The organism is Collinsella sp. AF23-4AC (genome assembly GCF_003462685.1).
Classification (GTDB): Bacteria; Actinomycetota; Coriobacteriia; order Coriobacteriales; family Coriobacteriaceae; genus Collinsella.
The window spans coordinates 12,247-69,917 of sequence record NZ_QRVE01000002.1 but is presented as its reverse complement, the minus strand read 5'-3'; the positions used below and the strand labels follow the sequence as shown (position 1 = coordinate 69,917).

Genomic DNA, 57,671 nt, shown 5'->3' with positions numbered 1-57,671 from the left:
TTATAGCGGATGCTCTCTAAGTTGCGGTGAAATAGTGTCAGATGGGGATGCGGACGATTTCTTGGACCGCGCCTAGGCGTATCCAATTGGAATCCTCCGATTCGCCTTTGCACGCTTGCATGACCTCGATACCATGCGAGCGTGCGAACTCGATGAGCTCTGCGTTGCGGGCGTTTATGGTGCCGAAGGCGGCGGGGCACACGATAAGGCGCGCGCAGTGGACGAGGAGCTCTTTGGCGCGGGCTATGGTTTTATCCCCGATCGGCTCGAAGGCGCGCTCGGCCACGCATTCCGTCGCCAGGTCGCGCGCGAGCTCGCAGTCGATGTCCCCTTCGTGCAGAACGCCCGCGTAGAACGCCTTGCCCTGCCGGATGAGCTGGCGAAACACAGCCGACCCCGTACCTGCGCCGGCGATGACGAACGTGTGCGCATCGCCGTGTGGGCGCCCAATTTCCACGCTGCCGAAGCGCTCGTTGAAGGTGCCATGTTGAAGGCCGTAGAGCTCGCCAATCGTCTCGCGCGTGAATATGTCCTCGGGTGCGCCGGCGCGGAAGACCCGGCCGTCCTTCACGCAAATCACTTTGTCGGCGCTTTTCTGCGCGAGCTCGAGTTCGTGGATGGACATGATGACAGCCACATTCCGCGATTTCGCAAGGTGGCGAAGTATTCGCAGCAGGTCGATCTGGTAGCGGATATCGAGATACGATGTGGGCTCGTCGAGCACGAGCACACGCGGATCCTGCGCGATGGCGCGTGCGAGCATGACGCGCTGGCGTTGCCCGTCGCTTATCTGCATGAAGTCGCGCTCGGCGAGCTCTTCCACATGTGCGGTTTTCATGGCCTCGTCGACCCGACTATGGTCGTCGGGCGAGAGTGTGCCCATTCGCCCGGTGTAGGGATGCCTTCCCGCCTCTACGATATCGCGGCAGGTGAGGAGCTCGGTCCGGGGGCGATCTGTCAGCATAACGGCAAGGTTCCTTGCGAACTCCGCCGTCTTCCATCGGGAAATCTCCCGCCCGTCGAGCTCGACCGCGCCGGCAAGCGGTGCCAGATGGCGTGTGATGGTTTTCAAGATGGTCGACTTGCCCGAGCCGTTCGGCCCGATGAGTGCCACGACGTCGCCCGCGCGAACCTCCAGATCGACGCCTTCGACTACGACCTTCTTGTCGTAGCCCGCCGACAGGTCGCTTATGCGGAAAAGCGGCGCTCCGTCAGCCTGCGTTGCGACCGGGGTTTCGAGGTTCGACTCCGCTCGGAGGAGGCGTCCCGTGCGCAGTTCCGCACGAGCCGAAAGTGCATTCTGGCGCTTTCGTGCGAGCTCAGGATTGTCTAAGCATGGAATGTCCCCTCCGAGCGTTTTGGGCTGCGGCACGAATTTCCCCATCTACCTCACCCGCTTCTTCAACATGAGTGCGATAACCACCGGCGCGCCGAAGATGGCGGTGACGGCGCTGATGGAAAGCTCGACGGGGGAAAACAGCGTGCGCGCGATCAAATCGCAGCCCGCGCAGAAGATGGCGCCTCCCAAGAAGCACGCAGGAATCACTCGGATGGGCTTCGACGACTTCAGCGCCGACTTAACGAGATGCGGAACCGCGATGCCTACGAACGACACCGGACCAGCGAACGCGGTCACGCAGGCGGAGAGCATGCTCGCTAGAAGGACGAGCACCACGCGGAAGCGTGCGACGTTCACGCCGACGCTTTTCGCGTAGGCTTCTCCCAGCTGGAAGGCGGAAAGGGGCTTCGATATCGCGAATACGCATGCGCTCACGGTGATCACCACGACCGCGATGACCGCGACGTCGTCCCAGCTCGAACCCGAGAAGCTACCCAAAGACCAGTTGTGCAGGTTCACGATGGACTGGTCGTCGGCGAAGGCGATGAGGAAGTTCGTCGCCGCCGAGCAGATGTATCCCACCATGACGCCCGCCACGATGAGCATGGCCATGGAACTTATGCGCCGTGCGATGAGGAGCACGAAGCCGATGGTGATAAGCGAGCCCAGAAACGCTGCGACCACCATGGCCGGCGAGGACATGGCCTGGTTCGCGCCCAGAAGTACGATCATCGTAAGCGCGACGACGAACTTTGCGCCCGAGGAGACGCCCAAGATGAACGGGTCGGCGATGGGGTTGTTGAAAAACGTCTGCAGCAGGAACCCGGAGAGGGAAAGCGCCCCGCCGAGAAGCACGGCTGAAAGCACACGCGGCAGGCGAATCTCCCAGATGACTTGGCTTTCCATGGAATTGGCCGCGCCGCCCGAAAGGATGCCGGGGATGTGGTCTGCGGGCACGAGCACGCTCCCGATGCACAGGTTGGCCCCGACGAGCACGATGAGGGCAACGGCGAGCAGCGCCGTCACGACGCGACACCGCGCGGCGCGCCCCGATTCGTCGTATGTCATGGAAAGTCGGCTTCTCATGGTGCTAGCCGAGCTTCCTCAGATAATGGAAGTCGCTCGCGTCATCGCCGGTGAACGCCCCGTGCAGCTCGTCGATAATGTCGGCGGTAGAAGTCATCTGCTGGTACATGTCGGCGCTTGTGACCCAGACGTTGCCGTTCTTCACGGCTTTGAACTGCGACAATAGCGCGTTTTTGCCTACGAAGTCGTTCAAGGTGGCAACCGATTCGTCGATGGTGCCGTTGTAGACGATGATGTCGGCATCCTTCGCCGTCGCGTAGAAGCGCTCCATTTCGAGCGTTACTGACGAACCTGACGTCGACGCCGTCTGCGCGTCATCGAGCGCGTAGTTGCCGCCTGCAAGCTCGATCATCTGCGCCACGTAGTCGCCCGCCCGCCGCGTGACGGCGGCCCCGTTCGAGTTAATGTAGAAATACGCCACGGTTTTACCTGACGACGCAAGCCTCGACGTTTGCTCGACGCGGGCCTTCTGCTCGTTGAACAGGTGCGCGGCCTCGTCTTCCTTGTCGAATAGGACGCCGAAAAGCTTAATCCACTCGACGCGCCCGAGTGCTTCGGGCTCGCTCGACGACTGTTCGGTGAGCACGACGAGTCCGAGCTTCTGCAGCTTTTCCTTCACATCGGGCGTGTGGTTGATCATAGTGTTCTCGATGGCGAGCGTGCAGCCCGAGGCCGATATTCGCTCGTAGTCGGGCGCGCTGTACTTGCCGCCGTAGGCGATCGCCCCACTTTCGAGCGCGCTTTTGAAGCCCGCGACCGAGCAATCGTCGGCCTTCGTGCCCGACATAATGATATTGTCGTTCGCATCGAGCGCGTCGACCAGGCACATCGTCGCCGACGACACGAGGTACACCTTGTCGGCGGGGCGCCTTATGACCGCGATGTCGGAGCTCAACCCATCAGGTACCTTTGCATTTTGCGGCACCACGAGGAAGCGCTCCCCGTTCGAAATGCAGATAAGCCGCAGGCCGCCTTCGTACTCGTCGACAGTGAAGTGCTCGGCGTATTCAAGCTGAAGCGTCCCCGTCGGCTTCCAGCCGCAGCCCAAATCGGCGTTGTGGAAGTCGGCCGCGGCGTTTGAAGCCGTTCCCGCAGGGGAGCCGCCGCTTGCTTCGTCGCCCGATTTCTCCTTCATGGTGGATGAATCGAAGTGGAGCGTGTAGTCGATGGTGTGCGGCGTTGACATGGCGACGGTCTCGGCCGACACGGCGATGTCCTCGTCGAGCGTGACGGGTATCTCGAACGTGGAGTTGCCGCCGTCGTTTACGGGCGCGTAGTCTACGCCGTCGACGGTCATCTTGTCGTAGTTCGAACTCGACCAGGTGATGGTCGCGGTGTAGGCGTCGCCATCCTTCACAATTGTGGTGGGTGAGGCGATGCTTGCGCGCCCTGACCCGCCGGCAAGCGAGACGCTCACAGTGTATTCCTGAGAGCCTGCCGTGCCACCGGTCGCGTTCGGGCTCGCACTGCACCCCGCGAAGGGAAGCGCGAGCAGGGCGACGAGAACGCAGGCGATCGCGCGCACCGCGATGCTGCGACGCTTCCTGCTTTCCCCCTTGGGAAGAATCGACCGCATGGCGTTACTTCTGTGCGTCGGCGCGCAGATCGACGCCGGCGGATTCGAACACGAGCGTGCGGTCGTACCACTGCTCTTTTCTAATACTCCACGCGGCGCAGGCGGTGTCCTCGTCGAGCGCTTCAACGGGCACGTCGTAGGTGTACTTGCCTTCCGCGTTTTCCACATAGGGGATGAAGTCGGCCTCGCTCGCGGCGGCAGCCTCGTCGCCCGTGCCCATGAAGAGCTTGCCGTAGCCCGTGCCGGAAAGCGTCATCACGCAGTGCATGGAGCCGTTTTCCACGATGAGCTGGGCGTCCACAATCCTGAACATGTTCGAGCTGGAATCTACGGTGATCGGATAGGTGCCGTCGGCCACCTTGTCGGCGGTGATGGGGGCAGCGCTTGCGCCCTCGGGCGCATCGGCCGCCTGTTCGGTCTTTTCCTGGGAATCGGCATCGCTTGCCTTTGCGCTGTCGATTGAATTTCCGCCGCAGCCGGCGAGCGAGAACGCGAAAAGCGCCGCTGACAGGGCGAAGGCGAGGGTTTTCTTCAACATGGAGGGGGTTCCTTTCAATCGCTTCGACCGCCCGCGCCGTGCGGTGGGCTGACGGGATGCGAATGCAACGGGCATGCGCCGTCAGTCGGGGAAGGCGCATGCCCGTTGCACGGGGACGCGACCGGCGCCCCCGTGCGCGGCGAGTTTACAGCTTGGCGATGGCGTCGTCCACGTGCGAGACGTAGATTTCGTCGACCGCGACGTTCTGTCCCAGACCCTGGAGCAGGCACGTCACTTCGAAGCCGGCGGCCACGAACTTCGCAGCCCAGCTGTCGGGGTCGGTCTCGTCTGCCATGTCGTTGTTCGCGTGGTCGCCCGCGACCACCATGAACGGCGCGAGCACGGCCTTCTTGTAGCCTGCGGCGCTCGCGGCGGCGATAACATCCTCGCAGGTCGGTTCAGCCTCGACGGTGCCGACGAAGAACTGCGTCAAGCCCTCGTTCTTAAACACTTCCTGCATCTTGGCATAGTCGGCGTTGGAATCGGCTTCGGTGCCGTGACCCATGAGGCACAGCGCCGTCTTGCCGTCGTCGAAGGACGCCATGTTCTCCTTAATGGCTGCGGCCACCTTCTTGTAGTCGTCGTCGGAGGTGAGCAGCGGGTCGCCGAGCGAGATCTTGTCGAACTTGTCGGCGTACTTGTCGAGCTCGTCTTTCACGTCGGTGTATTCCAGGCCACCCATGAGATGCGTCGGCTGCACGACGATTTCCTTCACGCCGTCTTCCACGCAGCGGTCGAGCGCCTCGGTCATGTTGTCGATCGTGATGCCGTCGCGCTTCTTCAGCTTGTCGATGATGATCTGCGCGGTGAAGGCGCGGCGGATGTCGTAGTCCTGCCAGTACTTCTCGCGGATAGCGTCTTCGATGGCGCCGATGGTAATGTGGCGCGAGTCGTTGTAGCTCGTGCCGAAGCTCGTGACGAGGATGACCGGCTTCACGGCCTTCTCCTTTTCACTCGATTTCTCGGAACTCGCGGAGGTGTTGGAGCAGCCCGCGAGCGCGACTCCGGCGAGCGCGACGGCTCCGGTTGCTGCGGCGCCCATGAAGCCGCGGCGTGACATCTGGTCGGACATGGTATTTCCTTTCCTCGGTTTGCCGGTCCCCCGGCGACAGTTGCTTGTCGGCACAAGCGAAAGAAAAGCGCACCCCTCGGGGTTCACAAGGAGCTAACGCCACGGCGATGCCGTGAGGAAAAGGCGAAGCAGTCTGGCTTGGGGCGCGAGGCGGTTCGCCCGCGCGTCCTATACAGTAATGTCCCTTGCCCAGGATTCCCACCTGGTTCCCTCCGCAAGCCAGCGCGGGCTGTGCGGGCGCCGCGCCGGTCATTTCCTTTTATCCGATTGTCATATGCTCGTTGCCGAAACTTTTACTATGATAGTGGGCACTTGTGAACGTGTCAAAGCCAGGGCGGGCGGCATTGCGCCTCCTGCCTGCGTATTTGCGCCGATTGCCGCTGCGGGCGCCGTGTTTTGCCTGCTGCGCGAATGGCGGCGTAAACGGTTGCGATGAGAAACGGGAAGGGAAGGCTCGGATGATTCATATCGTTGGCGCAGGCTCGGGCGCCGCCGACCTTATCACGCTGCGCGGGGCGCGCCTTCTGCGCGCAGCCGACGTGGTCGTTTGGGCGGGAAGCCTTGTGAACCCCGAGCTGCTCGCTGAGTGCAAGGAATCCTGCATCGTCTACGACAGCGCGCACATGACCTTGGAGGAAGTGCTCGACGTGATGTGCGCGGCAGATGCGCGGGGCGAGGAAGTGGTGCGCCTGCACACGGGCGACCCGTGCCTGTACGGCGCCATCCAGGAGCAGATGGACGCGCTCGACGCGCGCGGCGTGGACTACGAGGTGGTGCCCGGCGTGTCGAGCTTTTGCGGTGCCGCGGCGGCGCTTCGCCAGGAATACACGCTGCCGGGAATCAGCCAGTCGGTCGTGATCACGCGGCTTTCCGGACGTACCCCCATGCCCGCGGGCGAGGGCATGCGCACCATGGCGGAAAGCGGCTCGACTATGGTCATCTTCCTGAGCTCGGGTATGCTCGCCGAGCTTTCCGCCGAGCTTTTGGCCGCGGGCCGCAGCTCCGACGAGCCGGCGGCGCTCGTGTACAAGGCGACCTGGCCTGAGGAACGCGTGGTGCGCTGCACAGTGGGCACGCTCGCCGATGCGGGCGCGCGAGAGGGCATCGACCGCACGGCACTTGTGGTGGTGGGCCGCGTGCTCGGAGCTCGCGGCGGGCTTGCGCACGACGGCGCGCAAGCGGAGTCGTACGAGCGCAGCAAGCTTTACGACCCTTCGTTTGCCACGGGGTATCGGAAGGCGAGCAGCTAGCGTGGCCTTCGAGCACTACATATATACCGGGACGACCCGCCTGCGCTGCGGCTACACCACGGGGAGCTGCGCCGCGCTCGCGGCGAAGGCGGCCTGCGAGATGCTCTTGTCACGAAAGCCCGTCGGCCTCGTGTCGATCGTCACCCCCGGCGGGCTGCCCGTCGAGGCGAACGTGGTCGACGCATGCATCGGCGAGGGGTGTGCCCAGTGCGCCGTGCGAAAGGACGCAGGCGACGATGCCGATGTGACCGACGGCGTGCTCGTGTACGCGCGCGTGGAACATGCGGGGTCCGGCACGGGCGCTGCGGGCAGCAAGGGCGTGCCCACGCGCGAATCGGAAGTTTCCGTCGATGGCGGCGTGGGCGTGGGGCGCGTGACGCTGCCCGGGCTCGAGCAGCCGGTGGGGGCGGCCGCCATCAACGCGACGCCGCGCGCGATGATCACTTCGGCGGTGCGCGAGGTGTGCGCCGCGCACGGCTTTTCTGGAAATATTGCTGTGACGATTTCGGTACCCGAGGGCGTTTCCCTTGCCGAAAAGACCTTCAACCCGCACCTGGGGATAGAGGGCGGCATCTCCATCCTGGGCACGACGGGCATCGTCGAGCCGCGCAGCCTCGCTGCCTTGCGCGACAGCATCGTGCTCGAGATCCGGCAGCATGCGGCTATGGGGCGGCGCGGAGTCGTGCTCACGCCCGGCAACTACGGCGGGCAGTTCATCTCGGGGCATTTCCACCTAAACGGTGCGCCGGTGGTCTTCATCTCCAACTTTGTGGGCGATGCGATTGATTGCTGCGTTCGCGAGGGATTCACCAATGTCCTTCTTGTGGGACACATCGGCAAGCTGGTTAAGGTCGCCGGCGGCATCATGGACACCCATTCGCGTACCGCCGACTGCCGCGCGGAGATTCTGGCCGCCCACGCGGCCTTGGCCGGCGCGGGCGCGAAGACCGTGCGCGAGATCATGTCGTCGGTCACGACCACGGCGGCGCTCGAGGTAATCGAGGCCGCCGGCGTGGGGGACGCTGCGCGCGCATCGCTCGCTGCGGCAATCGAGGACAGGTTGCGCCGCCGCGCGGCGGGCGCATGCGACATCGCCGCGGTCGTGTTCGACGCCGAGCGCCGCGAGCTTTTCCGCACGTCGGGCGCCGATGCAGTTATCGGGGAATTGGGGGCGACGTATGAATAAAGGCGTGCTGTACGGGGTGGGCACGGGGCCTGGCGACCCCGAGCTGCTCACGATCAAGGCCGTCCGCACAATCGAATCGTGTCCGGTCATCGCCGCACCGCAGACGGCGGACGGGGCCATGGTCGCGCTCGACATCGTACGCGGCGCCGTCGACCTTACAGGCAAGACGGTGATCCCCGTGCGATTCTCGATGACGCGCGACGTCGAGCGCCGCGCGGCCGAGCATGCCTCGCTTGTTCGCGAGCTTGTCGCGCACCTGGATGCGGTCCGCGACGTCGCGCTGCTGAACCTGGGGGACCCGAGCATCTACGCCACCTTCCAGCGCATAGCGCCCGACGTGCGCGCCCGCGGGTTCGAGGCGCGCGCCATTCCCGGCGTGCCGAGCTTCTGTGCGGTCGCCGCGGCGCTCGAGCGCGACCTCACGCCCGAGATGTCGTCGCCTCTGCACATCGTGCCCGGCGGCTACGACGACGTGCGCCGCGCAATCGGCTGGCCGGGGACGAAGGTGGTCATGAAGGCGCGCCGCTCGCTTGCGGACACGAAGCACATCCTTCGCGAGGAGGGCGCCTTCGACGGTGCCGAGCTCGTAGAGGACTGTGGGCTTCCGGGCGAGCGCGTGTACCGCTCGGTCGACGATGTGCCCGATCGGGGCAGCTACTTCTCGACGATGGTGGTGCGCTAGATGAGGGTTTCCTGCATAGCGTTCACTGAGAGGGGGTATGCTTTGGCGGAGCGCACCGCTCGTGCGCTTTCCGATTGCGCGCAGACAGGTGAAGATGACCCTGGCTGGGACGTTTCCGTTTCGCGCGGGTTCGGCGAGGGGAAGGCCGACCTGCGCGCATGGACGGCGCTCGCGTGGGAAGCGTCGGACGCGCTTCTGTTCGTGGGCGCGGCGGGCATCGCCGTGCGGGCGATCGCGCCGCATGTCGCCTCGAAGGCAAACGATTCCGCGGTTGTGGTGATCGACGAGGCAGGGCGCTTTGCCGTCTCGCTTTTGTCGGGGCATTTGGGCGGTGCGAACGAGCTTGCGCAAACTGTGGCACGCGCGGCAGGGGCCATCCCCGTCATCACCACGGCGACCGACGTCCGCGGCGTGTGGGCGGTGGATACGTGGGCGCGCTGTGCGGGGCTCGCCGTTTCGAATCCCGAGGCTATCAAGCGAGTGTCGGCGCGGCTGCTTTCGGGCGGGCGCGTGGCGCTCTATTCCGCCATGCCGATTTCGGGACAGCCGCCTGAGGGGGTTGACATTGTGTCCGACCGCGCTCGGGCCGATATCGTCGTGTCGCCGTTCGCTGGCGCGAATGCAGGTGCGTCCGTTCGCACGGCGGAGACAACGGACGAGGTCGTGCCCGCCGGTGAGACGGGGAAGCCGGCGGGCGTGCGGGCGCAGGCGCCTGCGCCCGAGCCGCTTCACCTTGTCGTGCCCTGCATCGTTGCGGGCATAGGGTGCCGTCGCGGTGCGTGCGCCGAAGCGATCGGGGAGGCGTTTCTTCTCGCGTGCGGGCAGGCGGGCATCTCGCCTTCGGCCGTTCGCGAGGCGGCGACGATCGACGTGAAGGCGCGCGAGGAGGGCCTGCTCGCCTTCTGCCGCGCGCGCAATATCCCGCTCGCGACGTATTCCGCAGAGGAGTTGTCGCAGGTCGAAGGCAGCGTTTCGCCATCTGATTTCGTGTGCGCGACGGTGGGGGTCGACAATGTGTGCGAGCGCGCGGCGCTCGCGGACGGGGGTAAACTTATCTTCCCGAAGCTCGCTCACGGCGGCGTGACCGTCGCGTTTTCCAAGGTAACTTTCGAACTTTCGTTTAAGGAGCGGTGATGGGAAAGCTCTTCGTGGTGGGGATCGGCCCGGGCGGCCCCGACGGCATGACGATTGCGGCTCGGCGCGCGCTCGAGGCGGCCGACATCGTTGTGGGGTACACGAAATACGTGGAGCTCGCGCTCGCCGCCGTGCCTGACGCGGCGCATCTCGCGACGCCGATGATGCACGAGGTCGAACGGTGCCGCCTGGCGCTTTCACGCGCGCAGAGCGGAGAAGCCGTGGCGCTCGTGTGCAGCGGTGACGCGGGCGTGTATGGCATGGCGAGCCCCGTGCTGGAGCTTGCGGAGGACTACCCCGATGTTGACGTGGAAGTTATCGCCGGGGCCACCGCGGCTCAGAGCGGGTCGGCGGTGCTCGGCGCCCCGCTTGCCCACGACTTCGCGGTCGTGTCGCTCTCCGACCTGCTCACGCCGTGGGATGTCATCGAGCGCAGGCTCGCCGCCGTGGCGAGCGCCGACTTCTGCATCTGTTTGTACAACCCGCGCAGCAGAAAGCGCGCCGACAGGCTCTCGCGCGCGGCGAAGATTATGCTCGAATGGAAGGCCCCCGACACGCTCTGCGGCTGGGTACGCAACATCGGGCGCGAGGGGCAGCAGTCGGGCATGTGCAGGCTCTCCGAGCTGGAGGAGTTCGACGCCGACATGTTCACCACCGTGTTCGTCGGCAACGCGGACACGAAGCGCGTAGGCGGCCGTATGGTCACGCCGCGCGGGTATCGGGAGATTCCATGCGAAAGGTAACGATCATCGGGGCGGGGCCCGGAAACCCCGACTTGCTCTCGCGTGCGGCGCTCGACGCGATCGACATCGCCGACGTGGTCATCGGCGCTCATCGCGCGCTTGTCGGCATCGACGTGCCGCCCGACGTGGTGAAATGCGAGCTCGTGAAGACGGCGGACATCGTCGCCGCGCTCATTGATGCGGCGTCGTGGCAGCGCGCCGTGGTCGTGATGACGGGCGATGTGGGGCTGTTCAGCGGCGCGCGCCGCCTGATGGAGGCTCTCTCCGGCGACGCGCAGGTGGACGTGCACGTCATTCCCGGCATAAGCTCAGCGTCGTATCTCGCCGCGCGCCTCGCGCGTCCATGGCAGGATTGGCGCTTCGCGAGCGCTCACGGCGTGGCGTGCGACATCGTGGCCGAGGCCGAGCGCGCAGGTGAGCTCTTCCTCGCCACGTCGGGCGGGGAAGACCCCTCGCGGCTTTCGGGCGAGCTTGTGCAGGCGGGCTTCGCGGACGCGCGCGTGACGGTGGCCGAGCGCCTGTCGTACCCCGACGAGCGCATCACCTGCGCGACCGCAAGTGAAATCGCAGGTCAGACGTTCGACGACTTGAACGTGATGCTTATCGAGTTCGCAGGCTGCGCCGGGTCGCCTGCGGGCTCTAGCGCAGCCTCCGAGGCGCCGGCCGGCGCGTCTGCGCCCGCGGCGGCTTCTTTCGCGGCGGACTCTGCGGGCGCATTCCGCGCCGCGAGCTCCCGCTGGCCGTACGCTTCCTCGGGCATTCCCGACGAGCTCTTCATCCGCGGCGAAGTTCCCATGACCAAGCAGGAGGTGCGCGCCGTCGCGCTCGCGAAGCTGCGCCTTACCGCGACCGACACCGTGTGGGATGTCGGCGCCGGCACGGGGAGCGTGTCGATCGAGGCGGCGCTCGTCGCGCGAGCGGGGTCGGTATGGGCGGTCGAGCGCAACGCGGCCGGCGTGCGGCTCATCCGAGAGAACGCGGATGCATTCGGGTGCGGCAACGTGCATGCGGTCCCCGGTGTCGCCCCCGAAGCGCTCGCGAAACTGCCTGTCCCCGACGCCGTGTTCGTCGGCGGGAGCGCGGGCGAGCTTCCCTCCATCGTGGAGGCGGCGCTCGAGAAGAACTCGCAGGTTCGCCTGTGCGTGCCATGCGTCACCGTTGAGACGCTCACCGAGGCGTGCGCGCTCCTCTCGGGTTCGCGCTTTAAGGGGTTCGAGGCGTGCCAGGTGTCGGCCGCCCGTGCCGAGGCTGTAGGCTCGCACCATCTTATGAAGGCGCAAAACCCCGTGTTCCTCGTCAGCGCGCGTGGTGCGGGCGCGGATGCCGAGGAGCTTGCCGAAGTCGGCGCGCTTGCTGAGTCGCCTGTCGGGGAGGACCTCTCTGTCGAGGGGAACCCATCCGTTGAGGTGGTCTCGCTTGCTAACTGCAGCGCCGCAGGTGGGGAAGGCGGCGCCCGGTGAGCACGTCCATCCCGCGCTTCATGGTCGCTGCGCCCTCGAGCGGGAGCGGCAAGACGGTCGTAACGTGCGCGCTCCTGCGCGCGCTCGCGCACCGCGGCATTGCATGCGCGGCCTTCAAATGCGGCCCCGACTACATTGACCCGCTCTTTCATCGCCGCGTCGTGGGCGCGCGCTCGGGCAACTTAGACGGCTTCTTCACCGACGCCCCGACGCTTCGCGCCCTGCTCGCCCGCGGCGCCGCGGGCGCGGATATCGCGGTGCTCGAGGGGGTCATGGGCTTCTACGACGGCATGGCGCCCGGCGTGGCCGATGCGAGCAGCTACCAGGTTGCGCGCGACACGGAAACGCCGGTCGTTTTAGTGGTGAACGGGCGCGGGGCGTCTTTATCGCTCGCCGCCGTAATCCGCGGCATCGCCGAGTTCCTGCCTTGTGCGAACGTGCGCGGCGTCGTGCTGAACAAGACGAGCGCCGCTGCCTGCGCCTACGCGAAGCCTGCGATCGAGAAGCACGCGGGCGTCGCGGTTTTGGGTAATATCCCCGCCGACGAGGCGTTCTCGCTCGAAAGCCGGCATCTGGGGCTTGTGACCGCCGAAGAAGTCAAGCAGCTCTCCGCGCGCATCGACAAGATGGCCGAGCTGGTGGAAAAGAGCGTCGACGTCGACCGCTTGCTCGAAATAGCGGCGACGGCACCCGATATCCGCGAGGATCCTTACCGGTTGGAGCCGATCGCGGGAGCGTGGCCCATCATCGCCGTCGCGCGTGACGAGGCGTTCTCGTTCTACTACGAGGAGAACCTGCGCGCGCTCGAGGACCTGGGTTGCGAGCTGGCCTTTTTCAGCCCCCTGTGTGATAGCGAGTTGCCCCGGGGGACAAGCGCCCTCTATCTGGGGGGCGGCTACCCGGAGCTCCATGCGCGGCAGCTTTCCGAGAACGCGCTGATGCGCGAGGCGGTGCGGCGCGCGGTGGAATCCGGTATGCCGACGGTCGCCGAATGCGGTGGATTTCTGTACCTGCAGCGCGAAATCGCCGATAGCGAGGGGCGGCGCTGGCCTGTTGCGGGCGCCCTTGAGGGCGCAAGCGAGAACGGGGGAAGGCTGTCCCATTTCGGGTACGTGGAGCTCACTTCTCAACGCGACGGGCTCTACGGGCCGCGCGGCACACGCATCCGCGCGCACGAGTTCCACTACTGGCAGTCCACCTGCCCGGGCGGCGACTTCTGGGCGCAGAAGCCCCGGCGCGACAAGGGCTGGCCGTGCATGACGACCACCCCGTCCCTGGTTGCGGGCTTCCCGCATGTGTACTATCCTGCGAACCCCGACGTTGCGCGCGCGTTCGCGTCTGCCGCAGCGTCGTTCGCAGAGAGGAGACGGCATGGCTGAAGCAACTGAAACCGCGCTTGCCTGCATCCGCGAGGAAGTCGAGCGCGCGTTCTCGTCGGCGCCGGGCGCCGTGCTCGAAGCCGCGCTCTCCCGGATTGCGCCCGCAGACGAGTGCGCCCGCGCCGCCGCGTACGCCGCGTGGGACTCCATCGCGCACCCCTTGGGGGGATTGGGCGACTTTGAAGACGCCGTCGCGCGTATCGCCGCAGCTCAGGGGAGCGCCGAGGTGGCCGAGTTTCCCCGTGCGCTCGCGGTATTCTTCTCCGACAACGGGGTTGTTGCCGAAGGCGTGTCGCAAAGCGGGCAAGACGTGACGCGAGCCGTCGCGCGCAACATGTGCGAGGGGGCCACGAGCGCCTGTCGCATGGCGGCGTTCGCGGGTGCCGAGGTCGTGCCCGTCGACGTGGGTATGGCCCGGGGCATAGAAGACGCGCGCATGGTGCGCGCGAACGTGCGGCGGGGGAGCGGCAACATCGCGCACGGGTCCGCTATGTCTCGCGATGGGGCCGTGCGCGCGATCGAGGTCGGAATCGCCGTCGCGTGCGGGCTAGCCCGCGCCGGCGTACGCCTTCTCGCCGCGGGCGAGATGGGCATCGGCAACACGACCACCTCGGCGGCGGTGGCCGCAGTGCTCATCCGGACGGACGCGCGGAGCCTCGTCGGGCGCGGCGCGGGGCTCTCGGACGCCTCGCTCGCGCTCAAGCGCGACGTGGTCGAGCGCGCTATCGACGCGAACTCGCCCGATCCCGCCGACCCGATCGACGTGCTCTCGAAGGTGGGCGGCTTCGACATCGCGGCGATGTGCGGCTTCTACCTGGGGGCCGCTGCCTCGAAGGCGCCGGCGCTCCTCGACGGGGTCATATCCTGCACGGCGGCCCTGTGTGCGGCGCGCCTGTGCCCCAACGCCTTGGGCTACCTCGTGGGCACCCACGCATCAAGCGAACCCGCAAGCCAGGAGCTCCTTCGCGAGCTCGGCATAAAGGCACCCCTCGACGCAGGCATGCACTTGGGCGAGGGTGCGGGCGCCATGGCGTATCTGCCCCTTCTGGATTCGGCGCTGCGCGTGTACCGGGATGGGAAGACGTTCACGGCGACTGGCATGGCTGCTTACGAGCATTTCGAGGCCGGGAAATGACGGTGACGCTCGTCATCGGCGCCGCCGCGAGCGGCAAGAGCGCCTACGCCGAGTCCCTGTGCCTCGGGCGCGACGGCCCTCGCGTGTACCTGGCAACGATGGAGCCCTTCGGGGAAGAGGGCGCCCGCCGCATCGCGCGCCATCGGGCGCTGCGCGAGGGCAAGGGGTTTTCCACCCTCGAGCGCACGCGTGACGTGGGCACTGCAGTGTCCGGGCTTCCGCGCGGCTGCACGCTTCTTTTGGAGGACGTGGGCAACCTGGTTGCAAACGAGCTTTTCGCGGAAGGCGGCTTGTCCCCACGTGACCCCGACGCTGCGGCGCGCGAGGTGCTCGGAGGCATCGAACGGCTCGCTCAGGCCGCTGCGTATACGGTGGTGGTCACCGTCGACGTGTTCGCCGATGGGATGCGCTACGATGAGGGGACCGAGGCATGGAGGCGCGCGCTCGCGCGCGTGAACGCGGGCGTGGCGGCGCTGGCCGACCGCGCAGTCGAAGTGGTATGCGGGATTCCCGTGTGGATGAAAGGCGAAGGACCTACAAGGTGAAGATAGCTGAGGCAATCGGCGCGGCGTTCGGAACGTTCTCGCGCATCCCCGTCCCGAAATCGGCCTGGACCGATTTCGGATCAACCCATGCGCTTGCCGCGTTTCCCCTGGTGGGCCTTGCGGAAGGCTTCCTCATGACGGCGTGGGGGCACGTGGCGAACCTGCTCGGCGTGCCCGCGACCATCGTCGCGGCCGTGCTCGTGGCGCTGCCTGTGGCGGTGACGGGAGGCATCCACCTAGACGGGCTCTGCGACACCTCCGATGCGCTTGCAAGTTGGGCCCCGCGCGAGCGAAAGCTCGAGATCATGCACGACCCGCGGGCGGGCGCCTTCGGGGTCATCGGTGTTGTCGTGTACCTTATTCTGCAGTTTTCCCTGTTCACCGCGCTGCCGCTTACGGCGGGGGCGTTCCTCGCGCTTCTGTGCTCGCTCGTGTTCTCCCGCGCGCTTTCGGGGCTCGCCGTTGAATGCTGGCCTGCCGCGCGGGCGGACGGCATGGCCGCGGGGCTCTCGCCTTCGAAGAAGCGCTCGGCGATCGCCGTGCCGCTTTGCGCTTTCGCTGCGGCTTCGGCTGCAGGGATGGTCGCGTGCGCTCAGGCCGTCGGCGCCCTTATGGCGGTGGCGGGGCTTTTGGCGCTCGCGTGGTACCGCCATGTTGCCCTGTCCCGCTTCGGCGGGGTGACGGGGGATTTGGCCGGATGGTTTCTGCAATGGGCCGAGCTCGCGATGCTTGCCATGCTGGTGGCGGGGGGCATGCTCCTATGATGCTCGTGGTAGGTGGCGCGCATTCGGGGAAGAGGACCTTCGTGCGCGAAAAGCTCGGGTTCGCGGCGGACGATTTCGTCGACGCGGCGCAGCTAGCGGAGGGCGGCGTGCCCGCGGCTTTTGCCGGCCGCGTCGCGTACCGTGCTGAGGAACTCGTACGCGCGCTCGACGCTGACCGGGCGCTCGAGTGGCTGATCGGCTTCGACGCAGTGATTCTGACCTTGGTCGGCTCGGGGGTCGTCCCTATGCGTGCGGAAGACGCCCAATGGCGCGAGCGCGCGGGGCGCTTGGGATGCGCGCTCGCTGCGCGCGCCGACGTCGTCGTGCGCATGACGTGCGGGATTCCCCAGGTCATCAAAGGAAACCTTGCCGATGCGCCTCGAGGGACGCAGGGCGTGGGCGCGCCTTTGGAAGTCGTCTTCGTGCGCCATGGTGCCACGGCGGGCACGGAAGACCATCGCTACAGCGGGGCGGGCACCGACGAGCCCCTGTCGAGCGCGGGCGAGCGCGCTTTGCGCGACCTCGCGTGCGCTCGTGACGTGTTCCGTGTTATCACGAGCGGCATGGCCCGCACCGACCAGACGGCGCGCATCCTCTTCCCGAACGCGGAGCTTATGGCGTGCCCCGGTCTGCGCGAGATGGATTTCGGTGACTTCGAGGGGCGAAGCGCTGCCGAGCTTAAAGAGAATGTGCGCTACCGCGCCTGGGTAGACTCCTGGTGCGAGACGCGCTGCCCGCATGGCGAGGGCAAGAGCGATTTCACCCGCCGCGTCGTCGCGGCGTTTCGGGAGGCGTGCGAATCGGAGCGCGCCCAGGGGAGTGGGCGCGCCGTCTTCGTCGTTCACGCGGGTACCGTGAAAGCGCTGCTCTCCGAGCTAGCTGTCCCGAAAATGGGATACTTCGACGTGCATACCGAGCCGGGCGGCGCATGGGCCGCCACCTGGGATGGGCGCTGCCTTCGCGACGTTCGCCCCGCTTCGGGGGGCGATGTCCGGTGATGACCATTCTTGCCGTCGCCACCGGGTTCGCGGCCGACCTTGCCTTCGGCGACCCGCGCTGGCTTCCCCATCCCGTCGTCGCCATGGGGCGCGCGATCACGTGGGCCGAAGGCCGCCTGCGGGGCGCATTCCCGCAAACGTCCGCGGGCACGCGTGCCGCAGGGCTTGTGCTCGCCGTGGCGCTTCCGCTTGCGTGTGGGCTTTTGACCTGGGGTATCCTACATCTTTGCGGCATGGTTCACTCCGGCTTGCGCTTCGTGGCCGAGGCATGGGTGAGCTATCAGATTCTCGCGACATGCGAGCTGCGCCGCCAGAGCCTGGCCGTGGCCCGCGCGTTCTCGAAGGGCGGCCTTGTCGCGGCGCGCGAAGCCGTCGGGCTCATCGTGGGACGCGACACGTCTGTTCTCGACGAGCAGGGCGTCGTGCGCGCCGCCGTGGAAACTGTGGCGGAGAACGCGAGCGACGGCGTCATCGCGCCGCTTTTCTACCTTATGATCGGGGGTGCGCCCTTGGGCATGGCGTACAAGGCGGTGAACACGCTCGACAGCATGGTGGGCTACAAAAACGAGCGCTACATCGACTTCGGCTGCGCCTCGGCGCGCCTCGACGATGCGGTGAACTGGATTCCCTCGCGCTTATCGGCCTTGTTCATGATCGCCGTGTGCCCGATCGTCGGGCTCGACGCGCGTGGGGCGGCGCGCATCTGGCGCCGCGACAGGCGTCGCCATGCGAGCCCGAACGCGGCGCAGACCGAGTCAGCGTGCGCGGGCGCGCTTGGGCTGCGCCTGGCAGGACCCGCGGTGTATTTCGGCAAGCTCGTTGAGAAACCGACGATAGGCGACGCGTCCCGCGAAATCGAGTGGGGCGACATCGCCCGGGCGACTAGGCTCATGCTCGCCGCGTCCGTATGCGCGCTTGTCGTCTTCGGCGCCGCGCGCGCGGCGGTCGTGCTCGTCGTGGGGGCGATGGTATGAGGGAAGACCACGCGGCGTCCCGGGCTGCCGGGGGAATCCTGCGCGCCCGTGCGCATGGGGGCAGCTGGCAATCGCTCGGCATCGCTTGCGAAGGGGGCGCCTCCGACCTCATCGACTTCTCGGTGAACGTGAATCCGGCAGGCCCATCCCCGCGGGCCGTCGCCGCAGCTTGCAAGGCACTTTCTCGAATCGACGCATACCCCGATAGGGAAAGCCGCGCCCTCGTTCGCGCCCTAGCGCGCGCCCAGGGCATTCCCGAAGATACTATCGTCTGCGGCGCGGGCGCGTCCGACATCATCTGGCGGCTCGCCGCAGCGGTGCGCCCGAAACGCATCGTCGTGTGCGCGCCGACGTTCTCTGAATATGCGGAGGCGGCATCGTACTACGGCGCTTGCGTGCAGGAGTTCCCGCTCTCCGAAGCGGACGACTTCGACGTGCCCGCCTCCTTCGCCCGCGCGATCGAGGGGCCGAGAGACGTGGCGTACCTCTGCAATCCGAACAACCCGACGGGGCGCCTCGTCGACCCCCGCGTGATCGATGCCGCGGCTTGCCGCTGCGAGCAGGTGGGCGCGCTGCTCGTCGTGGACGAGTGCTTCCTCGGATTTGCGCCCGACGCCCGCGAAAGGAGCGTGGCCACACGCGCCGCGTGTTCGCGCCATGTGGCCGTGCTCTCCGCATTCACCAAGCTCTACGGAATGGCGGGGTTGCGGTTGGGATATCTGATCAGCGGAAACGCCCAACTCATCGAGGGGATTCGCCGGGCGGGGCAGGCGTGGCCCGTCTCCTCGGTCGCCGAGGCCGCTGGCATAGCCGCCCTGGAAGACGTCGAATACGTCTCGCGCACGCGCGATGTATTGGCGGGCGAGCGAGCGTGGCTTTCCCACGAGCTCTCCTCGCTCGGGCTTTCCGTCGTGCCGTCGGATGCGAACTTCCTTTTAGTCCGCACGCCGGCGAAAGACATCCCCGAGCGCCTGTATAAACAAGGGGTTTTGGTCCGCACGTGCGACTCGTTTTCGGTACTGTCCCGTTTCTGGTGCCGCGTCGCGGTGCGCACGCGCAAGGAGAACGCCCGGCTTGCGATGGCGTTCAGCCGCGCGCTTCGGGCGGAAGGCACATCGGGCGAAGGCGAACCCGACGAACGGGGCGGCGCTTCTTGCAGCGGCGCTATGGCGGTCGCGGATGGCCGAGGCTCGGCGAAGGAGGTCGATACCCGTGGGTAGGGCGAAGCCCATCATGATCCAGGGCACCATGTCGAACGCGGGGAAGAGCCTGCTTGCGGCGGGGCTGTGCCATGTGCTTTCGCAGGACGGCCTGCGCGTGGCTCCCTTCAAGAGCCAGAACATGGCGCTCAACAGCGGTGTCACGGCCGATGGGCTCGAGATGGGGCGCGCCCAGATCATGCAGGCCGAGGCGTGCGGCATCGCGCCCGACGTGCGCATGAACCCCATCCTGCTCAAGCCCGAAAGCGACCACCGAAGCCAGCTCATCGTGGCCGGCAAGGCGCAGGGAGCCTTCGCTGCGAGGGACTACTTCGCGCGAAAGAAGGCGCTCATGCCGCAGATTTTGGAGGCGTTCGATTCGCTCGCGGAGGAAAACGACGTCATCGTCATCGAGGGCGCCGGCAGCCCCGTCGAAATCAACCTTGCCAAAAACGACATCGTCAACATGGGGCTCGCGCGCGCCGTGTCCTCCCCCGTGCTGCTCGCGGGCGACATCGACCCAGGCGGGGTGTTTGCCCAGCTCTACGGCACGGTCGCGCTCTTTGCGCCCGAGGATCGCGCTCTTTTGCGGGGGCTTGTGGTGAACAAGTTCCGCGGCGATGTGGAAATCCTGCGCCCGGGTTTGGACCCGCTCGAGAAGATGTGCGGGGTTCCCGTCGTGGGGGTCGTGCCGTATCTTACGCTCGACCTGGACGACGAGGACTCGCTCGCACCGCGCCTATCTGCCCGCGAGGCGCGCGGTGTCATCGACGTTGCCGTCGTGCGCCTTCCGCATCTGTCGAACTTCACCGACTTCGACCCGCTTTCGCGCGTGCTCGGCGTGGGCGTGCGCTACGTTTCCTCGACGACCGATCTGGGCCGGCCCGACCTGGTGGTGCTCCCCGGCTCGAAGACCACGCTCGACGACGCGCGCTGGCTTGCGGCTAGCGGCATCGGAGCCTGTGTACGCGCGCTTTCGGGCGCGGGCACGCCGGTGCTCGGCATATGCGGAGGCTACCAGCTTTTGGGAGACGAGCTTTCCGACCCGCACGGCAGGGAAGGCGCTGGCACCGCGCGCGGGCTCGGGCTCATTCCTGCAAGTACGGTGTTCAAGGAGGAAAAGCGCCTCGCCCAATCGGAGCTGCGCATCACGGGCGCCCAAGGCGCGTTCTCGGTGTGGAACGGCATGATGGCGCGCGGGTACGAGATTCACGACGGCGAAACGACCGTCTCCTGCGCCCCTGCGGGCACGATTGGCGGCAAACCAGAAGGCGCGGCCTGCGGAAACGTGTTCGGAACCTATCTCCACGGCCTGTTCGACGAACCGGGGGTGGCACTCGCCCTCGCGCGCTCGCTCGCGCGCATGCGCGGCCTGCCCGAGAGCGTCGTGGGTGCTGAGGGCGCGGTGTCCGCGGCCGATCATCGTGCGCGCGAGTTCGACCGCCTGGCCGACTCCGTGCGCGGGGCGCTCGACATGGAGTATGTCTACCGCATTATCGAGGAGGGCGTATGATCCACGTGTATCATGGCGACGGCAAAGGCAAGACCACGGCGGCGATGGGCCTCGCCCTTCGCATGCTCGCCGCAGGCCGCCGCGTCGTCGTCGTGCAGTTCCTGAAAGACGGCGAAAGCGGGGAGGTGCGCCTGCTCGCCGAGCATTTCGGCGTGCCCGTGTTCGCGGGGAAGGCGTCGGACAAGTTTACCTGGTCCATGACGTCGGAAGAACTTGCCGCGACGCGCGAGCTGCACGATGGGAACCTCGCTTCCGCGCTCGCCGAGCTCGAGGGCGCGCAGGAGGGGCTGCTCGTGCTCGACGAGGCGCTCGACGCGCTTTCGAAGGGGCTTGTTGACGAGGCGCTCGTGGACCGCGCGCTCGATATGTCCGCGCGCGGCGTCGAAGTAGCGCTCACCGGGCGCGCGCCTTCCCGCAAGATCGTGGAGAAGGCCGACTACATAACCGAGATGCGGTGCGAGAAACACCCCTACGAGCAGGGGATATGTGCAAGGGAAGGAGTGGAGTACTAGATGGATTCCAAGGAGATGGCGCCCGGCGACATCGAGCGGCGCAGCTTTGAGATCATCACCGAAGAGCTCGGCGGCCGCACGTTCCCGCCGCTCGAAGAGCCCGTCGTGAAGCGCGTCATCCACACCACTGCTGACTTCTCGTACGCCGATTCCCTCGTGTTCACCCATGACGCCGCGCACTGTGCGCTCGACGCGCTGCGCGCAGGGGCCACGGTGCTCACCGACACGAACATGGCGCTCGCAGGCATAAGCAAGCCCGCGCTCGCGAAGATCGGCTGCCAGGCCGTGTGCTACATGGCCGACCCGGATGTCGCCGCAACGGCGCGCGCCGCGGGCACGACTCGCGCCGTTGCGAGCATGGACAAAGCTTGCGGCATCGAGGGTCCGCTCATCGTGGCCGTCGGTAACGCTCCCACAGCACTTCTGCGCCTCGCCGAGCTCATGGACGCGGGGAAGATCGCGCCCGCGCTCGTCGTTGGGGTGCCGGTCGGGTTTGTGAATGTGGTCGAGGCGAAAGAGGAGCTACTCGCGCGACGCGTGCCGGCCATCGTCGCGAGGGGTCGCAAGGGCGGCTCGACCGTGGCGGCCGCCATTATGAACGCGCTGCTCTACGAGATCACGCGCCCAGGCGGCCTGAAGTGACGGCGCCCGCATCCGCGCCGGCGCTGCGTATCTTCGCCGGCACCACCGAGGGCCGCCTTCTGTGCGAATGGGCGAGCGGGGTGGGCATCCCCGCCCGTGCCTACGCGGCAACCGAGTACGGAGGCGAGCTTTTGGGCGAGCTCCCGGGCATCGAGGTGCATGCGGGCAGGCTCGAAGAGGCCGACATGGAGCGCGAACTTTCCGGCGCGCGCATCGTCGTCGACGCCACGCATCCCTTCGCTACGCTCGCAAGCGGCAACATCCGGGCCGCTTCGCTCGCCGTGGGTGCACGATGCTTGCGCCTTGCGCGCCCGGTCGAGGCGCTGCCCAAAGGCGTCGTCTCGGTCACGTCGATCGCCTGCGCGGCGCGCTTTCTCTCCGAGAACCCGGGTCGCGCGCTTCTCACGACGGGGAGCAAGGAGCTTGCTCCCTACACGAGCGTCGTCGATTACGCGGAGCGCTTCTTCGTGCGTGTGCTCCCGCTGCCCGGTGCTATAACGAAGTGCATCGACGCGGGGTTTTCGCCATCGCACATCATCGGCATGCAGGGGCCCTTCACCCGCGAGCTCAACGAGGCGATGCTTCGGCAGGTGGGCGCCCAGTGGCTTGTGACCAAGGACTCGGGAACCGTAGGCGGCACGGCCGAGAAGATCGCCTCTGCGCGCGACGTGGGAGCGCGCTGTATCGTGGTCGCCCGTCCCGCCGAGGGAGGCGGGGCCCTTTCGCTTAGGGAAGTGGAGGACGCGCTCTTACGGGAGTTCGCGCGCTAGGCGCTCGCCGCGCCTGTGCGCCCTCCCGCCAGCGAGGAGAAGCGCCTCGAGCAAGCTCGAACCGTACAAGACCGTCATCCGCCAATAGCTCGAGGACGAAGCCCGGAACTGGCGCAAGCAGCCCTTCAATAAGTTGCGGTGAAATAGTGTTTGTTTTTGCTGCTAGATAGCACATTCAGTCCCTAATTCACCGCAACTTGTTGGTGGTGGCTTACTGGTAGCGTAGACACTCCACCGGGTCGAGCTTTGCTGCGCGGCGAGCGGGGTAGAAGCCAAAGATTACGCCGATTCCGACGGAGACGGCGAAGGCCAGCAGCACGGTGGCGATTGAAAAACTCGGTGTGATTTGCCCGCTGGCACCGAGTTCGCCAAGAATCCCGGATCCGGAGGCAAACATCGCGAGGCCCCATGCCAGCAGATAGCCAATCAGGACACCTAGCAGTCCGCCGGTGACGCACAGCGCCGAGGATTCGGCCAAAAACTGCGCGGTGATATCGCGACGACTTGCGCCCAGAGCGCGGCGGATGCCGATCTCGCGGATGCGCTCCGTTACGTTGGTAAGCATCATATTCATAATGCCGATACCGCCGACAAGTAGCGAGATGCTGGCGACAGCGCCCATGATGAGCGAGAACGCGCCCATAAAGGAGTTGAGCGCATCGATGGCGCTTTTCATGGAGGTCGCCGATACACTGTCGTACTCATCCTCCTCCTCGATGCCCTTCATCGCGCGCACCTTGGACTCGATGGTCTTACAAAGCTCATCCATGTCCGTACCCTCGGCGGCAAGTGCTGTCACGCTGGGGAATGAAGGATTCTCGTCGCCAAACAGTCCGGAGATAGTTTCGCGTGGCATATACAGCGTGAGCGAGCCCATGGAGTCGCTGCCCCCATCAATCACGCCTACAATCTGCACCTCGCCGTTGGACACCTTGATGGTTTTCCCCAGCGCATCCTGTTCGTTGCCGTAAAGCTGATCGGCGCCGTTGCGGCTGATGAGCGCCACGCGCGAGCCTGATTGGGACTCGGCCTGGGAATAGGTGCGCCCCGCAACGAGCTTGCTGGCCCCCACGGCGTCGAGCATGTCGCTATCGACACCCTGTGCCATGACGGTATAGCTTTTATCGCCGGTCTTATACTCGGTATACGCGCTGTCGACAATGCCGATCTGCTCTATCTGCGGCACCAGTTTTTGAAGCTTCTCGATGTCCGACTCGGTGAGTTCTTGCGACGAATAGATTTGCACCATGCGTGCCGCATTGAGGCCCAGGCTGTTGACCAGGCTGTTTTGGATGCCGCCGATGAGCGAAGTCATGGCGATAACCGAGGCGATGCCGATGACAATGCCCAGGATGGTGAGCAGGCTGCGCCCCTTGTTGGCCTCGAGCGAGTGAAGGGCTTCCTGGATGAGATCGCGGGCGCTCATGCCATCTCTCCTTTCGGCGGGTTGGCGGAGGCGGAAATCATGGGCAGGCTATCTACGGCGCTGCGCAGGGTCCGCGGTGCATGTGGAATATACGCGCCGTCGTGAATGCGACCGTCGCGGATGGTCACGGCACGGTCGGCCTCGGCGGCGATGCCGGGGTCGTGTGTGATAAGCACGATGGTTTTGCCGCGCTTCTGGAGCTTATGGAAGGTCTCCATCACAAGCGCTCCGGTAGCGGAGTCCAGGTTTCCCGTCGGCTCGTCGGCCAGAATGATGGGCGGGTCATTGACGAGGGCGCGTGCGATGGCGACGCGCTGCATCTGGCCGCCCGAGAGCTCGGATATGCGGTGGTCCCAGTGGTCGACGGGCAGCGTGACAGCCTGCAGCGCGTGCACGGCGCGCATTTCGCGCTGGCTACGGGGCACATTGGTGTAGGCCAGCGGCAGCATGACGTTTTCGATAACCGACAGGCGCGGCAGCAGGTTGAAGCTCTGAAAGACAAAGCCAATGCTCAGGGCGCGAACTTCGGTGAGCTCGTCATCGTCAAGCTCGGCCACGTTGAGCCCTTGCAGGTAGTAGTCGCCCGCCGTCGGCTTATCCAGGCAGCCTAGGATGTTCATGAGCGTTGATTTTCCCGAGCCCGAGGGGCCAGTGACAGCGACGAATTCGCCGGAATTTACCGCCAGGCTCACGTTGTGCAGGATGTGGGCGCAACCCGCCTCGCTCTCAAAAATGCGGTGCACGTTGCGGATGTCGATGACGGGACGCATTACATGCCCTCGTCGGCAGACATGCTGCCCGAATTCGCGCCGTAGCCGCCGTCAGCCATTGCGTCCGCTCCGGTGTCCATGACGAGGGTGTCGCCATCGCGCAGCTTGGTAACCGGCACGTTAGGGTTGATCTCGTTGCCCTGGTCGTCTCGCTTGACCTGTGTCTTGCCGACTACGGCTTCGTTGTCGTTTTGCGTCACGACGGTCACCTTAACGCGACGGGTCTGCTTGCCCTCGTCATCAGTCGCCACGTTGACGTAATAGTGTTCGCCGTCTTCGGTGATGAGCGCCATCGTCGGCACCATTACCACGTCGTCGAGCTGCTCGGTCACCACCGATACCTCGGCCGTCATGCCCGGCTTCAGGCGCGCGTCGGGCGCCTCGATGAGAATGTCGACGTTAAAGGTTACGCTGCCGCCGCCACCGTTGGCGGCGTCGGAGTTTGCCACCGACGCGATAGCCGTGACGGTGCCCATGCTCACGATATCGGGAAACGCGGGATACGTGACGTTGGCGCTCTGCCCAACGGCGATCTTTGCGATGTCCTTTTCGCCCACCTGCACGGTCACCTTCATCTTGGATAGGTCGGCGATCTGCATGCACTGCTTGCCGCCGCTCGTATCGCTTTCGCCCATGATCATGCCGCCCGTTACCGTGGCGCCCACCTTGGCGTTGAGCTCCACGATACTGCCCGAGCTCGGGGCCGTGACCGTACGGCTGACTACCTTGGCGTTCGCCTGATCGAGGTTTGCCTGGGCCGATGCGAGGCTGCGCTGCGCGGCCGATACGGCGTTCGTGTCCGCCGATGCGGCGGAGATGCCAGCCGCTGCGGAAGCTCCCTCGACGTCCGTCATTGGGGTGGCCTGTGCGGCGGCTACGGCTTTCTGCGCGTTGGCGAGGTCTTCCTGGGCGGCTGCAACTGCACGCTGCGCCTCGGCAACGTTGCGATCGAGCTCGTCGTTTTTAATGGTCATAAGCACGTCGCCCTCGTTGACGGATTGGCCTGCCTGCACGTTGATCGAATCGACCGTGCCGTCGACAGAAGGGGAGACCACTGAGGACGAAATGGGTTTGAGCTGGCCTTTCGCCTCGACCGTTGTGGTAAACGTACCCTCGGTCACCATGTCGGTCACAGGCCCACTAGTGCCCTGTGGCTGCGCATTGATAACCAGGGTTGCGATAATGGCAATGAGCGCGATGACTCCCACGACGCCGGCGGCAATACCGCGTCGAATCAGCTTTTTACGTCGACGTTCGGCACGTTTTGCCTTGAGCTTGGCATATGCCTCTTCATCGGAAATCTCGGCCGTATCGTTTGTGCGTTCGCCTTGTTTGTCGGCAGGTATGTCTGTAATCAGAGGAATCGTTTCGGTGGCACCTTCGGGCGAGTGCTCGGTATCATCCGGGCCCGGGGTGAGCGTGGGGACATTCGGCATAGCGTCTCCTTTATAGAAAGAACCTCGATAATTATATGCGCCCACCGGTTGGGGCGGGCGCATATGGCGGATTCTTTCGGAACTGTTAGATTGGAGCGTCAGTTCCCCGTTGTGTGAAGGCGTGTTTTCCTACGAGTGCACGACCACGCACAGGCCGACTTTGATGCAGTCGTGAAGTGCCCTGGCGTCGGCCAGGCGCAGGTTGATGCAACCGTGGCTGCCGCACCACTTGTACGACTCGGCGTTATCGAAGCTCTTGTCGTTTTGCCAGGTGGCATCGTGGAAGCCGATCATATTGCCCTCGAACGGCATCCAGTAGCTCACCGGGCTTTCGTATTTGGGCTTACCGGTCTCGGGGTCCTTGGCTCCGATCAGGGTGCTGCCGCCGTCGTTGCTGTTGATCTGCCACACGCCCTCGGGGGTGGCGTCTTCGCCCGGTTTGCCGGAAATAAAGTTGGCCTCCCAAACGATATTACCGTTCTCGTCATAGTAGCGCGCGTGCTGCTCGGACAGGTCGACGTCGATATACGCCTTCCAGTCGGGCTCTCCCTTTGCGGTAAAGGTGTCGGCCTTCTGGGAGTACTTGATCTCGATTTCGCCGGTCTGCTTGTTGTTGATGGCGTCCTCGACCTGCTTGGCGAGCGAGCTGCTGTCGATGGACCAACCAAAGTCACCGCCTTCGACGGCGCACTGCTTGCCATCGGCGCGCGTCCACCAGCGAGTGGAGCCCACGGTATTAAAGCCGTTGGCGAGCTCGGCTGCCCAGCTGCTGATCTGCGACGTATCGAGCGTGGGGTTGGCCGGATCGGCAAAGCTGATCCACTGCAATACGGAGCTGCCATCAACTTTGCCGGCATCCTCGCCGTTGAGCTTAAGGGTCACGTTGACGCCCAGGAAGTTGTTGGCGGCATCGCATGCGGCCTGAATCTGATCATCTGTCAGCGTTCCATTGAGTGGCTCATAGGCATCGTTGCCGAGCTTGGAAAGATCTACGGTCTCGGCCAGCGAGGAAAGCTCGAGCTCGGCATACTTAATGACATGCTCGCGGTTGATTTTTTCGTTGGAGCGCGCCTTCTCGACGGTAAACTTGCCGGCCTGCTCGTCATAGGAGCTATTGGCCTCGAACGTGCCCGAACGGCCCTCGTTAAACTCGTCGATAGCGGCGCCCAGGTCCTCCTCAAACTTCTTTTGGTCAAAGGTGTCGGAGAGCATGGACAGGTCGACGTCTTGATCAAGATCGACTTCGTTGGAGGTAGCAGTTGTTTTGGTCTTGCCGCTTAAGGATTCCACAAGGCGGACCGGCCAAATAAAGGCTTCGTTGTGGTTGATGATTTCTTTTGCGGCAGCTTCACCGTCGACGATGGGTTCATCGGACTCGGGCTGATAGGTCCAGCTAAAGTCATCGCCTGTCACGGTGAGCTTATAGTGCTTCCATGCCGAGTTGACCTTGGTGGCGGCAGACGAAGCGTTGGAGAACGAGACGTCGACGCCGGCGATGGTGGTGTTGGGGTAGGCTACCTGCGAAAATGCTACGACGCCTACGATATAGACAATGACGATTAGACCCAGGACGACAAAGAGCGTCGTCTTTTTGCCCGACTTTTTGTTCTCGGCGGGTTTGCGCGCGGGGCCACGATCGCCCCGAGCGTGCGTGGGGGGCTGCTTGGGCGCATTGCCGTTTGCCTGGCGCTGCTGACGTTGTTGACGCTGCTGTCGCTGTTGGTTCGGGCGTTGGGAAGCGTTTGCTGCACTACGCTGCTGACCGTGGCTCGGCGCGATAGGACGCGGCGACTGAACGCCGCCGGTGTGCCTGCTCGGCTGCTGCGGATCGGGAATCAGTTGAGTTCGATCGTTTTGCGACATCGTATGCATATCCTTCGATTTTCGCCTTGCGGTTCATCGTGTTTTTACTGGGCTTGCATTATAGCGATTGCCCTGCTGTTTGTGGTACGGAAACGGTGGCATTCAAAAGAGGTGGGACATTTGTCCCACCTTTGAGTCGTTCTTTGCCGCTATCCGCACACACCGCATTTTGCACAGGCCGAAAGTGCGGCCGGAGCCTGCGCGATGCCGCCCTTTGCCGTCTCGCGCAGCGTGGCCGGCAACGCGTGGCCCACCGAGAGCATGACATGTGCCATCTGGTCAAACGGCACCAAGCTCTTAATGCCTGCGAGAGCGAGTTGTGCCGAGCTAAAGGCCGCTGCCACGCCAATGGCGTTGCGGTTTTGGCAGGGCACCTCCACGAGGCCACCGACGGGGTCACAAACGAGGCCCAGCAGGTTACTCAGCGCGATGGAACTGGCGTCGAGCGCCTGCTCGGGCGTGCCGCCGAGCATCTGCACCAGCGCGGCGGCTGCCATGGCGGCGGCGCTTCCCACCTCGGCTTGACAGCCACCCTCGGCGCCGGCGACGCAGGCGCTCGTGGTGAGGTTGAGGCCGATGGCGGCTGCGCAGTAGAGCGCGTCCATGACTTGCTCGTCGTCGAGCTGCAGGCGATCGGCGAGCGCAAGCACGCAGCCGGGTACAACACCCGCGGACCCTGCCGTGGGGGCGGCGACGATCACTCCCATCGTGGCGGAGCGCTCGAGCACGGCCATCGCGCGGGCCACGGCTTCGGTCTGGACGGGGCCCATCAGGCTTTCACTCAAATCGTTGCGGCCGGTGGCTTCGACAAGCTTGGCCTCGCCGCCGATTAGCCCGCCGAGCGAACGCTGCGGATTGGCGAGGGGGGCCGTGGTCTCCTCGCGCATAACCTCGAGCACGCGGCGCATGGCGGCGACGGCGTGGGCCTCGCCGGTCAGACGCGCCTCGCGAACGGCCATGACGGCGCCGATGCTGAGCCCCAGTTCCTCGCACGCATCGAGCAGCTGCTCACCGTCGTCGAAGATTTCCTTGGCCGAGACGCCGGGGGAGAGCGACGAGGCAGAACCGGGGAGCTCGATAAACGTTGCGTAATCGACATTGTCGAGCTTGCGCAGCATGGGGACGACGGTGTCGTCGGGCGCGCCGTCGGTCTCAAAGACGGAGTAGGCCTGGCCGCCCACTTCGGTGCGGTAGGTGCGGCAGAAGGCGATGTTCACGTGTGCGTAGGCGAGCAGGTTGGTGAGCGCGGCGAGTACACCGGGGACGTCCTTGTGCGCCACGAAGAGTGTGGAGTACATACCTGAGATGTCGACGCCGACGCCGTTAATGCGGCTGATGCGCATCTTGCCACCGCCCAGGCTCTCGCCGCGGACCTGTGCCGTGGCGCCCGTGTCGTCGACCATGTCGATGTCGACGGTATTGGGGTGGATGGAGGCGTCGTCGCCCTTGATGTCAAAGTGATATTCTAGGCCCTGCTCGCGCGCGAGGTCGAAGGCCTGCTTGATGTTCTCGTCATCGGTGTCGAGGCCCAGGATGCCCGCGACGAGCGCACGGTCGGTGCCGTGGCCGCGGTAGGTGTGGGCGAAGGAGTTCCACAGGCCAAAGGTGACCTTGGTGATGCGGCCTTCCAGCAGGCTGGCGGCAACTTGGGCGCAGCGCAGGGCGCCGGCGGTGTGCGATGAGCTGGGGCCGACCATGACGGGGCCCAAGATCTCGAATGCCGAGGTCGTAGCTAGTGTTTGCGGCTTGCCTGCCATGGGTGCTCCTGTTCTATCCCGTCGTCCCGAGGGGCGGGGCATACTCTATCCCGCCGTTCCGAGGGCTTTGGTATTTGGTCGCCTGCTCGGGCAGTCCTGCTCGCACGGAGAGCACATTAAGTGCTCTCCGGCTCGTGCGGAACTCGCGACCGACCAGATACCAAAGCCCTCGGAACTTAGGATACATGGTTGAAGTCGCTCTGCTGCGAAATTTATCGGCCTATGACCTATTCCATGTCCCAGGTCGGCTCATCTTCACCACCTTTAAATAAAAAAGAAGTACCGGTTGGAGCCGGTACTTCTTTTGGTGCGTTGTTTTTTGGCTGTAGCTTTTCGAGTTAGCTTACAGGCCGCAGGCTGCTTTGAGTTCTTCGACTCGGTCGGTCTTCTCCCAGGTGAAGTCGGGGTCTTCGCGGCCAAAGTGACCGTAGGCTGCCGTCTTTTCGTAGATGGGGCGACGCAGGTCTAGGTCGCGGATGATTGCGCCCGGGCGCAGGTCGAAGGTCTTCTCTACGGCCTCGACGATCTTGTCCTCGGCGACCCTAGCGGTACCGAAGGTGTCGACCATGATTGAGAGGGGCTTGGAAACGCCGATGGCGTAGGCAAGCTCGACCTCGCAGCGGTCGGCCAGACCGGCGGCGACCACGTTCTTGGCGACCCAGCGCGCGGCATACGCGGCGGAGCGGTCAACCTTGGTGCAGTCCTTGCCACTAAAGGCACCGCCGCCGTGACGGCCGTAGCCACCGTAGGTGTCGACGATGATCTTGCGGCCGGTGAGGCCCGTGTCGCCCATGGGGCCGCCCACGACAAAGCGACCGGTGGGGTTCACGTAGATGTCGGCGTTGTCCCACGGCATGTTCTCAGCGGCCATGACCGGGGTGATGACGTGCTCGATAAGGTCGGCCTTGATCTTGCCCATGTCCTCGATCTCGGCAGCGTGCTGCGTGGAGATGACGATGGTCGTGACCTCGACGGGCTTGCCTTCCTCGTAGCGCACGGTGACCTGGGTCTTGCCGTCGGGACGCAGATAGGGCAGGGTTCCGTCGTGACGCACGGCGGCCAGGCGCTCGGCTAGGCGACTCGCCAGGTAGTGCGGCATGGGCATGAGGGTCTTGGTCTCGTTGGAGGCATAACCGAACATCATGCCCTGGTCGCCGGCACCGATCAGGTCGATCGGGTCGGTGGTAGCGCCGGTCTGGGTCTCGAAGGACTCGTCGACGCCCTGGGCGATATCGGGTGACTGCTCGTGGATGAGGCTCATAACGCCGCAGGTGTCGCAGTCAAAACCGAACTTGGCACGGTTGTAGCCAATGCGGCGGATAACGCCGCGAGCGATTTCCTGCACGTCGACGTAGGCCTGGGTGCGAATCTCGCCGGCGACGATGACGGTGCCGGTGGTCACGAGGGTCTCGCAGGCGCAGCGAACGTTCTCCACGTTGGCAGGCACGCCGTTGGGGGCGATGTAGCCCTGCTCCTGGAGCTCTATTTCTTTGGCGAGGATTGCGTCGAGGACGGCGTCGCTGATCTGGTCGGCGATCTTATCGGGATGACCTTCGGTCACCGACTCCGACGTAAAAACGAAGGACCCGTGTTGGGGTGGGATGGAACGAAGTTCTTCTGACATGATTGTCCTTTCAAAAACGTGTCCCAGCGACCGTTACCATTCCGCCGGGCTCTCTATGCAAGGGCACATCATAGCGCGTAATTCAAACATTCACACCCTTTCCGCACCTACTCATTGGGGACAGACTTAAATAATCAGCTTTGCCTAAGTGCCGACAGGTTGCCCAACGGCTGGTCATTTAAGTCTGTCCCCAATGAGTACAATGAGTAGGTCGGTGCCCTTTGTGCGGAGGTTGCTTTGATGCTTTATACTGATGCGGTTAGACTTCCATCCTGCAATCGAGGAGATTTCCATGGCATCAGACGTTCGCGTCCGCTTTGCACCCTCACCCACGGGCAAGCTCCACATCGGCGGCGCCCGCACCGCTATCTATAACTGGGCTTTCGCCCGCGCAAATGGCGGCACGTTCATCCTGCGTATCGACGACACCGACCCCACCCGCTCTACCGACGAGAACACGCAGATTATCCTGCGCGCCATGCGTTGGCTGGGCCTTGACTGGGACGAGGGTCCCGAGGTGGGCGGCGATTTTGGCCCCTACGCCCAGACCGAGCGCCTGGACCTGTACAAGCAGGCCGCCCAGAAGCTCTGGGACGAGGGCAAGGCCTATCCCTGCTTCTGCACCAAGGAGCAGCTCGACGCCGATCGCAAGGCCGCCCAGGAGCGCAAGGACCCCTTCCAGGGCTATCAGCGCCGCTGCCGCGATCTTGATCCCGAGGAGGCACGCAGCCGCATCGAGGCCGGCGAGTCCTACGTCCTGCGCATCAAGGTGCCCGAGGACCGCGGAGACGTCGTCATCCACGACGCCGTCCACGGCGAGGTGACCTTCGACGCCAAGGAACTCGACGACTTCGTCATCTTCCGCTCCGATGGCACGCCCACGTACAACTTCGCGACCGTCGTCGACGACGCCATGATGAAGATCACTCATGTCATCCGCGGCGACGATCACCTGTCCAACACCCCGCGTCAGGTCATGGTCTACGAGGCCCTCGGCGCGCCCGTGCCCACGTTCGCCCACATCTCCATGATCCTGGGCGCCGACGGCAAGAAGCTCTCCAAGCGCCACGGCGCCACCTCGGTGGAGGAGTACCGCGACGCCGGCTACCTGTCCGACGCCTTCGTCAACTACTTGGCGCTGCTCGGCTGGTCGCTCGACGGCGAGACCACGATCATCCCGCGCGATGTCCTGGCCAGTAAGTTCTCGCTCGACCGCATCTCCAAGAATCCGGCGACCTTCGACCCCAAGAAGCTCGACTGGGTCAATGCCGAGTACATCAACGGCATGTCCGATGCTCAGTTTGCCGACGAGATCATGGTCCCCGAGCTGCACGAGGCTGGCCTGATCGAGGGCAACGTCGAGTACGGCGAGGACTGGATCGACGCACTTGCCGCCATCGTCAAGCCGCGCACCAAGATGCCGGCCGACGCCGTGACCGTCGCCGCTCCCATCTTCGCTACGGCCGAGACGCTCGAGTATGACGAGAAGTCCGTTACCAAGGGCCTGGCCAAGGAGGGCATGGGCGCCATTCTGGATGCCGCCAAGGCCGCGCTCGAGGGCGTGGACGAGTGGACGGCTGCCAACATCGACGCCGCGCTTGAGCCGCTGCCCGAGCAGATGAACCTTAAGAAGCGCGTGGTCTTCCAGGCTGTGCGCGTCGCCGTCTGCGGCAACATGGTGAGCCCTCCGCTGGGCGAGACCATGGCACTTGTCGGCCGCGACGACTGCCTGGCGCGCATCGACCGCGCCCGCACGATGGCGCTGTAATCGCTGCGCAAACGTTTGTATCCGAGCCCCGTTCACTCAGAGCGGGGCTCTTGTTTCTGTAGACGTATGGGATAGGAGGTGCTGGGGCCATGGCCGAGCAACTGTCGCTGTTTGGTTCACCGGAACCGGAGGAGGCTCTGGTGAATTCCGTGCCTGCCGCTGCCTCGGCTCAGCCTAAGCCTGCACCCGAGCCCATCACCGCCTATGCGAGCGTGGTCCTCGACATCCCGACGCGTGCGTTGTCCGAGCCATTCGCCTACGGCATCCCGCAAACCCTTGCTAACGAGGCCCAGATCGGATCCACGGTCCTAGTCCATTTTGGTAACCGTGCCGCCGCGGGCTATATCGTCGACATCGCGCCTGAGCTGGGCGATCTGCAGGGCAACAACGCCCTCGACCCTGCGCTCATCAAGCCCATCGAGGCCATCCTCAGCAAACCGCTCTTTACCGCCGAAGCCGCCCGTATCGCACGCTGGATGAGCCGCGAGTATGTCGCGACGCTTTCCGAATGCCTGCGCCTGTTCTTGCCCCCGGGCGGCAGCCCGCGTGTGGTTAAGGGTGACGACGGTGTGTGGACGGTTGAACGTCCCGCCGTGAAGCCTATCCAAAACCGCTGGGTCATGCTTACGCCCGAGGGCTTTGACTACACGCCGCCCAAGACCGCGGTCCGCCAGCGGCAGCTCATCGAGGCGCTCCAGTGCGGCCCGGTTACGACGCGCGATCTCAACCTTCTCTATAACAGCATGTCGGCGACCATCAAGGCGCTCGAAAAGCGCGGCGTCGTGGTGGTGGAGGAGCGCCGTGCGTGGCGTGGCTGCAGCGAGCAGACCACGCTGTCCTCGGCAAGTGGCAAGGCGCCGGTCTCCCTTACTAACGGCCAGCAACAGGCACTCGCGCAGATTGAGCGCGCCCGTCTGGACGCTCATGGCGACGTGGTGCTGGTTGACGGCGTCACCGGCTCCGGCAAAACCGAGGTGTACCTCTCCGCCATCGAGCGCGTGCTGGCGGCTGGCCGCTCGGCCTGCGTGTTGGTGCCCGAGATCTCACTGACGGCCCAGACCGTCGGCCGTTTTCGCTCGCGCTTTGGCGAGACGGTCGCCGTGTTCCATTCGCGCCTTTCGGCCGGCGAGCGCCTGGACCAGTGGGATATGGTCGCCAGCGGTGCGGCCCGCGTGGTCGTCGGCGCTCGCTCGGCGCTCTTTTGTCCGCTCAGGGACTTGGGCCTCATCATTATCGACGAGGAACACGAGACCAGCTACAAGCAGGGTTCCAGCCCACGCTACCATGCGCGCGAGGTGGCGGCTGAGATGGCGCGTCGCTATCGCTGCCCGCTCGTGTTGGGCTCGGCCACACCTTCTGCCGAGGCGCTCGACCGCTGCCGCCGCGGCACGTTCAATGGTGCCACCTGGACGCGCGTCGAGATGCCCGAGCGCCCGGGACACGCCGTGCTGCCTACGGTGCGTATTGCCGACCTGCGTCGTGAGTTCTCGCACGGCAGCCGCTCTATGTTCTCAAAACCTTTGATGGAGGGCTTGGAGCGTGTGGTCGAGCGCCGCGAGAAGGCCGTGCTGCTGCATAACCGCCGTGGCTTTGCACCGTTTTTGATGTGCCGCGAGTGCGGTTGCGTCCCCACCTGCAACCACTGTTCCACGGCGCTCACGTATCACGAGCGCACACACACGCTGCAGTGCCACACTTGCGGTTCGTCCTGGCGCGTGCAGCCCTATCCGGCGCCCACGAGCCGCTGCCCCAAATGCGGCAGCCGCTACCTGGCAAAAATGGGGCTGGGCACGCAGCAGATCGAGGACGCACTGCACCAGATGCTTCCCGAGGACGTCGCCATTATTCGCATGGATGCCGATTCCACGCGCGGCAAGGATGCGCACAAAAAACTGCTCGAGCAGTTCGATGCGGCCGATTGCGCCGTGTTGCTGGGCACCCAAATGATCGCAAAGGGTCTCGATTTTCCCGAGGTCACGCTCGTGGGCGTGGTCAATGCCGACTTCGCCCTCAAGCTGCCGGACTTCCGCGCAGGAGAGCGCGCCTACGACCTGCTGGAACAGGTGGCGGGCCGTGCAGGTCGCGGCGATCGCCCCGGTGAGGTGATCATTCAGACCTACCTGCCCGAGGATCCGGTCATTCGCGCCGTCGCTGAGCATGACCGTTCGATCTTTACCGACTACGACCTGAATCAGCGCCGTGACGCGCTGTACCCGCCGTTTGTTTGCCTGGTCAACATTTTGGTGTGGTCGGCGAACCGAGACGACGCGCAGGACTACATCGGGCACATTGCAAAGCTGCTTAAGCGCCGTTGGCATGCCGCCTCGCCCGACTTTTTGCGGGCGGGGAGCGCCTTTCCCCAAGTGCTTGGCCCGGCTTCGTGTGTAATCGAGAGAGCCAAGGACCGTTATCGCTTCCACCTGCTTGTGAAGTCGCCCGTGGGGTACCATGTCTCTGATGATATCGATGCCTGCCTCAAAGAGGTGGGCTCTGTGCGCGGCGTGAGCGTGAGCGTTGACGTCGACGCCTATGATTTGATGTAACAACCCGAAAGGATGGCCATGGAAGCCAACGGAATCGTACTGTCGCCCGACCCTCGTCTGCGCCAGGAGTGCGCCGTCATCGAGGAGATCACCCCGGCGATCGAGGCGCTTGCCGAGAAGATGAAGAAGATGATGTTCGAGAACGCTGGCTGCGGCCTAGCTGCCCCGCAGATCGGCGAGCTCATTCAGCTCGTCACCATCGACTGCGACTATAGCGACAAGTACGACTACGATCCGTACGTGCTCATCAATCCCGTCATTGTTGAGCAGAGCGACCATCTGGTGCCGTATAGCGAGGGCTGCCTTTCCATTCCTGGCATTAGCTGCGAGATCGAGCGTCCCGATCACGTTGTCGTCGAGGCGTATGACTTGGACGCCAACCTGATTCGCTACGAGGCCTCGGGCGATCTGTTCTGCGTGTGCCTGCAGCACGAGATCGACCACCTGCACGGCAACACCATGTTCGAGCGCCTTAAGCCTATGCAGAGGATTAAGGCAGTCAAGGAGTACCAGGACGCCCTGTCCCGCGGCGCTCGACCGGGCGAGACGGAGTAGGTCCCACCGTCCCCGGTGCTGAGCGCCCACATATCATCCCGTGCTCAAACATTCTCGCTTTGCTGCGAAACTGCGCGCGGGACGATATGTGGGCGCTCAGCACCGGGGACTGCGTTGTTCTTGCTCGGTTCGCCCGGGTGCCGTTGGGCCAGGGAGGGGCGTCTTCGCTGATAATTGCTTTGCTGAAAGAGCTGCTTTCATTGCGGCTCTTTCTTTGGTTTTGGGTATATTTGTTCTTGTTGAATTGTCATTGCGGATGGGCTGGGTACTTGGCTTTCCGCTGTTATTTGTAGCCGTCTCGGCTTTGGTTGAGGGGAGACGTTCTTTATGCGTATTGTGTTTATGGGTACGCCCGATTTTGCTGTGCCTTCGTTGACTTCGCTTGTTGAGGCTGGGAATGAGATTGCGCTTGTTGTTACTCGTCCTGATGCTGTTCGTGGGCGTGGTAAGAAGCTGGAGCCGTCTCCTGTTAAGGCTAAGGCGCTTGAGCTGGGGTTGCCGGTTATTGAGGCTAATCGTATGACGCCTGAGGTTGTTGAGGCGCTCCAGGCTGCCCAGGCTGACATTTTCTGCGTGGCTGCTTATGGCTGCATTTTGCCTGATAACGTGCTGCATATGGCACCGCTCGGCATTGTGAATGTTCATGCTTCGCTGCTGCCTCGTTGGCGTGGGGCTGCTCCTATTCAGCGTGCGATTCTCGCTGGTGATGAGATTGCTGGCGTTTCTATCATGCGCATCGGGCATGGCGTGGATACCGGCGCTTATTGTGCCCAGGCGTCTACGTCGGTTGCCGGTAAGCATGCTGAGGCGCTGACCATGGAGCTTGGTGAGCTTGGCGGTAAACTGCTTGCCGATACGCTTCCTTCTCTTGCCGATGGCACCGCTGTTTGGACTGAACAGGATGAGTCGCTCGTCACTCATGCTGCTAAGATTTCTAAGCAGGAGATGCGCCTGGATCCGCAGATGGCGGCGCTCGATTGCGTGCGTCATGTGCTTGCTTCGTCCGGTACCGCACCTGCTCGCTGCGTGATTGCCGGCAAGACGGTTCGCGTGCTCGATGCTGCGCCGGCCGATGTGTCGCTTGGCGAGGGCGCTGTTGCCGTCAAGAGCAAGCGTGTTTACCTGGGCCTTTCCGATGGCGCGGTTGAACTGCTTGAGGTTAAGCCCGATGGCAAGCGTGCCATGGCTGCTTCTGCCTGGGCTGCCGGCCTGCAGGGTGCCGACCTGACGTGGGGTGTTTTGTCATGAGTAAGCTTTCCCCCGCGCGCAAGCTTGCGCTCGATGTGTTGATGGAGGCCGATCGCCGTGGCATGTACGCGCGCGACGTGTTGTCTTCACGTGCTTCCGCCAAGGCCATTGACCAGCGCGATTCTGCTTTTGCCGCTCGTTTGGCGCTCGGTGTTGCCGCCACGCAGGGTATTCTGGATGAGCTGCTCGATCAGTTTTTGGACAAGCCCAAAAAGGTCGCGCCGCGCGTGCGCATGGCGCTTCGCATCTCGGCCTTCGAGATGCTCTATCTGCATACGCCGGGCCGCGTTGCCGTAAGCCAGGGTGTTGAGCTGGTGCGCAGCGGTGCTAAGTCTGCCGCGGGCTTGGCTAACGCGGTACTGCACAAGGTTGCGGACAACGTTGAGGACTTTGCCACGGCATCCGACGTGGATGAGTCCGAGCGCCGTTTGGTTCGCCTTTCGCGTTTGATGGGTCTTCCTCGCTGGTTGTGCGCACGTATTATGGCCTCGTTCGATACGCCCGAGGGCGCGCTCAATTTTGCCGGCAATCTCGCTCCCGCGCCGCTTGCGCTGCATGAGAATGCGTTTGCGACCAAGGACGACCCGTATATCTCGCAGCTCGTTGCGCCTGTCTTCCCGGGCTGCCATGCTCCGGTTGATGCCCAGGTTACCGTTGCTTCGGGTGTGTTTGAGCGTGCTGCCGCGGTGGCATCTGATCTCAACGCGCAGCTTATCGCAACAGCCGCCACGCGCCCTGGTAGCTGCCTTGAGATTGGTGCCGGTCGTGGCACCAAGACCTATGTGATAATGTGCCAGGCCAAGCGTGCGGGATATGAGCGTCAGCATACGGCGCTCGATCTTCATGATCGCAAGTGCGATCTGAATCTCGCTCGCCTGCATAAGGCCGGTATTCAGGGCGTTCGTACGGTTTCGGGTGATGCGTGCGAGCTTGATGAGGTGCTCACATCGTTTGATGCCATGCTTGGCAAGCCGGTTAAATTCGACACGGTTTTTATCGATGCACCGTGCTCTGGCACCGGAACCATGCGTCGTCATCCCGAGATTCCGTGGCGCCTGACCGAAAAGGATGTGGCGGTTGAGCTGCCCAAGCTGCAGCTGACGATGCTCAAGGAAGCCGCTGCGCGCGTTGCTGCCGGCGGCGAGCTCATCTATGCGACGTGCTCGGTCTTCGACGAGGAGAACACGCAGGTGGTGGACGCTTTCCTGAACTCACCCGAGGGTACCGGCTTTACCGTGGCGCCACTCTCCGAGGCGCAGATCCTGCAACTCCCCGAGTTCGATCAGGCTAAGAAGCTTGTCTCCGTACGTCAGAACGATCGAGGCCTCTTCCAAAGCGTGCCGGTAAACGCCGATTCCTACGACGGCCACTTCTGCGCCCGCCTGGTCCGTAAGTAACTACTAAGTTGCGGTGAAATAGGGATTGAATAGCGGCTTTTACCTGCCAAACAGTCCTTATTTCACCGCAACTCATAAGGAAACCTGGGTAGCTAAAGAATCAGCCCCGCGATCGGTGTTGATCGCGGGGCCGCGTTGTTTCTAGTGGCTGTGAGGGCAGTTGGCGCAACAGCCGCTGGTGGCGCTGGTGCTGGAGCCGCCACTGCGCTGGTCGGTGTTGTAGAAACCGCTGCCGTCGAACTTAATGCCGCTGGCCGAGAACGTCTTGGATGCTGGGGCGCCGCAGCTGGGGCATACGACCTCGGGCGTCTCGGACATGGGGTGCTCAACCTCAAACACGTTGCCGCAGCTCGAGCACTTGTAATCGTAGCGTGCCATAATACTTCCTTTTCAGCACAAAGCGGGCAGATCGCTCTGCCCGCAAAAATTCAAACGTCTGTAACTGTACCCTATATCGGGCGTTTTATCACGCCTCACCCCAGAATCTATGGGTGTTGCGCAGGAGCTGCCCAGTTTTGCCCTCGGCGGCCGCAACGTCGGCCTCGTCAGCCTGCCAGGTCCAGTTGCCCGTAGCCACGCCCGGTACGTTCATGCGCGCGTCGTCGCCAAGTCCCAGGAGATCCTGCAGTGGCATCATCACCAGAGGAGCGTCGCTTGCCAGCGCGTCGCCCATCAGCTTGGCCGCCACCTCAACTCCGCTCGGCTCATCGCCGCCCGCAAAGGAGCGCGTGCACCAACCGGCCAGCGTCGAGGTATCGTGCGTCGAGGTGTACAGGATCTTGCCAGGCGTGGGATGCACGCCGCAACGAACGTCGTAGTCGCTAAACTCCAGCACGTCCATGCCGGGGAAGCCGCAGGTCGAAGCCATGGCGCGAACACCGGGCGTCAAATAGCCCAGGTCCTCGGCGATAAAGTTGAGCGGACCCAGCTCGTCGTAGGCGGTCTGGAACAGGTCCTTGCCCGGTCCCGCCAGCCAGCGGCCGTCGGCGCAAGCCTTGCCCGCGGGGATACTAAAGTAGCTGTGGAAGCCCAGGAAGTGATCCAGGCGCACGCGGTCGTAGAGCGAAAACGCACGACGCAAGCGATCCATCCACCAGCCATAGCCGTTCTGCTTCATGTGGTCCCAGCGGAACGTCGGGTTGCCCCATACCTGGCCCTCGGGCGCAAAGTTGTCGGGCGGCGCGCCCGAAATTTCAATCGCCTTACCAGTGTCGGACAGCCAGAAGTTCTCGGGCTCGCTCCACGCATCGGCCGAATCGTCGGACACGTACATGGGAATATCGCCGATAACCTCGATGCCCTTCTTGTGCGCGTAGTTCATGAGCTCGCACCAAGCCAGGTCAAAGCGGTACTGCATGTACGCCTGAAGCTCGGCCTCGTCGTGGAAGCGCTTGTCGTCGATCAGATGCTCGTTGTAGCGCGCGACATCCGCCGGCCAATCGTGGCGCGACTCGCCCTCAAAGTACTTCTTAACGGCCATGTAGACGCAGTACTTCTCGAGCCAATCGGCATTGCGATGTTTAAACGCGGTGTACAGCGGATCGGCATCCTCGCCGCCGCGGGTCTTCCAGACGGTGAAGTCGGCGGCCAGCTCCTCGTGGCTCTCGGGCAGTAGGTCGATGTTGCCCGCAAAAGCCGAGGGCCCGGCATAGGGGGAGCGGAAGAAATCCGTCGGGTTGACGGGCAGGACCTGCCAGTAGCGCATGCCCATGGCGGCCAGATGGTCGATAAAACGACGCGTGGGCGCACCGATCGTTCCCGGTTTGCCATCGTCAGTCGGTACCGAGGTGATGTGACAAACGACGCCCGCGCCGTGATCGAGCGGCTCTTGCAGACGCTGCTCGGCGTGGTGATAGATGATCGACGACCCCAGCGGATACAAATCGAGCGTGACGGTACCGTTGTGGATTTCGCACTCGTGACCGCTGATCACGTCGCTCGCGCATTCGCCGAGCGCCGGGATCGTCACGCAGTGCGAATTGCGCAGGCTGCGGTTGATGATAACCGTCGCGGCCTCGCCGTCTTTACCGGTACGGTTGTAGGCCAGCACCTCGTCATTGAGCGCAAAGGCCTTGATCTCTCCGTCAACCATAAACGGCAGCGCGCGGCGCACAGCAGATGCGTTCTTGACGATTGCAAACGTATCGAAGTCGTGCAGGTCTTCCTTGGTCGGCATGGTGCGGCGATTACCCGGATCGGTCAGGCCCTCAAGGCCGTACTCGTCGCCATAGTAAATTGAAGGCACGCCGGGGAACGTCATCTGCATGAGCGTTGCAAGCCAAAAACGGCTCTTGGCCAGGCCCATCGAGTTTTCGTCCAGGCGCCACTTGCTGCGCTCGCACTCGGGTAGCTGCGACTCGTCAGGGCCGCCGCCGAGCACCGAGATAATGCGCGGACGATCGTGGCTCGAAAGCAGATTTAGTGCGCAAGACAGTGCCTCACGCGGATAGTTCTCGCGTAGGGTCTCGATATCCTCAGCTGCTTGGTAGGCGTTTTTGTAGCCCATCAAAAAGCCGATGACCATGTCGCGGAAGGGGTAATCCATGGCCGAGTCGAGCTCGGAGCCCTGCAGGTAACGACGCAGGTGGCCATAGCTGATCTTGTTGGAGGCGTCTTCCCAGACTTCGCCGAGCAACAGAGCATCGGGCTTTTCGGCGAGTACTGCCTTCTTGATTTCGGCCAGGAAGTCATCGGAAAGCTCGTCGGCCACATCCAGGCGCCAGCCGTGAGCGCCGGCGCGCAGCCATTTACGAATGACGCCGTCCTTGCCCAGGAGCCGCTCGCGTACCAGTTCGGAGCTCTCATTGATAGCGGGCATATTGCCCACGCCCCACCAACAATCGTATGAGCCGTCCTCGTGGAAATAAAACGCATCGCGCCACGGCGAATCCTCGCTCTGCCACGCGCCCACGCCGGGGTAGTTGCCGTAGCGGTTGAAGTAGATCGAATCGTCGCCCGTGTGATTGAACACACCGTCCAAAATGATGGAAATGCCCAGCTTCTCGGCCGCCTCGCATAGCTCGGTAAAGTCCTGCTCGGTGCCCAGAATCGGATCGATCTTGGTGTAATCGGCGGTGTCGTAGCGGTGGTTGCTCGCGGCTTCAAAAATGGGGTTGAGGTAGATGGCTGTAAAGCCCAGCTCGGCGATGCGAGGCAGGTCTTCCTGGATACCCTTGAGCGATCCGCCGTAGAAGTCCCAGGTCTTGATGGAGCCGTCCTCGGCGCGCTCGTAAACGGGCGGCTCGTTCCAGTCCTCGACCATCCGGCGCTGGATTCCGTTGCGCGGTTTTTCGACCTCGGCCAGCGTGCGCTCGCGCCAGTTTTCGTCGCGGGCATAGCGATCGGGGAAGATCTGGTAGACCATTCCGCGCTCGTACCACTCGGGTCGAACTTCGCGGTGCTTGTAGACGGTGACCTGGAATGACGGCACCTCGGCGTAGTCATAGGTTACGCCTTCGCCGCCGGTGCGGCCCTGTGGTGCGCCCAGGCGAACCTCGGGCTGGCCCTCGATATTGCAGATAAAGCTGTACCAGATGAGACAGGGCTCGGTGCACTCAAGCTCTACGGTAAATATGCCGTCGCCTTCGTGCGTCATGGGATATCGAGACTCGCCGATCTCATCGACCCAGGTGCGCAGCGTAAGCGTTGCCTGCGCGGGATCGGCATCCTCCAGAATCACGGAAAGCGAAAGGGTGGTTCCTGTGGTCACAGCGCCAAACGGAGTGCGAAACTGCGGAAGACGGCTGTTGTGTATCAATCTCATAGTATGGTCCAGTTCAATAGAATCATGGCCTGCTGGCCATGGGCTTTACGCACAGGATGTAAGTATATATGTTGTACACAGGCTGTATAAACAACATCCGTTTACCATCGGCGAACGGTTGTCCTAGAAAATCGTTTTACCAACTACCTACAGAGAAGGGGCGCCCGGTTGGAGCGCCCCTTACATAGGGTTTGATTAGGTTTTGAATCGTCTGTGGGCTAGCGGCGCTTGCGGGTGGCCGTTGCCTTGCGGACGGACGTCTTCTTGGTTGGAGCCTTTTCCTCGGCCTGAGCGGCGGGGGAGACCGGAGTCTCCTTGGCAGGCTCGGGCTTAGTCTCTGCCTTCGGGGCGGCCTTGACCTCAGCGGTCTTCGGCGCCGGCTTGGCCTTTACCTCATCCTTGGGCTCCACTTTGGCAGCAGCGGACTTAGCCTCTGCCTTGGTAGCTGCGGCCTTAGTCGTGGTCTTTTTGGTCGTCGTCGTGGTGCGCTTGCGCGTGGTGGTCTTGGCGGCCGGCTTTGTCTCGACAGTTACCTCGGCCTTGGGCTCGGCGGGGGTTTCCTCGACCTTGACAGCGGGCTTTGCGGCAGCCTTCGGAGCGGCCTTGGTCGCAGTAGCCTTGGCGGCCGTCGACTTCGTTGCCGTGGTTTTCTTGGCAGCTGTTGCCTTCTTGGCGGTCGTGGTCGTCTTCTTGGCAGCGGTCTTTGCCGGAGCCTTGGCGGCCGGCTTGGCCTCAGCGACCTCGGCCTTTACCTCGGGAGCAGCCTCGGCCTCGGCGGCCTTCTTGGCAGCGGCGGTCGTGCGTTTGCGCGTGGTCGCTGCCTTGGCAGCCGTGGTTTTAGTCGCGGCAGCCTTGGTCGTCGTAGCCTTCTTGGCGGTCGTCTTACGGGCCGTGGTCTTCTTAGCTGCGGGCTTTGCGGCGGGCTTGACCTCGGCCTCTGCCTCAGGAGCAACCTCAGCCTTCACCTCAGGCTTGGCCTTTGCGGGCTCAGCCTCAACCGGCTTCTCCTCGGCCTTGGGCTCCTCAGCGGCCACCGGCTCAGCAACAGCCTCAGGTTCGTCGACAACAGCCGCCGGCCTCACGATCTCCGGATGCATAAAGAAGTACAGGTCCAGATACTTATCGGCCGAGCGCGTCCAGCTAAAGTCCTGGCTCATGGCCTGCGTGACCAGCTGGTTCCAGGCCTCGCGGTTATCCCAGAACAGACGCGCCGCGCGGAACACGGCGTCGCCCATCTCGTCACCGTTAAAGTTGCTAAACGAGAAGCCCGTGCCCTCGCCGGTAAACTCGTTGTACGGCTGCACGGTGTCCTTCAGGCCACCGGTCTCGCGCACGATGGGCAGCGTGCCGTAACGCATGGCGATGATCTGCGACAGGCCGCAGGGCTCAAACTTCGAAGGCATCAGGAACATGTCGGCGGCGGCGTACATGCGCTGCGACAGCGCAGGATCGAACTCGATGCGCGCGGCCATGGTGCCGGGGTACTTGTCCTGGAAGTAGCGCAGGCCGTCCTCGTAGTCGCGGTCGCCGGTGCCCAACACGGCCACCTGCACGCCGCCGGCCAAAATGCGGTCGAGCGCGTACATGACCAGGTCCATGCCCTTCTGGCGCGTCAGGCGCGTGACCATGACCATGAGCGGACGGTCGTCGCGCACCTCGAGCCCCAGCTCTTCCTGCAGTTTGGCCTTGCACACGGCCTTGCCGGAACGGTCTTCGACCGTGTAGTTGGCGGCAATGCGCTTGTCGGTCGCCGGGTCAAAGCCCGCCACGTCAATGCCGTTGAGGATGCCCTGCAGCGCGTACGAACGCTCGCGCAGAACGCTGTCCAGGCCCTCGCCAAATTCGGGCGTCTGGATCTCGTTGGCATAGGTGGGGCTCACCGTGGTGATGGCATCGGCATAGCGCAGCGCGCCCAGCATGTAGTTGATGCTGCAGGCGTCGCAACGCAGCTGCGAGGCGGCCGCCGGAATATGCGCTACGCCCAGGATGTCCTCCATCACGGTGTCGCTAAACTGGCCCTGGAACGCCACGTTGTGGATCGAGAACACGGTCTTGACGCGGTCGTACAGCGGCAGGCCCTGGTAGAACTCGCGCAAGAACACTGGCGCCAGCGCCGTCTGCCAGTCGTTGCAGTGCAGGATGTCGCACTCAAAACCGGCCGGCAGGTGCTGCAGACTCTCGGTGATGGCCTTGGAGAAGAACGCAAAGCGCTCGCCGTCATCAAAGAAGCCGTACGGATAGTCGCGCGCAAAGTAGCGCTCGTTGTCGATGAACATATAGGTGACGCCGTCGTGCTCGAGCTTCTCGAGACCGCAGTACTCGTTGCGCCAGCCCAGGCTCACGTAAAAGTCGGAGAAGTGCTCCATCTGCGCCTTGTACTCGTCCTTGATGGTGGCGTACTTGGGCACCATGACGATGACCTCGGCGCCGGCGCGCACAAGCGCCGCGGGCAGCGAGCCCGCCACGTCGCCCAGGCCACCGGTCTTTACAAACGGTGCGCACTCGGCCGAGGCAAACACGATCTGCATCTTTTTGCTGGAATCTGCCATATTGTCTCCCATGTTGCAATTCGAGAATAGCCGCCTGGCGCTAACCGGGCGGCTATTCTACATGTTACGAGCGATGTTGCGGTGCCAACGTTAACGTACGATGGTGGTGTCGGAAGTTAACGGAGCCTTGCCCAGCACCAGGATGTTCTCGGGCGTGCCGCGAAGCTCGGTGTTGGTGGGAACCACGTTGTTCTTGTCTAGAATGGCGTTCTCAACGCGGGCGCCGCTCTTGATGATGCAGCTCTGGTTGATGATCGAGTTGGTCACCGAAGCGCCCTCCTCGACCACGACGCCGCGCGACAGGATCGAGTTGCGCACGGTGCCCTTGATGATGCAGCCGGCCGAGATGATCGAGTTGCACGCGTGGCTGCCGGTCGCATAGCGCGAAGGCGGCACGTCGTGGGCCTTGGTCAGAATCGGGCGCTCGGGATCGAAGAGCTGGTCGGCTACTGTCTGGTCGAGCAGGTCCATGCTGCGGCGATACAGCGACTTCTCGCTAAACACGCCCACGACCTCGCCCTTGTACTCGTAGCTGCACACGTCGATGTTGCCAAAGTCGCCCTGGAGTGCCTCTAGCAGGTCCAGATAGTCGGCGGCCTGGTAGTGGTCGATGATCTCGAGCAGCGTCTCGCGGTTGACGATGCAGCAGTCCATAGAGGCGTTGTCGCCGTACACGACGCCGGCGCTCACGCCCGTCAGGCGGCCGTTCTCGTTAATCTCGAGCTTGGTCTCGTCATCAACATTGCGCGTGGCCTTGCAGTACACCACGGTCATCTGGGCGCCAGAGTTCTCGTGCGCCTCGATGATGGTGTTGAGGTCCATGTTAAAGATGATGTTGGTGCCCATCATCACAACATAGGGCTTCTGCGAGCGCTGGAACAGTGTCTTGTTGGAGATGATGTCGCGCAGCAGGAAGCGCATGCCGCCCTTGGTGGTGCCATACGCGTTGCCGGGGACCATGAACAGGCCGCCCTTCTTGCGGTCCAGGCCCCAGTCCTTGCCCGAGCCCACGTGGTCGATCAGCGAGCGGTAGTTACCCGGCATGACGACTCCAACGGTCTTGATGCCGGCATTCATCATGTTGGACAGCGGAAAGTCGATCAGGCGGTAGCGGCCCAAAAACGGAACGGACGCGATGGGGCGGTCCTTGAGCAGGACACTGCCGTAGGACGAAGAGTAGTTAGCGGTGATATAACCGATGGCCTTGCGATTGATCATCGGATCATTCCCCCTTCCCGATAACGACGTCATTTCCAACGACGGCCGTATCCTTGGTGGTATCGACAGAGCCGAGCTTCACGCCCTCTTCGACCGTGGAGTTCTCGCCCAAAATAGCGCGGCAGATGTGCGCGCCGCTCTTAACGTGCGCGCCCGGCAGTAGCACGGAGTCCTCGACCACGGCGCGCTCCTCGATGATGACATCGGTCGAAAGGATCGAGTGGCGAGCGGTGCCGTAGATCTTGCAGCCATTGGAGACCAGGCAGTCGTCTAGGCGGCCGTCCGGGCCAATGTAGTGCGGCGGACGCGTGGTGATGTTGGACATGATGGGGAAGTTCTTGTCGAACAGATCGAACTCGGGGTTGTTACCCAGCAGGTCCATCGAGGTCTCATGGAAGCTGGCGATGGTGCCGACGTCCTTCCAGAAGCCGTGGAACTCGTAGCTGTACAGGCGCTTGTTCTCACCGAGCAGCTTGGGGATGATGTCCTTGCCAAAGTCGTGGCTCGAGCGCTGGTCCAGAGCGTCCTCCTCGAGCGCCTCGATCAGCACGTCGGCCGAGAAGATGTAGATGCCCATGGACGCGAGGTTCGAATCGGGCTTCTCGGGCTTCTCGGTGAACTTGGTGATGCGGCCGTCCTCGGGGTCGGTGGTCAGGATGCCAAAGCGGCTGGCCTCCTCCCACGGCACGGGCATAACGCTCACCGTGAGGTCGGCGTTGTTCTCAATGTGCGTCTTGAGCATCTTGCGGTAGTCCATGCGATACAGGTGATCGCCCGAAAGAATCAGGACGTACTTGGGGTCGTTGGCCTTGATGTAGTCGAGGTTCTGCGTAATGGCGTCGGCCGTGCCCGCATACCAGGCGCCGCCGGTCTGCGTCTCGTACGGCGGCAGGATCGACACGCCGCCGTCGCGGCTGTCCAGATCCCACGCCTCGCCGGATCCCACGTAGGCATGCAGCAGGTAGGGACGGTACTGCGTCAGAACGCCCACCGTGTCGATGCCCGAGTTGGAGCAGTTGGACAGCGAAAAGTCGATAATGCGGAACTTGCCACCAAAGCTAACCGCCGGCTTAGCGATCTTTTGGGTGAGTGCCCCCAATCGGCTGCCCTGTCCTCCTGCGAGGAGCATCGCGATGCATTCTTTCTTACTCATCGATTTCTCCTTCTGTCATCGATGTTCCTAACCCATTAGCGACGGGCGCGGCGCTCTGTCACGCCCGTCGAGTAATGCCGTACGGCAAAGGGAGCTCGCGCGCCTTTACGCGTGCCAGATCTCGTCGCGGTACTCGCGAATGGTGCGGTCGCTCGAGAACCAGCCGGAGGAGGCGGTGTTGAGCAGGGCCTTGCGGTTCCAGGTCTCCTGGTCGCCGTAGCTGTTCGTGAGCTTCTCCCAGGCGTCGACGTAGCTGCGGAAGTCTGCCATGACCAGATCGGGGTCGTTGTTGTTCATGAGCTCGTTGTAGATGCTCTCGAAGTTGCCCGAAAGACCCGCAAAGGTGTTGTCCTTGAGCTCGTCCATAACGCGGCCCAGACGCTCGCGGTCGCCGTTGAGGGTATCCCACGCAAAGTAGCTGTTGGATGCCCAGAGCTGCTCGACCTCGGGAGCGGTCAGGCCAAAGATGGCCTCGTTCTCGCGGCCGGCCAGGTCGGCGATCTCGATGTTGGCGCCGTCGAGGGTGCCCAGCGTAATGGCGCCGTTCATCATGAGCTTCATGTTGGACGTGCCCGAGGCCTCCTTGCCGGCCGTGGAGATCTGCTCCGAGATCTCGGCGGCAGGGTAGATGAGCTGGGCGTTGCTCACGCGGAAGTTGGGGATAAAGCAGACCTTCATGACCTCGTTGACGCGGGCGTCGTTGTTGATGACATCGGCCACGGAGTTAATGAGGCGGATGGTCTCCTTGGCAAAGGTGTAGCTCGAGGCCGCCTTGCCGCTAAAGATGAAGGTCGTCGGCGTCACGTGGAAGTTAGGATCGGCGATGCGACGGTTGTAGATGTCCATCACCTTCATTATGTTCATGAGCTGGCGCTTATAGGCGTGGAAGCGCTTTACCTGGACATCGAAGACGGTGTTGGGGTCGATAACCAGACCGGTCTCGGCCTTGACGTAGGCGGCCAGACGCTCCTTGTTGGCGCGCTTGGAGGCACCCACGGCCTTCAGGAACTCGGTGTCGTCCTTAAACTCCTTGAGTTTCTCAAGCTCAAAGGCGTCTTTGAGCCAGCCATCGCCAATGGTCTCGGTCACGAGCTTGGCGTAGGTGGGGTTGGCCTCGGCAAAGAAGCGACGGTGCGAGATGCCGTTGGTCTTGTTGTTGAACTTCTCGGGCGTCAGGGCATAGAAGTCCTTGAGCACGATGTTCTTGATGATGTCGGAATGGATCTTGGCCACGCCGTTGACGCTGTGGCTGCAGATCACAGACAGGTTGGCCATGCGAATCTCGCCGTCCCACAGGATGGCGGTCTGGCGCAGACGCTCCTGCCAGCCCTCCTTCGTGGTGTCGAACGACTCGTGCCAACGACGGCTGATCTCGTCGATGATCTGGTACACGCGGGGGAGGAGCTTGGAGAACGTGCCGATAGGCCACTTCTCCAAGGCCTCGGGCAGGATGGTGTGGTTGGTGTAGCTCACGACCTGCGTCACGATGTTCCAGGCGTCATCCCACTCGAGCTTCTTCTCGTCGATGAGGATACGCATGAGCTCGGGGCCGCACATGGCGGGGTGGGTATCGTTGGTGTGGATGGCCACAAACTGCGGCAGCAGCTCCCAGTTCGCGCCGTGCTCCTTCTCAAAGGTGTCGAGCAGGCTGTAGATACCGGCCGAAACAAACAGGTACTCCTGCTTCAGGCGAAGCAGACGGCCGTGCTCGCCGGCGTCGTTGGGGTAGAGGATGGCGCTGATGGCCTCGGCCTCAGCGCGCTCGGCATCGGCCAGAGCATAGTCGCCGCGGTTGAAGGCCTCCAGATCAAAGTGCTCCTCGACCGGCTCGGCGGCCCAGACGCGCAGCTTGTTGACGGTCTCGCCGGCATAGCCCACGACGGGGATGTCATAAGGGACAGCCAGGATGTCCTGCGTGTCCACCGTGCGGTAGAACGTGCGGCCGTTCTCCTCAAAGCCCTCAACATGGCCACCAAACTTAATGGTCACGGCCTTGTCCTGACGGCGGACCTCCCAGGGATAGCCATGGGTGAGCCACTCGTCGGTGGTCTCGACCTGGCTGCCGTTAACGATCTCCTGCTTAAAGAGGCCGTAGCGGTAGCGCATGCCGTTGCCATAGCCGGCGATGCCCTCGGCTGCCATGGAATCCAAGAAGCATGCGGCCAGACGGCCCAGGCCGCCGTTGCCCAGGGCCGGATCGGGCTCCTGCTTCTCGATGACGGACAGGTCGAAGCCCATGTCGTCGAGCGCCTCGGCGACCATGTCGCGCACGCCAAAGTTGAGCAGGTAGTTGTCGAGCAGGCGACCGATCAAAAACTCGATCGAGAAGTAGTACACGCGCTTCTTGCCCTCGGCGGTGACGCGGGCGTCACTCTTGGTGGCAACGGTGCGCGCCTTCTCGGCCACGAGCTTGGCTAGGGCGTTAAAGCGGTCGAGGTCACTGGCGGCCTCGACGCTCTTGCCGCTAATGCTCATGACGGCATCGCGATAGAGCTCGGAAAACTCCTGCTTGTTGTCGAAGATCTTATTCATACGTTCCTTCCCCCGGGGATGTTTCTCCCGGAACGGTTATGACTTGTATCCTACGCCTCGTCGGGGCGGGTAATTACAGCTGTAACGGTTTTGTTACGCATCCTTGGCAGATGCCTTAACAGCGCCTGTCTTGGACTTGGGAGCAGCCTTTTTGGTGGCCGTCTTCTTGGCCGTGGCCTTAGCGGCGGGCTTTGCAGCCTTAGTCTTTGCCTTCGCCTTTGCCGGAGCCTTCTTAGCAGCCGCAGGCTTGGGCTTCACCGAAGACGTACGCTTTTTGGGCGCAGCCTTGGGCTCCTCGACCACGGGCGGCTTATAGCTGCTGGGACCGCGGCGCTTAAGCACCACGCCTGCCAGACCGGGCACCTTAATCTCAATGGAGTCCATCTGCCCGTTCCAGGGATAGGGCTCGCTCGAGCAGGTGTAGGGCTCCTTGCCGGCATAGCCGCTGCCGCCAAACTCGGGACGGTCGGAGTCAAAGATGACCTCCCAGTCACCCTCGCGCGGCACACCCACGCGGAAGCTCTCGTAGCTCGCCGGGTCAAAGTTGATCAGGATCACCAGGTCGTCGTCGATGTCCTCGCCCTGGCGCACAAAGCTCACGATGGACTGCTTGGAGTTGTCCGCGTCGATCCAGGTAAAGCCGTCATCGGTGTAGCCGCGCTCGTACAGGGCGGGCTCGGCGGTGTACAGGTGGTTGAGCGCCTTGATAAACGCCTGATGATGACGGTGGGTCTCGTACTCCTCGGTCAGGAACCACTGAATGGACTCGTAGTAGCGCCACTCAATAAACTGGCCGATCTCGTTGCCCATAAAGTTGAGCTTGGCGCCGGGGTGCGTCATCTGGTAGAAGGCCAGCGTGCGCAGGCCGGCAAATTGGCGCCACCAGTCGCCCGGCATGCGGCCGATCAGCGAGCACTTGCCGTGTACGACCTCGTCGTGGCTCAGCGGGCAGATGAAGTTCTCGGTAAAGGCGTACATGATGGAGAACGTGAGCAGCCCGTGGTTGCTGGGGCGCCACGGAAAATCGGTCTGCATGTAGTGCAGGGTGTCGTTCATCCAACCCATGTCCCACTTGTAGTGGAAGCCCAGGCCGCCGTCCTGCGGCGGATAGGTCACGAGCGGCCACGCGGTGGACTCCTCAGCCATCATCATCACGTCAGGGAAGTGGGCCTCCACGGCGCAGTTGACCTGGCGGATAAAAGCGCTGGCGTCCAGGTCCTCCTCGGTACCGTACTTGTTGAACTTCTTTTGGCCCGGATCGTCGATGCCAAAGTTGAGGTACAGCATGCTGGACACGCCATCCATGCGGATGCCGTCAACGTGGAAGTTCTCGAGCCAGTACAGCACGTTGGAAACAAGGAAGGAGCGGACCTCGCCGCGGGCGAAGTCAAACTTGTGCGTGCCCCAGTTGGGGTGAATCTCGTGCTCAAACAGCATGTGGCCGTTAAAGGAGGCAAGGCCATGGGCGTCGGCGCAAAAACCGCCGGGTACCCAGTCCATGATCACGCCAATGCCTGCCTCGTGGCACGCATCGATAAAGTGCATGAGCTGCTGCGGGTTGCCGTAGCGCGACGTGGCGGCATAGTAGCCGGTCGTCTGGTAGCCCCATGAGCCATCGAAGGGATGCTCCATGAGCGGCATGACCTCGATATGCGTGTAGCCCATGTCGCGCACGTAGTCCACGAGCTCCACCGACAGGTCGTCGTAGGTGTAAAACTCGCCGCGCTGCGCGGGGAAGGGGTCCATGGGGCCTGGGTAGTTGCCGTACTCGTCCGGCTCGCCCTGCGGCGCATCGCCGTGGCGCTTCCACGAGCCAATATGCACCTCGTAGATGTTGAGCGGCTGCGACATGTGGTTGTGGCCAGCGCGGCGCTTGAGCCACGCGGCATCGTTCCACTTATAGCCGTCGAGTGTCCACAGCACGCTCGCAGTACCCGGAGGGCACTCGGCCCTAAAGGCATACGGATCGGCCTTGTAGAGCTTTTCGCCCTCGTTGGTCTCGATGAGATATTTATAGAGCTGACCTTGTTCTGCGCCAGGAATAAAGCCTTCCCAAATAGCGCTCGTATGCACGGGCACCAGAGGGTTGGCTTCCTCATCCCAGTCGTTAAAATCGCCAATGACATGCACGCTCTTTACATCGGGCGCCCAAACGCAAAAGCGCCAGCCGCGCGTACGGTTCTGCGTGTCGGGGTGCGCACCCATCTTTTCCCAGCTGCGCTCCCACGTGCCGATGCCAAATAGATAGACATCGTCCTTGGTGAGCTCCGGTGCGTGCGGGGCGGCTTTACGGGTTGCGGGCTTTTTAGCCGTTGGCTTTAGCTTTGTATCGCTCACGTTTGATCCCATCATGACGCGGCAGCGTGTTGCCTTGGTGACTAGATGCGAAAGGTCCAAGGCTGCACGAATCGAAGGGACGGCGATAGTTCTATGATTCGTTCCACCTCGCGTGCTCGGTGGAACTTTCGGCAGAAACTACGATAACACCTGTACGTTACTTTTATGAAGGAAAGTGGTTTTAGGGCGGCGTTTAATCGGTAAGCGCCATGTTTAGACCACTGGCAGAATTGCCGTGGTAAAACTCTTGACAGTTTTACCAATTAGGGTTTCAAGATTGTTAGTTTGACGTTTGGTAAAACGTTTTTAGCAGGATGTTTACCATTTGACATCGAAAGGTTCGTTTATGTCCCAGACCGCCGCCCCCAACGTTGCTTTTATTTTCGATTGCGACGGCACACTGGTTAATAGCACCCCCGTTTGGGCCTATGCCCAGCCCGAGTTATTGCACCGCCACGGAGTCGACGTGACGGTCGACGATTTTGCCCAGTTTGAGCATTTGTCGCTCGAGGACGAGTGCCAGGCCTACCACGACACCTGGGACATTGGCGCGAATGGCGAAGAGCTGTATCGCGAGCTGAGCGACATCCTGATCGATGGCTACTCCAAGGTGCCGCCGCGCGAGGGGCTCCTGGTATTTTTGGAGCAGGCGAAGGCGGCGGCCATTGCCATGTGCGTTGCCACGTCCACACCGGCCGAGCTGGTTAAGTCTGCGCTTGCGGGTGCCGGGCTCGATGCCTACATGGAGTTTGTGACCACCACGGGCGAGGCGGGACGCTCCAAGCAGTTCCCCGACGTGTACGAGCTGGCGTTGCGTCGCCTGGAGGAGCGCCATGGGCACAAGTTTGAGCGCACGTGGGTGTTTGAGGACGCGGTCTTTGGCCTTAAGAGCTGTGGGGCCGCCGGCTTTAAGCGTGTGGGTATTTATGATCCGCACGGCCGCATGAAGCGCGACGACGTACGCACCAACTGCGATATCTTTATCGACAGCTATGAGGACCTGGATTTGGCCCGCGTGCTTGCATTTGAGGGATAGGCGAGGGCTGTGGCTTGTAAGGTATTAGTGGTCTGCGGCTCGCCCGTGGTGGCGAGCGCGGACCTGTTGAGTAGGCTAGTGGGGGAGTGCGATCACGTTGTCGCCGTGGACCGCGGGCTCGATGCGCTGCTGGGCGCCGGCCTGGGCTGCGACGTTTATGTGGGGGATGCCGACACGGTGAGCGATGCGGGCCGCGCGCTGATCGATGCCGCCACCGACTTTGAAGTTGAGCGCCACGACCCGTACAAGGACTATACCGATCTTGCGCTGGCGCTTGATTCCGTCCGCCGTCGCTGGCCAGGTGCCGAAGTAGTTGCGACCTGCGCCACCGGCGGCCGCCCGGATATGGCGCTTTCCGTACTGGGCCTGCTCGCGGGCTACAATGACGCCCCCGTCTGGATTGCCGAGGACAAGGTGGTCGCCCGCATCCTTCGCGCAGGCGAATCGTGGACTATCGAAGGTGCCGAAGGAAAGACGTTTTCTATCATCGCCATTGCCCCCAACACCAAGGTAAGTGAACACGGTCTAGAGTGGGAGCTAGACCACAGCTCTCTGGACCTGCTAACCGACACAGGCGTCAGTAACATAGTAAGAACAACAGCCAACATAACCGTCCGCCAAGGAACCGCAATTGGATTCCTATTCGCGTGAGGGTTTTATCGGGACGGAGCAGGGATTTTAGGGCCTGTCCCAAAAATCCCGTAAGGCACCCCAACAACCCAAAAAAGTCCTTGCATCAAAGAAGGTCTTCCCCTATAGTATCTCCTCGTCACGGGGGCGTAGCTCAGCTGGGAGAGCGCTTGACTGGCAGTCAAGAGGTCAGGGGTTCGATCCCCCTCGTCTCCACCATTGTGATTTAAAAGGCCATCGGATATCCGGTGGCCTTTTTTCATACCCATCAACCCCACAAACCAAAGTGACGCGTACACCCGCGCCCACCCCATAAAAAGTTGCGCAATTCCTTCCCGGTTTTGTACAAAGTTTGTTAGCCAAAGATAATAGTTTGAGCAATTCACGCCGCCAGCAATGCAACTCAGGCAGTGCTCACCAACCCACACGCCCCCATAAACCTGCGGCAATGTTTGCAAGACGGCACAATATCCCCCATAACCACGGCAAATAAACAATATGTTGCTCAATACACCCCAAAACGCATGGGCTGCCTGCTGTGCTAGAATACCTAACGTTACATGGGTTCAACTGTGCTAACGGCTCCAGCAAGCCGCAATGCACAGGGTCGATCAGCATCCGGCCGTAACGGCGGTGCCAGAAAAACCACGAGCTCCAATAGCGTCGTCATGCGTATCGCATCGAAAGTGTTTGTACTTGACTTTGTTCAAGCTGTACTTTCGAATCGGTATCTCATGACAAATCGCAGCAGTTCTGCAGCTGTTTGCGTGCGGTCCAGTTTTGTACCCGCTTGACTGGTTCGCACGCAGCCAGCTGGAGTCGCGGTCATTTTGCGTTACACGTCCGCGTCTCCAGCAACTGCGCTTATACATACCGTTTACGGTGGGACAGAGCCACGTGCTTGTCTAACTGGGCTCAGGGTTTGAATATGGAGCGCCTTCGCGCATGAGCGCCCTGGCGAAGCCATACCCAAACCCCGTGAGCCACACGTAAGACAGCAAGGGGGTGGTGCTCGTGTGGTATGTGATCCAGGTCATTAACGGTCGCGAAGACGTAATGCGCGAGCGCATCGAGCGCATGGTGCCGGCGAGCGCCATGCAGGAGCTCTTTTACCCCCAATTTCAAACCGAGATCAAAGTACACGGCGAATGGGTCAATACGACCAAGCCGCTCTTTCCCGGTTATCTTATCTGCGATACGGCAGATCCCCGTACCGTGCAACAGTATCTGCTGCGTATGGACGACTTTGCCCGTGTGTTATCCCAGGATGGTCAGTTTGTGCCGCTGGCAAAAGAAGAGACCCAGCTCATTGGCAGTTTTACCAATAGAGGAGACCGCGTAGTGCCCATGAGCGAGGCCTTAAAAGACGGCGACCAGGTCGTAGTGACGGCAGGTCCACTGTTGGGCCACGAGGGCCTCATCAAAACCATTAATAGACGCAAGAGCACTGCTTATCTGGAGCTCGACCTGTGCGGCCGACGTGTGACTACGCGCGTTGGCCTTGCCGTGCTTTCGGCCGAACAGCGCGTAATGCGAAACCTAAAAAAGGCGATCGCCTAGCTGCTGGCGGACGCTACACAGAACAGGGAGGATCCCCGATCTGGGGACGAAGTGTTGAAAGAGAACGTGTCGGATAAACCTCAATATGCAACGGATGCGCCCGCGGGGGCGACGCTCATCGCTCAGGCCATGGACCGGCGTGAGGGCGGCGATCGCTACAAGGCCATGCAGTCCATCATGGACTGGGATCGTTCGCGCCTGGCCTACCGCGCCGTTAAGCGCGCCTTTGACATCGTGTTCAGCGGCTGCGTGCTGGCCGTCATAGCCGTACCCAGCCTTGTGCTTGCCGCGGCCATCCGCCTAGAGAGTGAGGGCAACCCCTTCTACAGCCAGATCCGAGTGGGGCAGACCCGCCCCGACGGCAGCCTGTCCACCTTCCGCATGTGGAAGTTCCGAAGCATGTACAAGGACGCCGACGAGCGCCTCGCCGAGCTCAAGGAACAAAACGAGATCGCCGGCGCCATGTTCAAGATGAGGGAGGATCCCCGCGTCACGAAGATCGGCAAGTTCATACGTAAGCACTCCATCGACGAGTTCCCGCAGTTCCTCAACGTGTTCCTGGGCCAGATGAGCGTGGTGGGCCCGCGCCCGCCGCTGCCGCGCGAGGTTGAGCAGTACACCGAGTACGACCTGCAGCGCCTGGCCGTGAAGCCAGGCATCACCGGCTGGTGGCAGGTGACGGACCGCAATTCGACCGATTTTGACGGCATGGTCCAGCGCGACCTTGAATACATCGCTAAGCGCGGGATCATCACGGACCTCAAGATTGTCGTCCTTACGGTAATCGAGGTCATCACCGGTAAGGGTGCGTGCTAATGCTCGATAATTATTCAAAGTATTCCGAGCTCAATCGCGTGCCGGTAATTGATGTCCCGATTACCGGCACGAATATGCCTCACTGCATTCATTTTCTTACTGAGCATATCGATGAGCTCCGTGGCGAATACATCTGCGTTTCTAATGCACATACGTCTGTAATGGCCCACGATGATCCTTCCTATTGGGCTTGCCAAGCTGAATCCGTCATGTCTGTTCCTGATGGAAAACCCCTGTCGATTGTTGGTAGAAAGGCTGTTGCATCAATGGACCGCGTTACTGGTCCAGACTTGATGCGAGAGATTTTTGAGATCTCCAGCCTGCACGGATGGAGCCATTACTTCTACGGAAATGAGACGAAGAACCTCGAGGCGCTCAGAGATGCGCTTCAAAAGGAATATCCGAGCTTGGAAATCGCAGGCATGGAACCCTCCGTTTTCCGTCCACTGACATATGGCGAAAAATGCGATTTATCCCAACGTATTGCCGACTCAGGGGCCGATTTCGCATGGATCGCGCTTGGTGCGCCTCGTCAGGAGCTTCTTATGCACGAACTCAAAGGGGGGCCGCAGCCGCTGATGATCGGCGTTGGTGGCGCGTTCAACGTTCTCGCCGGAGTGGTACCGGAGGCACCGATCTGGATGCAAAACCTAAGCCTTGAGTGGCTATACAGACTTATCCAAGAGCCGAAACGACTTTTCAAACGATATCTAGTTACTAATACCAAATTCCTCTTTTACCAGTTCACGGGCGCCAAGCGCAAGGAAGGCAAGTAGATGAAATCCACCACCGCATTCAAAGACAAGACCCTGATGATCACGGGCGGCACCGGCTCGTTCGGCAACACCGTCCTCAAGCACTTCATGGACACCGACCTGGCCGAGATCCGCATCTTCTCTCGCGACGAGAAGAAGCAGGACGACATGCGCCACCGCCTGCAGGAGAAGTCGCCCGAGCTCGCCTCCAAGGTGCGCTTCTTCATCGGCGACGTCCGTAACGCCCAGTCGGTGCGCGACGCCATGCACGGCGTGGACTACATCTTCCACGCCGCCGCCTTGAAGCAGGTGCCCTCCTGCGAGTTCTTCCCCATGGAGGCCGTGCGCACCAACGTCATCGGCACGGACAACGTGCTGCACGCCGCGATCGACGAGGGCGTCGACCGCGTCGTGTGCCTGTCCACCGACAAGGCGGCA

46 protein-coding genes and 1 tRNA gene are annotated in these 57,671 nt (G+C 63.0%); 29 read left to right on the top strand and 18 right to left on the bottom strand.

Features of this window, described 5'->3' with window-relative positions; genetic code table 11:
* Positions 1-37 precede the first annotated feature (37 nt).
* The 5 genes from DWY05_RS01970 to DWY05_RS01950 form a co-directional block, all read right to left on the bottom strand.
* Positions 38-1,372, bottom strand: a complete 1,335-nt coding sequence (locus tag DWY05_RS01970; protein WP_233506802.1) for an ABC transporter ATP-binding protein — start codon at positions 1,370-1,372, stop codon at positions 38-40.
* A gap of 12 nt (positions 1,373-1,384) precedes the next feature.
* A complete protein-coding gene (locus DWY05_RS01965) occupies positions 1,385-2,425 on the bottom strand; it encodes an iron ABC transporter permease (protein WP_233511290.1) in 1,041 nt (346 codons plus the stop codon).
* A gap of 4 nt (positions 2,426-2,429) precedes the next feature.
* Positions 2,430-4,001, bottom strand: a complete 1,572-nt coding sequence (locus DWY05_RS01960) for an ABC transporter substrate-binding protein (RefSeq protein ID WP_117837192.1) — start codon at positions 3,999-4,001, stop codon at positions 2,430-2,432.
* A 4-nt stretch (positions 4,002-4,005) separates the two neighbouring features.
* Positions 4,006-4,539, bottom strand: coding sequence for a hypothetical protein (locus DWY05_RS01955; RefSeq protein WP_117837191.1), 534 nt, complete (start codon positions 4,537-4,539; stop codon positions 4,006-4,008).
* A gap of 145 nt (positions 4,540-4,684) precedes the next feature.
* Positions 4,685-5,611 (bottom strand): sirohydrochlorin cobaltochelatase, encoded by a 927-nt coding sequence (locus DWY05_RS01950; protein ID WP_117837190.1) that lies wholly within the window; start codon positions 5,609-5,611, stop codon positions 4,685-4,687.
* Positions 5,612-6,069: 458 nt separating this feature from the next.
* On the opposite strand from DWY05_RS01950, the gene cobM reads away from it, so the two are divergent.
* Genes cobM through cobK form a run of 17 tightly spaced genes read left to right on the top strand, consistent with a single transcriptional unit; the run spans position 6,070 to position 22,497 of the window.
* Positions 6,070-6,861 carry a precorrin-4 C(11)-methyltransferase gene (gene cobM, locus DWY05_RS01945; protein ID WP_022094563.1) on the top strand — a complete coding sequence of 264 codons (792 nt, stop codon included), beginning with the start codon at positions 6,070-6,072 and terminating at the stop codon, positions 6,859-6,861.
* Between the two features lies 1 nt (position 6,862).
* Positions 6,863-8,047 carry a cobalt-precorrin-5B (C(1))-methyltransferase CbiD gene (cbiD, locus tag DWY05_RS01940; RefSeq protein ID WP_255413190.1) on the top strand — a complete coding sequence of 395 codons (1,185 nt, stop codon included), beginning with the start codon at positions 6,863-6,865 and terminating at the stop codon, positions 8,045-8,047.
* Positions 8,040-8,729, top strand: a complete 690-nt coding sequence (gene cobI / locus DWY05_RS01935; RefSeq protein ID WP_117837189.1) for a precorrin-2 C(20)-methyltransferase — start codon at positions 8,040-8,042, stop codon at positions 8,727-8,729. The genes cbiD and cobI overlap by 8 nt, the downstream gene beginning before the upstream one ends.
* Positions 8,730-9,863 (top strand): cobalt-precorrin 5A hydrolase, encoded by a 1,134-nt coding sequence (locus tag DWY05_RS01930; RefSeq protein WP_117837188.1) that lies wholly within the window; start codon positions 8,730-8,732, stop codon positions 9,861-9,863.
* Positions 9,863-10,606, top strand: coding sequence for a precorrin-3B C(17)-methyltransferase (gene cobJ / locus DWY05_RS01925; protein WP_117773819.1), 744 nt, complete (start codon positions 9,863-9,865; stop codon positions 10,604-10,606). Before DWY05_RS01930 ends, cobJ begins: the two co-directional genes overlap by 1 nt.
* The gene (gene cbiE, locus DWY05_RS01920; RefSeq protein ID WP_117837187.1) at positions 10,594-12,066 is read left to right on the top strand and encodes a precorrin-6y C5,15-methyltransferase (decarboxylating) subunit CbiE; all 1,473 of its coding nucleotides are present in this window, start codon (positions 10,594-10,596) and stop codon (positions 12,064-12,066) included. The genes cobJ and cbiE overlap by 13 nt, the downstream gene beginning before the upstream one ends.
* Positions 12,063-13,445 (top strand): cobyrinate a,c-diamide synthase, encoded by a 1,383-nt coding sequence (locus DWY05_RS01915; protein WP_231500782.1) that lies wholly within the window; start codon positions 12,063-12,065, stop codon positions 13,443-13,445. The genes cbiE and DWY05_RS01915 overlap by 4 nt, the downstream gene beginning before the upstream one ends.
* Positions 13,438-14,580 (top strand): nicotinate-nucleotide--dimethylbenzimidazole phosphoribosyltransferase, encoded by a 1,143-nt coding sequence (locus tag DWY05_RS01910; protein WP_117837186.1) that lies wholly within the window; start codon positions 13,438-13,440, stop codon positions 14,578-14,580. The genes DWY05_RS01915 and DWY05_RS01910 overlap by 8 nt, the downstream gene beginning before the upstream one ends.
* Positions 14,577-15,125, top strand: a complete 549-nt coding sequence (locus DWY05_RS01905) for a bifunctional adenosylcobinamide kinase/adenosylcobinamide-phosphate guanylyltransferase (RefSeq protein ID WP_117837185.1) — start codon at positions 14,577-14,579, stop codon at positions 15,123-15,125. The genes DWY05_RS01910 and DWY05_RS01905 overlap by 4 nt, the downstream gene beginning before the upstream one ends.
* Entirely contained in the window at positions 15,122-15,889 is a 768-nt protein-coding gene (locus DWY05_RS01900) for an adenosylcobinamide-GDP ribazoletransferase (protein ID WP_158558597.1), read from the top strand. Before DWY05_RS01905 ends, DWY05_RS01900 begins: the two co-directional genes overlap by 4 nt.
* On the top strand, positions 15,886-16,887 hold the full coding sequence (locus tag DWY05_RS01895) for a histidine phosphatase family protein (RefSeq protein ID WP_117837183.1): 1,002 nt from the start codon (positions 15,886-15,888) through the stop codon (positions 16,885-16,887). The genes DWY05_RS01900 and DWY05_RS01895 overlap by 4 nt, the downstream gene beginning before the upstream one ends.
* Entirely contained in the window at positions 16,887-17,861 is a 975-nt protein-coding gene (gene cbiB / locus DWY05_RS01890) for an adenosylcobinamide-phosphate synthase CbiB (protein WP_117837182.1), read from the top strand. Before DWY05_RS01895 ends, cbiB begins: the two co-directional genes overlap by 1 nt.
* Positions 17,858-19,081, top strand: a complete 1,224-nt coding sequence (locus DWY05_RS01885; RefSeq protein ID WP_158558598.1) for a histidinol-phosphate transaminase — start codon at positions 17,858-17,860, stop codon at positions 19,079-19,081. The genes cbiB and DWY05_RS01885 overlap by 4 nt, the downstream gene beginning before the upstream one ends.
* The gene (locus DWY05_RS01880; protein ID WP_231500780.1) at positions 19,074-20,573 is read left to right on the top strand and encodes a cobyric acid synthase; all 1,500 of its coding nucleotides are present in this window, start codon (positions 19,074-19,076) and stop codon (positions 20,571-20,573) included. The genes DWY05_RS01885 and DWY05_RS01880 overlap by 8 nt, the downstream gene beginning before the upstream one ends.
* Positions 20,570-21,085 carry a cob(I)yrinic acid a,c-diamide adenosyltransferase gene (locus DWY05_RS09990; protein WP_117839768.1) on the top strand — a complete coding sequence of 172 codons (516 nt, stop codon included), beginning with the start codon at positions 20,570-20,572 and terminating at the stop codon, positions 21,083-21,085. Before DWY05_RS01880 ends, DWY05_RS09990 begins: the two co-directional genes overlap by 4 nt.
* The gene (locus tag DWY05_RS09985) at positions 21,086-21,727 is read left to right on the top strand and encodes a precorrin-8X methylmutase (protein WP_117839769.1); all 642 of its coding nucleotides are present in this window, start codon (positions 21,086-21,088) and stop codon (positions 21,725-21,727) included.
* A complete protein-coding gene (gene cobK / locus DWY05_RS01870) occupies positions 21,724-22,497 on the top strand; it encodes a precorrin-6A reductase (RefSeq protein WP_117837179.1) in 774 nt (257 codons plus the stop codon). The genes DWY05_RS09985 and cobK overlap by 4 nt, the downstream gene beginning before the upstream one ends.
* Before the next feature lie 211 nt (positions 22,498-22,708).
* On the opposite strand, the gene DWY05_RS01865 is transcribed toward cobK, so the two are convergent.
* The 6 genes from DWY05_RS01865 to metK form a co-directional block, all read right to left on the bottom strand.
* Positions 22,709-23,923, bottom strand: coding sequence for an ABC transporter permease (locus tag DWY05_RS01865; RefSeq protein ID WP_117837178.1), 1,215 nt, complete (start codon positions 23,921-23,923; stop codon positions 22,709-22,711).
* Positions 23,920-24,693: an ABC transporter ATP-binding protein gene (locus tag DWY05_RS01860; RefSeq protein ID WP_117837177.1), complete on the bottom strand. Its 774-nt coding sequence runs from the start codon at positions 24,691-24,693 to the stop codon at positions 23,920-23,922. Before DWY05_RS01860 ends, DWY05_RS01865 begins: the two co-directional genes overlap by 4 nt.
* Complete coding sequence (locus DWY05_RS01855) at positions 24,693-26,129, bottom strand: efflux RND transporter periplasmic adaptor subunit (RefSeq protein ID WP_158558599.1); 1,437 nt, start codon at positions 26,127-26,129, stop codon at positions 24,693-24,695. The genes DWY05_RS01860 and DWY05_RS01855 overlap by 1 nt, the downstream gene beginning before the upstream one ends.
* 129 nt (positions 26,130-26,258) lie before the next feature.
* Positions 26,259-27,992 carry a L,D-transpeptidase gene (locus DWY05_RS01850; RefSeq protein WP_158558600.1) on the bottom strand — a complete coding sequence of 578 codons (1,734 nt, stop codon included), beginning with the start codon at positions 27,990-27,992 and terminating at the stop codon, positions 26,259-26,261.
* Between the two features lie 149 nt (positions 27,993-28,141).
* Entirely contained in the window at positions 28,142-29,749 is a 1,608-nt protein-coding gene (sdaAA, locus tag DWY05_RS01845) for an L-serine ammonia-lyase, iron-sulfur-dependent, subunit alpha (RefSeq protein ID WP_117837174.1), read from the bottom strand.
* A gap of 343 nt (positions 29,750-30,092) precedes the next feature.
* Positions 30,093-31,373 (bottom strand): methionine adenosyltransferase, encoded by a 1,281-nt coding sequence (metK, locus tag DWY05_RS01840; RefSeq protein ID WP_117837173.1) that lies wholly within the window; start codon positions 31,371-31,373, stop codon positions 30,093-30,095.
* Positions 31,374-31,665: 292 nt separating this feature from the next.
* On the opposite strand from metK, the gene gltX reads away from it, so the two are divergent.
* From gltX to DWY05_RS01815, 5 genes are all read left to right on the top strand, one after another.
* A complete protein-coding gene (gltX, locus tag DWY05_RS01835; RefSeq protein ID WP_117820222.1) occupies positions 31,666-33,141 on the top strand; it encodes a glutamate--tRNA ligase in 1,476 nt (491 codons plus the stop codon).
* 89 nt (positions 33,142-33,230) lie between these two features.
* Positions 33,231-35,684: a primosomal protein N' gene (priA, locus tag DWY05_RS01830; protein ID WP_233503944.1), complete on the top strand. Its 2,454-nt coding sequence runs from the start codon at positions 33,231-33,233 to the stop codon at positions 35,682-35,684.
* A gap of 18 nt (positions 35,685-35,702) precedes the next feature.
* Positions 35,703-36,239 (top strand): peptide deformylase, encoded by a 537-nt coding sequence (gene def, locus DWY05_RS01825; RefSeq protein ID WP_117820220.1) that lies wholly within the window; start codon positions 35,703-35,705, stop codon positions 36,237-36,239.
* 327 nt (positions 36,240-36,566) lie between these two features.
* A complete protein-coding gene (fmt, locus tag DWY05_RS01820) occupies positions 36,567-37,487 on the top strand; it encodes a methionyl-tRNA formyltransferase (RefSeq protein WP_117820219.1) in 921 nt (306 codons plus the stop codon).
* Complete coding sequence (locus DWY05_RS01815) at positions 37,484-38,884, top strand: RsmB/NOP family class I SAM-dependent RNA methyltransferase (protein ID WP_117820218.1); 1,401 nt, start codon at positions 37,484-37,486, stop codon at positions 38,882-38,884. The genes fmt and DWY05_RS01815 overlap by 4 nt, the downstream gene beginning before the upstream one ends.
* A gap of 141 nt (positions 38,885-39,025) precedes the next feature.
* On the opposite strand, the gene DWY05_RS01810 is transcribed toward DWY05_RS01815, so the two are convergent.
* From DWY05_RS01810 to glgB, 7 genes are all read right to left on the bottom strand, one after another.
* Positions 39,026-39,262, bottom strand: a complete 237-nt coding sequence (locus DWY05_RS01810) for an FmdB family zinc ribbon protein (RefSeq protein ID WP_117820217.1) — start codon at positions 39,260-39,262, stop codon at positions 39,026-39,028.
* Between the two features lie 88 nt (positions 39,263-39,350).
* On the bottom strand, positions 39,351-42,647 hold the full coding sequence (locus DWY05_RS01805; RefSeq protein WP_117820216.1) for a 4-alpha-glucanotransferase: 3,297 nt from the start codon (positions 42,645-42,647) through the stop codon (positions 39,351-39,353).
* A 218-nt stretch (positions 42,648-42,865) separates the two neighbouring features.
* On the bottom strand, positions 42,866-45,196 hold the full coding sequence (gene glgA / locus DWY05_RS01800; RefSeq protein ID WP_117837172.1) for a glycogen synthase GlgA: 2,331 nt from the start codon (positions 45,194-45,196) through the stop codon (positions 42,866-42,868).
* Between the two features lie 90 nt (positions 45,197-45,286).
* The gene (gene glgD / locus DWY05_RS01795) at positions 45,287-46,414 is read right to left on the bottom strand and encodes a glucose-1-phosphate adenylyltransferase subunit GlgD (RefSeq protein ID WP_117837171.1); all 1,128 of its coding nucleotides are present in this window, start codon (positions 46,412-46,414) and stop codon (positions 45,287-45,289) included.
* Positions 46,415-46,418: 4 nt separating this feature from the next.
* The gene (locus tag DWY05_RS01790; RefSeq protein ID WP_035138263.1) at positions 46,419-47,567 is read right to left on the bottom strand and encodes a glucose-1-phosphate adenylyltransferase; all 1,149 of its coding nucleotides are present in this window, start codon (positions 47,565-47,567) and stop codon (positions 46,419-46,421) included.
* A gap of 105 nt (positions 47,568-47,672) precedes the next feature.
* Complete coding sequence (locus DWY05_RS01785) at positions 47,673-50,099, bottom strand: glycogen/starch/alpha-glucan phosphorylase (RefSeq protein WP_117837170.1); 2,427 nt, start codon at positions 50,097-50,099, stop codon at positions 47,673-47,675.
* Positions 50,100-50,192: 93 nt separating this feature from the next.
* Positions 50,193-52,451 (bottom strand): 1,4-alpha-glucan branching protein GlgB, encoded by a 2,259-nt coding sequence (gene glgB, locus DWY05_RS01780; RefSeq protein WP_117837169.1) that lies wholly within the window; start codon positions 52,449-52,451, stop codon positions 50,193-50,195.
* Between the two features lie 331 nt (positions 52,452-52,782).
* Here glgB and DWY05_RS01775 point away from each other — a divergent pair, with 331 nt between their 5' ends.
* The 7 genes from DWY05_RS01775 to DWY05_RS10070 form a co-directional block, all read left to right on the top strand.
* Complete coding sequence (locus DWY05_RS01775) at positions 52,783-53,472, top strand: HAD family phosphatase (protein ID WP_117837168.1); 690 nt, start codon at positions 52,783-52,785, stop codon at positions 53,470-53,472.
* Positions 53,473-53,481: 9 nt separating this feature from the next.
* Positions 53,482-54,123, top strand: coding sequence for a thiamine diphosphokinase (locus DWY05_RS01770; RefSeq protein WP_117837167.1), 642 nt, complete (start codon positions 53,482-53,484; stop codon positions 54,121-54,123).
* Positions 54,124-54,245: 122 nt separating this feature from the next.
* Positions 54,246-54,321: transfer RNA gene (locus DWY05_RS01765), tRNA-Ala, on the top strand.
* A 789-nt stretch (positions 54,322-55,110) separates the two neighbouring features.
* Positions 55,111-55,662, top strand: a complete 552-nt coding sequence (gene loaP, locus DWY05_RS01760) for an antiterminator LoaP (protein WP_231500779.1) — start codon at positions 55,111-55,113, stop codon at positions 55,660-55,662.
* Between the two features lie 66 nt (positions 55,663-55,728).
* Positions 55,729-56,478, top strand: coding sequence for a sugar transferase (locus tag DWY05_RS01755; RefSeq protein ID WP_231500778.1), 750 nt, complete (start codon positions 55,729-55,731; stop codon positions 56,476-56,478).
* Positions 56,478-57,254 carry a WecB/TagA/CpsF family glycosyltransferase gene (locus DWY05_RS01750; RefSeq protein WP_197032793.1) on the top strand — a complete coding sequence of 259 codons (777 nt, stop codon included), beginning with the start codon at positions 56,478-56,480 and terminating at the stop codon, positions 57,252-57,254. Before DWY05_RS01755 ends, DWY05_RS01750 begins: the two co-directional genes overlap by 1 nt.
* Positions 57,255-57,671, top strand: a 417-nt coding sequence (locus tag DWY05_RS10070) for a polysaccharide biosynthesis protein (RefSeq protein ID WP_233511289.1), incomplete at its 3' end; no start/stop codon positions are given. It abuts the gene before it with no gap.

Coding starts and splice junctions, on each gene's coding strand:
- DWY05_RS01965 (WP_233511290.1), bottom strand. CDS start 2,425: ATGAGAAGCCGACTTTCCATGACATACGACGAATCGGGGCGCGCCGCG.
- DWY05_RS01960 (WP_117837192.1), bottom strand. CDS start 4,001: ATGCGGTCGATTCTTCCCAAGGGGGAAAGCAGGAAGCGTCGCAGCATC.
- DWY05_RS01955 (WP_117837191.1), bottom strand. CDS start 4,539: ATGTTGAAGAAAACCCTCGCCTTCGCCCTGTCAGCGGCGCTTTTCGCG.
- DWY05_RS01950 (WP_117837190.1), bottom strand. CDS start 5,611: ATGTCCGACCAGATGTCACGCCGCGGCTTCATGGGCGCCGCAGCAACC.
- cobM (WP_022094563.1), top strand. CDS start 6,070: ATGATTCATATCGTTGGCGCAGGCTCGGGCGCCGCCGACCTTATCACG.
- cobI (WP_117837189.1), top strand. CDS start 8,040: ATGAATAAAGGCGTGCTGTACGGGGTGGGCACGGGGCCTGGCGACCCC.
- DWY05_RS01930 (WP_117837188.1), top strand. CDS start 8,730: ATGAGGGTTTCCTGCATAGCGTTCACTGAGAGGGGGTATGCTTTGGCG.
- cobJ (WP_117773819.1), top strand. CDS start 9,863: ATGGGAAAGCTCTTCGTGGTGGGGATCGGCCCGGGCGGCCCCGACGGC.
- cbiE (WP_117837187.1), top strand. CDS start 10,594: ATGCGAAAGGTAACGATCATCGGGGCGGGGCCCGGAAACCCCGACTTG.
- DWY05_RS01910 (WP_117837186.1), top strand. CDS start 13,438: ATGGCTGAAGCAACTGAAACCGCGCTTGCCTGCATCCGCGAGGAAGTC.
- DWY05_RS01905 (WP_117837185.1), top strand. CDS start 14,577: ATGACGGTGACGCTCGTCATCGGCGCCGCCGCGAGCGGCAAGAGCGCC.
- DWY05_RS01895 (WP_117837183.1), top strand. CDS start 15,886: ATGATGCTCGTGGTAGGTGGCGCGCATTCGGGGAAGAGGACCTTCGTG.
- cbiB (WP_117837182.1), top strand. CDS start 16,887: ATGACCATTCTTGCCGTCGCCACCGGGTTCGCGGCCGACCTTGCCTTC.
- DWY05_RS01885 (WP_158558598.1), top strand. CDS start 17,858: ATGAGGGAAGACCACGCGGCGTCCCGGGCTGCCGGGGGAATCCTGCGC.
- DWY05_RS09990 (WP_117839768.1), top strand. CDS start 20,570: ATGATCCACGTGTATCATGGCGACGGCAAAGGCAAGACCACGGCGGCG.
- DWY05_RS09985 (WP_117839769.1), top strand. CDS start 21,086: ATGGATTCCAAGGAGATGGCGCCCGGCGACATCGAGCGGCGCAGCTTT.
- DWY05_RS01865 (WP_117837178.1), bottom strand. CDS start 23,923: ATGAGCGCCCGCGATCTCATCCAGGAAGCCCTTCACTCGCTCGAGGCC.
- DWY05_RS01860 (WP_117837177.1), bottom strand. CDS start 24,693: ATGCGTCCCGTCATCGACATCCGCAACGTGCACCGCATTTTTGAGAGC.
- DWY05_RS01855 (WP_158558599.1), bottom strand. CDS start 26,129: ATGCCGAATGTCCCCACGCTCACCCCGGGCCCGGATGATACCGAGCAC.
- DWY05_RS01850 (WP_158558600.1), bottom strand. CDS start 27,992: ATGTCGCAAAACGATCGAACTCAACTGATTCCCGATCCGCAGCAGCCG.
- sdaAA (WP_117837174.1), bottom strand. CDS start 29,749: ATGGCAGGCAAGCCGCAAACACTAGCTACGACCTCGGCATTCGAGATC.
- metK (WP_117837173.1), bottom strand. CDS start 31,373: ATGTCAGAAGAACTTCGTTCCATCCCACCCCAACACGGGTCCTTCGTT.
- gltX (WP_117820222.1), top strand. CDS start 31,666: ATGGCATCAGACGTTCGCGTCCGCTTTGCACCCTCACCCACGGGCAAG.
- priA (WP_233503944.1), top strand. CDS start 33,231: ATGGCCGAGCAACTGTCGCTGTTTGGTTCACCGGAACCGGAGGAGGCT.
- def (WP_117820220.1), top strand. CDS start 35,703: ATGGAAGCCAACGGAATCGTACTGTCGCCCGACCCTCGTCTGCGCCAG.
- fmt (WP_117820219.1), top strand. CDS start 36,567: ATGCGTATTGTGTTTATGGGTACGCCCGATTTTGCTGTGCCTTCGTTG.
- DWY05_RS01815 (WP_117820218.1), top strand. CDS start 37,484: ATGAGTAAGCTTTCCCCCGCGCGCAAGCTTGCGCTCGATGTGTTGATG.
- DWY05_RS01810 (WP_117820217.1), bottom strand. CDS start 39,262: ATGGCACGCTACGATTACAAGTGCTCGAGCTGCGGCAACGTGTTTGAG.
- DWY05_RS01805 (WP_117820216.1), bottom strand. CDS start 42,647: ATGAGATTGATACACAACAGCCGTCTTCCGCAGTTTCGCACTCCGTTT.
- glgA (WP_117837172.1), bottom strand. CDS start 45,196: ATGGCAGATTCCAGCAAAAAGATGCAGATCGTGTTTGCCTCGGCCGAG.
- glgD (WP_117837171.1), bottom strand. CDS start 46,414: ATGATCAATCGCAAGGCCATCGGTTATATCACCGCTAACTACTCTTCG.
- DWY05_RS01790 (WP_035138263.1), bottom strand. CDS start 47,567: ATGAGTAAGAAAGAATGCATCGCGATGCTCCTCGCAGGAGGACAGGGC.
- DWY05_RS01785 (WP_117837170.1), bottom strand. CDS start 50,099: ATGAATAAGATCTTCGACAACAAGCAGGAGTTTTCCGAGCTCTATCGC.
- glgB (WP_117837169.1), bottom strand. CDS start 52,451: ATGATGGGATCAAACGTGAGCGATACAAAGCTAAAGCCAACGGCTAAA.
- DWY05_RS01775 (WP_117837168.1), top strand. CDS start 52,783: ATGTCCCAGACCGCCGCCCCCAACGTTGCTTTTATTTTCGATTGCGAC.
- DWY05_RS01750 (WP_197032793.1), top strand. CDS start 56,478: ATGCTCGATAATTATTCAAAGTATTCCGAGCTCAATCGCGTGCCGGTA.